Source organism: Halomonas sp. GD1P12, assembly GCF_025725645.1.
GTDB lineage: Bacteria > Pseudomonadota > Gammaproteobacteria > Pseudomonadales > Halomonadaceae > Vreelandella.
In genome coordinates, this window is the sequence record NZ_CP107007.1 from 510,182 (window position 1) to 565,952 (window position 55,771).

General features: G+C 62.1%; 51 protein-coding genes (1 of these 51 only partly in view). 26 read left to right on the forward strand and 25 right to left on the reverse strand.

Annotated features, from left to right (window positions below):
* Nucleotides 1–479, forward strand: the final stretch of a protein-coding gene (locus OCT39_RS02440) for a nucleotidyltransferase family protein (protein ID WP_263586117.1). 574 nt of this gene lie to the left of the window's left edge; 479 of the gene's 1,053 nt are visible here — the last part of the coding sequence; its start codon lies off the left edge, out of view; its stop codon occupies nucleotides 477–479.
* Nucleotides 476–1,180 (forward strand): cytidylyltransferase domain-containing protein, encoded by a 705-nt coding sequence (locus tag OCT39_RS02445; RefSeq protein ID WP_263586118.1) that lies wholly within the window; start codon nucleotides 476–478, stop codon nucleotides 1,178–1,180. The genes OCT39_RS02440 and OCT39_RS02445 overlap by 4 nt, the downstream gene beginning before the upstream one ends.
* Before the next feature lie 323 nt (nucleotides 1,181–1,503).
* Here OCT39_RS02445 and OCT39_RS02450 read toward each other — a convergent pair whose 3' ends face one another.
* Nucleotides 1,504–2,982, reverse strand: a complete 1,479-nt coding sequence (locus tag OCT39_RS02450; protein ID WP_263586119.1) for a flagellin — start codon at nucleotides 2,980–2,982, stop codon at nucleotides 1,504–1,506.
* A gap of 211 nt (nucleotides 2,983–3,193) precedes the next feature.
* A complete protein-coding gene (locus OCT39_RS02455; protein ID WP_263586120.1) occupies nucleotides 3,194–5,146 on the reverse strand; it encodes a methyl-accepting chemotaxis protein in 1,953 nt (650 codons plus the stop codon).
* 713 nt (nucleotides 5,147–5,859) lie between these two features.
* On the opposite strand from OCT39_RS02455, the gene thpD reads away from it, so the two are divergent.
* From thpD to OCT39_RS02475, 4 genes are all read left to right on the forward strand, one after another.
* Nucleotides 5,860–6,846, forward strand: a complete 987-nt coding sequence (gene thpD, locus OCT39_RS02460) for an ectoine hydroxylase (RefSeq protein WP_263586121.1) — start codon at nucleotides 5,860–5,862, stop codon at nucleotides 6,844–6,846.
* Nucleotides 6,847–7,406: 560 nt separating this feature from the next.
* A complete protein-coding gene (locus OCT39_RS02465) occupies nucleotides 7,407–7,910 on the forward strand; it encodes a ferritin-like domain-containing protein (protein ID WP_263586122.1) in 504 nt (167 codons plus the stop codon).
* 505 nt (nucleotides 7,911–8,415) lie between these two features.
* Nucleotides 8,416–9,186, forward strand: coding sequence for a Crp/Fnr family transcriptional regulator (locus tag OCT39_RS02470; protein ID WP_263586123.1), 771 nt, complete (start codon nucleotides 8,416–8,418; stop codon nucleotides 9,184–9,186).
* A gap of 166 nt (nucleotides 9,187–9,352) precedes the next feature.
* Entirely contained in the window at nucleotides 9,353–10,018 is a 666-nt protein-coding gene (locus OCT39_RS02475) for a fumarylacetoacetate hydrolase family protein (RefSeq protein WP_263586124.1), read from the forward strand.
* 79 nt (nucleotides 10,019–10,097) lie between these two features.
* Here OCT39_RS02475 and speA read toward each other — a convergent pair whose 3' ends face one another.
* Nucleotides 10,098–12,017 carry a biosynthetic arginine decarboxylase gene (speA, locus tag OCT39_RS02480; protein ID WP_263586125.1) on the reverse strand — a complete coding sequence of 640 codons (1,920 nt, stop codon included), beginning with the start codon at nucleotides 12,015–12,017 and terminating at the stop codon, nucleotides 10,098–10,100.
* Entirely contained in the window at nucleotides 12,017–12,976 is a 960-nt protein-coding gene (locus tag OCT39_RS02485) for a homoserine kinase (RefSeq protein WP_263586126.1), read from the reverse strand. Before OCT39_RS02485 ends, speA begins: the two co-directional genes overlap by 1 nt.
* A 162-nt stretch (nucleotides 12,977–13,138) precedes the next feature.
* Between OCT39_RS02485 and polA the strand changes: the two genes are divergently transcribed.
* Complete coding sequence (polA, locus tag OCT39_RS02490) at nucleotides 13,139–15,904, forward strand: DNA polymerase I (protein WP_263586127.1); 2,766 nt, start codon at nucleotides 13,139–13,141, stop codon at nucleotides 15,902–15,904.
* A gap of 64 nt (nucleotides 15,905–15,968) precedes the next feature.
* Here the strand turns inward: polA and OCT39_RS02495 are convergent, their stop codons facing one another.
* On the reverse strand, nucleotides 15,969–17,009 hold the full coding sequence (locus OCT39_RS02495) for a Fe(3+) ABC transporter substrate-binding protein (RefSeq protein ID WP_263586128.1): 1,041 nt from the start codon (nucleotides 17,007–17,009) through the stop codon (nucleotides 15,969–15,971).
* 218 nt (nucleotides 17,010–17,227) lie between these two features.
* Between OCT39_RS02495 and OCT39_RS02500 the strand changes: the two genes are divergently transcribed.
* Nucleotides 17,228–18,334, forward strand: coding sequence for an ABC transporter ATP-binding protein (locus OCT39_RS02500; RefSeq protein WP_263586129.1), 1,107 nt, complete (start codon nucleotides 17,228–17,230; stop codon nucleotides 18,332–18,334).
* On the opposite strand, the gene OCT39_RS02505 is transcribed toward OCT39_RS02500, so the two are convergent.
* The 4 genes from OCT39_RS02505 to dctP all read right to left on the reverse strand — a co-directional run bounded on the left by OCT39_RS02505 (nucleotide 18,300) and on the right by dctP (nucleotide 23,169).
* Nucleotides 18,300–19,973: an ABC transporter permease gene (locus tag OCT39_RS02505; protein ID WP_263586130.1), complete on the reverse strand. Its 1,674-nt coding sequence runs from the start codon at nucleotides 19,971–19,973 to the stop codon at nucleotides 18,300–18,302. The genes OCT39_RS02500 and OCT39_RS02505 overlap by 35 nt on opposite strands.
* A gap of 211 nt (nucleotides 19,974–20,184) precedes the next feature.
* The gene (locus OCT39_RS02510) at nucleotides 20,185–21,519 is read right to left on the reverse strand and encodes a TRAP transporter large permease (protein WP_263586131.1); all 1,335 of its coding nucleotides are present in this window, start codon (nucleotides 21,517–21,519) and stop codon (nucleotides 20,185–20,187) included.
* A complete protein-coding gene (locus OCT39_RS02515) occupies nucleotides 21,503–22,018 on the reverse strand; it encodes a TRAP transporter small permease subunit (protein WP_263586132.1) in 516 nt (171 codons plus the stop codon). Before OCT39_RS02515 ends, OCT39_RS02510 begins: the two co-directional genes overlap by 17 nt.
* 56 nt (nucleotides 22,019–22,074) lie before the next feature.
* Nucleotides 22,075–23,169: a TRAP transporter substrate-binding protein DctP gene (gene dctP, locus OCT39_RS02520; RefSeq protein ID WP_263586133.1), complete on the reverse strand. Its 1,095-nt coding sequence runs from the start codon at nucleotides 23,167–23,169 to the stop codon at nucleotides 22,075–22,077.
* 325 nt (nucleotides 23,170–23,494) lie between these two features.
* Between dctP and OCT39_RS02525 the strand changes: the two genes are divergently transcribed.
* Together OCT39_RS02525 and OCT39_RS02530 are read left to right on the forward strand one after the other, a co-directional pair.
* The gene (locus OCT39_RS02525; RefSeq protein WP_263586134.1) at nucleotides 23,495–25,660 is read left to right on the forward strand and encodes a GNAT family N-acetyltransferase; all 2,166 of its coding nucleotides are present in this window, start codon (nucleotides 23,495–23,497) and stop codon (nucleotides 25,658–25,660) included.
* A 32-nt stretch (nucleotides 25,661–25,692) separates the two neighbouring features.
* Complete coding sequence (locus tag OCT39_RS02530) at nucleotides 25,693–27,159, forward strand: aminoacyl-histidine dipeptidase (protein WP_263586135.1); 1,467 nt, start codon at nucleotides 25,693–25,695, stop codon at nucleotides 27,157–27,159.
* A 99-nt stretch (nucleotides 27,160–27,258) separates the two neighbouring features.
* Here the strand turns inward: OCT39_RS02530 and OCT39_RS02535 are convergent, their stop codons facing one another.
* The gene (locus OCT39_RS02535) at nucleotides 27,259–27,735 is read right to left on the reverse strand and encodes a Dps family protein (RefSeq protein ID WP_263586136.1); all 477 of its coding nucleotides are present in this window, start codon (nucleotides 27,733–27,735) and stop codon (nucleotides 27,259–27,261) included.
* Between the two features lie 156 nt (nucleotides 27,736–27,891).
* A complete protein-coding gene (locus tag OCT39_RS02540) occupies nucleotides 27,892–29,040 on the reverse strand; it encodes a glycerate kinase (RefSeq protein WP_263586137.1) in 1,149 nt (382 codons plus the stop codon).
* 168 nt (nucleotides 29,041–29,208) lie between these two features.
* On the opposite strand from OCT39_RS02540, the gene OCT39_RS02545 reads away from it, so the two are divergent.
* From OCT39_RS02545 to OCT39_RS02560, 4 genes are read left to right on the forward strand one after another with little or no spacing between them, the layout of a single operon-like run.
* Entirely contained in the window at nucleotides 29,209–29,775 is a 567-nt protein-coding gene (locus OCT39_RS02545; protein ID WP_263586138.1) for a hypothetical protein, read from the forward strand.
* Nucleotides 29,772–30,215 carry a hypothetical protein gene (locus tag OCT39_RS02550; RefSeq protein WP_263586139.1) on the forward strand — a complete coding sequence of 148 codons (444 nt, stop codon included), beginning with the start codon at nucleotides 29,772–29,774 and terminating at the stop codon, nucleotides 30,213–30,215. Before OCT39_RS02545 ends, OCT39_RS02550 begins: the two co-directional genes overlap by 4 nt.
* The gene (locus tag OCT39_RS02555) at nucleotides 30,212–30,877 is read left to right on the forward strand and encodes a DUF1007 family protein (RefSeq protein ID WP_263586140.1); all 666 of its coding nucleotides are present in this window, start codon (nucleotides 30,212–30,214) and stop codon (nucleotides 30,875–30,877) included. The genes OCT39_RS02550 and OCT39_RS02555 overlap by 4 nt, the downstream gene beginning before the upstream one ends.
* Before the next feature lie 2 nt (nucleotides 30,878–30,879).
* Nucleotides 30,880–32,010 carry a nickel/cobalt transporter gene (locus OCT39_RS02560; RefSeq protein WP_263586141.1) on the forward strand — a complete coding sequence of 377 codons (1,131 nt, stop codon included), beginning with the start codon at nucleotides 30,880–30,882 and terminating at the stop codon, nucleotides 32,008–32,010.
* Nucleotides 32,011–32,014: 4 nt separating this feature from the next.
* Here the strand turns inward: OCT39_RS02560 and OCT39_RS02565 are convergent, their stop codons facing one another.
* On the reverse strand, nucleotides 32,015–32,434 hold the full coding sequence (locus OCT39_RS02565; RefSeq protein ID WP_263586142.1) for an HIT domain-containing protein: 420 nt from the start codon (nucleotides 32,432–32,434) through the stop codon (nucleotides 32,015–32,017).
* A gap of 172 nt (nucleotides 32,435–32,606) precedes the next feature.
* Between OCT39_RS02565 and OCT39_RS02570 the strand changes: the two genes are divergently transcribed.
* Nucleotides 32,607–32,738 carry an entericidin A/B family lipoprotein gene (locus tag OCT39_RS02570; RefSeq protein ID WP_263586143.1) on the forward strand — a complete coding sequence of 44 codons (132 nt, stop codon included), beginning with the start codon at nucleotides 32,607–32,609 and terminating at the stop codon, nucleotides 32,736–32,738.
* A 118-nt stretch (nucleotides 32,739–32,856) separates the two neighbouring features.
* Complete coding sequence (locus tag OCT39_RS02575; RefSeq protein WP_263586144.1) at nucleotides 32,857–33,237, forward strand: I78 family peptidase inhibitor; 381 nt, start codon at nucleotides 32,857–32,859, stop codon at nucleotides 33,235–33,237.
* Here OCT39_RS02575 and OCT39_RS02580 read toward each other — a convergent pair.
* The 8 genes from OCT39_RS02580 to OCT39_RS02615 all read right to left on the reverse strand — a co-directional run bounded on the left by OCT39_RS02580 (nucleotide 33,234) and on the right by OCT39_RS02615 (nucleotide 40,911).
* Nucleotides 33,234–33,845, reverse strand: a complete 612-nt coding sequence (locus tag OCT39_RS02580; RefSeq protein ID WP_263586145.1) for a LysE family translocator — start codon at nucleotides 33,843–33,845, stop codon at nucleotides 33,234–33,236. The genes OCT39_RS02575 and OCT39_RS02580 overlap by 4 nt on opposite strands.
* Before the next feature lie 8 nt (nucleotides 33,846–33,853).
* A complete protein-coding gene (locus OCT39_RS02585; protein ID WP_263586146.1) occupies nucleotides 33,854–34,858 on the reverse strand; it encodes an ion transporter in 1,005 nt (334 codons plus the stop codon).
* Between the two features lie 36 nt (nucleotides 34,859–34,894).
* Nucleotides 34,895–35,413: an acyl-CoA thioesterase gene (locus OCT39_RS02590; protein WP_263586147.1), complete on the reverse strand. Its 519-nt coding sequence runs from the start codon at nucleotides 35,411–35,413 to the stop codon at nucleotides 34,895–34,897.
* A gap of 70 nt (nucleotides 35,414–35,483) precedes the next feature.
* Nucleotides 35,484–36,794 carry a short-chain fatty acid transporter gene (locus OCT39_RS02595; RefSeq protein WP_263586148.1) on the reverse strand — a complete coding sequence of 437 codons (1,311 nt, stop codon included), beginning with the start codon at nucleotides 36,792–36,794 and terminating at the stop codon, nucleotides 35,484–35,486.
* A gap of 108 nt (nucleotides 36,795–36,902) precedes the next feature.
* Nucleotides 36,903–38,210: an MATE family efflux transporter gene (locus tag OCT39_RS02600; protein ID WP_263586149.1), complete on the reverse strand. Its 1,308-nt coding sequence runs from the start codon at nucleotides 38,208–38,210 to the stop codon at nucleotides 36,903–36,905.
* Nucleotides 38,211–38,217: 7 nt separating this feature from the next.
* Entirely contained in the window at nucleotides 38,218–38,466 is a 249-nt protein-coding gene (locus OCT39_RS02605) for a YfhL family 4Fe-4S dicluster ferredoxin (protein WP_252106211.1), read from the reverse strand.
* Between the two features lie 61 nt (nucleotides 38,467–38,527).
* Nucleotides 38,528–39,025: a pantetheine-phosphate adenylyltransferase gene (coaD, locus tag OCT39_RS02610; protein WP_263586150.1), complete on the reverse strand. Its 498-nt coding sequence runs from the start codon at nucleotides 39,023–39,025 to the stop codon at nucleotides 38,528–38,530.
* Entirely contained in the window at nucleotides 39,022–40,911 is a 1,890-nt protein-coding gene (locus OCT39_RS02615) for a beta-ketoacyl synthase (protein WP_263587282.1), read from the reverse strand. Before OCT39_RS02615 ends, coaD begins: the two co-directional genes overlap by 4 nt.
* A 202-nt stretch (nucleotides 40,912–41,113) precedes the next feature.
* Between OCT39_RS02615 and trmB the strand changes: the two genes are divergently transcribed.
* The 5 genes from trmB (at nucleotide 41,114) to OCT39_RS02640 (ending at nucleotide 47,684) form a co-directional block, all read left to right on the forward strand.
* Nucleotides 41,114–41,809, forward strand: coding sequence for a tRNA (guanine(46)-N(7))-methyltransferase TrmB (trmB, locus tag OCT39_RS02620; protein ID WP_263586151.1), 696 nt, complete (start codon nucleotides 41,114–41,116; stop codon nucleotides 41,807–41,809).
* A gap of 57 nt (nucleotides 41,810–41,866) precedes the next feature.
* On the forward strand, nucleotides 41,867–43,324 hold the full coding sequence (gene dacB, locus OCT39_RS02625) for a D-alanyl-D-alanine carboxypeptidase/D-alanyl-D-alanine-endopeptidase (RefSeq protein WP_409365760.1): 1,458 nt from the start codon (nucleotides 41,867–41,869) through the stop codon (nucleotides 43,322–43,324).
* Nucleotides 43,325–43,352: 28 nt separating this feature from the next.
* The gene (locus OCT39_RS02630) at nucleotides 43,353–43,724 is read left to right on the forward strand and encodes a diacylglycerol kinase (protein WP_252106214.1); all 372 of its coding nucleotides are present in this window, start codon (nucleotides 43,353–43,355) and stop codon (nucleotides 43,722–43,724) included.
* Nucleotides 43,725–43,793: 69 nt separating this feature from the next.
* Nucleotides 43,794–46,742: a bifunctional [glutamate--ammonia ligase]-adenylyl-L-tyrosine phosphorylase/[glutamate--ammonia-ligase] adenylyltransferase gene (glnE, locus tag OCT39_RS02635; RefSeq protein ID WP_263586152.1), complete on the forward strand. Its 2,949-nt coding sequence runs from the start codon at nucleotides 43,794–43,796 to the stop codon at nucleotides 46,740–46,742.
* Between the two features lie 48 nt (nucleotides 46,743–46,790).
* On the forward strand, nucleotides 46,791–47,684 hold the full coding sequence (locus tag OCT39_RS02640) for an AEC family transporter (RefSeq protein ID WP_263586153.1): 894 nt from the start codon (nucleotides 46,791–46,793) through the stop codon (nucleotides 47,682–47,684).
* On the opposite strand, the gene OCT39_RS02645 is transcribed toward OCT39_RS02640, so the two are convergent.
* Nucleotides 47,681–48,031, reverse strand: coding sequence for a hypothetical protein (locus OCT39_RS02645; protein WP_263586154.1), 351 nt, complete (start codon nucleotides 48,029–48,031; stop codon nucleotides 47,681–47,683). The two genes, OCT39_RS02640 and OCT39_RS02645, sit on opposite strands and share 4 nt — an antisense overlap.
* Before the next feature lie 273 nt (nucleotides 48,032–48,304).
* Between OCT39_RS02645 and OCT39_RS02650 the strand changes: the two genes are divergently transcribed.
* The gene (locus tag OCT39_RS02650; protein ID WP_263586155.1) at nucleotides 48,305–49,936 is read left to right on the forward strand and encodes a BCCT family transporter; all 1,632 of its coding nucleotides are present in this window, start codon (nucleotides 48,305–48,307) and stop codon (nucleotides 49,934–49,936) included.
* A 44-nt stretch (nucleotides 49,937–49,980) separates the two neighbouring features.
* Nucleotides 49,981–50,148, forward strand: coding sequence for a hypothetical protein (locus OCT39_RS02655; protein WP_263586156.1), 168 nt, complete (start codon nucleotides 49,981–49,983; stop codon nucleotides 50,146–50,148).
* A 118-nt stretch (nucleotides 50,149–50,266) separates the two neighbouring features.
* On the opposite strand, the gene OCT39_RS02660 is transcribed toward OCT39_RS02655, so the two are convergent.
* From OCT39_RS02660 to OCT39_RS02670, 3 genes are read right to left on the reverse strand one after another with little or no spacing between them, the layout of a single operon-like run.
* On the reverse strand, nucleotides 50,267–51,535 hold the full coding sequence (locus tag OCT39_RS02660; RefSeq protein ID WP_263586157.1) for a diguanylate cyclase: 1,269 nt from the start codon (nucleotides 51,533–51,535) through the stop codon (nucleotides 50,267–50,269).
* The gene (locus OCT39_RS02665) at nucleotides 51,532–52,239 is read right to left on the reverse strand and encodes a substrate-binding periplasmic protein (protein WP_263586158.1); all 708 of its coding nucleotides are present in this window, start codon (nucleotides 52,237–52,239) and stop codon (nucleotides 51,532–51,534) included. The genes OCT39_RS02660 and OCT39_RS02665 overlap by 4 nt, the downstream gene beginning before the upstream one ends.
* Complete coding sequence (locus OCT39_RS02670) at nucleotides 52,232–52,981, reverse strand: substrate-binding periplasmic protein (RefSeq protein ID WP_263586159.1); 750 nt, start codon at nucleotides 52,979–52,981, stop codon at nucleotides 52,232–52,234. The genes OCT39_RS02665 and OCT39_RS02670 overlap by 8 nt, the downstream gene beginning before the upstream one ends.
* Nucleotides 52,982–53,148: 167 nt before the next feature.
* Here OCT39_RS02670 and OCT39_RS02675 point away from each other — a divergent pair, with 167 nt between their 5' ends.
* The 3 genes from OCT39_RS02675 (at nucleotide 53,149) to OCT39_RS02685 (ending at nucleotide 55,307) form a co-directional block, all read left to right on the forward strand.
* Entirely contained in the window at nucleotides 53,149–54,504 is a 1,356-nt protein-coding gene (locus OCT39_RS02675) for an MFS transporter (RefSeq protein ID WP_263586160.1), read from the forward strand.
* 14 nt (nucleotides 54,505–54,518) lie between these two features.
* Nucleotides 54,519–55,031: a TIGR02281 family clan AA aspartic protease gene (locus tag OCT39_RS02680; RefSeq protein ID WP_263586161.1), complete on the forward strand. Its 513-nt coding sequence runs from the start codon at nucleotides 54,519–54,521 to the stop codon at nucleotides 55,029–55,031.
* 96 nt (nucleotides 55,032–55,127) lie between these two features.
* Complete coding sequence (locus tag OCT39_RS02685; RefSeq protein ID WP_089713609.1) at nucleotides 55,128–55,307, forward strand: PLDc N-terminal domain-containing protein; 180 nt, start codon at nucleotides 55,128–55,130, stop codon at nucleotides 55,305–55,307.
* A 126-nt stretch (nucleotides 55,308–55,433) separates the two neighbouring features.
* Here OCT39_RS02685 and OCT39_RS02690 read toward each other — a convergent pair whose 3' ends face one another.
* Complete coding sequence (locus tag OCT39_RS02690) at nucleotides 55,434–55,574, reverse strand: hypothetical protein (protein WP_263586162.1); 141 nt, start codon at nucleotides 55,572–55,574, stop codon at nucleotides 55,434–55,436.
* Nucleotides 55,575–55,771: the final 197 nt, after the last annotated feature.

Genomic DNA, 55,771 nt, shown 5'->3' on the forward strand with positions numbered 1-55,771 from the left:
CAATTCAATATATACATGAAGAGAGGCCTCTTGGAACGGGAGGCGCCTTGGGGCTCTTGCCCAAGACAGAAATAGACCAGCCACTTTTCTTGATGAATGGTGATCTGCTCACCACACTTAATTTTGAAAGTCTCTTGCAGTTTCATAACTCGCATCCCGCAAGTGCGACGATGTGTGTGCGTGAGTATGAGCATCAGATTCCCTATGGTGTCATCCAGGGTAAAGGGCACCATATTACGTCCATGGTAGAAAAGCCGCTGCAACGTTATTTCGTGAATGCAGGAATCTATTTGCTTGATCCTGAACTCGTTCATCGAGCGGCGCCAGACCACCATATTGACATGCCAACGGTACTTGAAAATGAAATAGCGGCTCAACGCAAGGTCAATATGTTCCCTATCCATGAATACTGGTTAGATATTGGCCGTATGGAGGAATTTGCGCGTGCTCAAAAGGATATAGCCGGTAGCCTACAATGAGAGAAGAGATAAAGCGCATAGGTACGCTGGCCATCATTCCTGCACGTAAAGATAGTAAGCGGCTTCCACGAAAAAACGTGCTCGCTTTGGCAGGAAAACCGTTAATAAACTGGTCGATTGATGAGGCTTTAAAAACACAATTGGTAGATCTGGTGGTAGTGACGTCTGATGATGAAGAAGTTATCTCGATTGCCAAGGCTTATCAGAGCCCCCGAGTTGAAATTATCCAGCGACCAATAGAACTCGCTACCGATACGGCTAAAAGCGTCGATGTTGTTATTCATGCTTTAATCGAGATGGAAGCGCGAGGAGTTTGGCCCGAGCGTGTTGTTTTACTTCAGCCAACATCTCCTTTGAGGACAGTAAGCGATATCGAAGGGGCTGTTCGGCTGTTTGTTGAGATGCGGGCTGACAATATTGTATCGGTTTGTGAGGTAGACCACCCCACCGCTTGGTGTGGCAAGGTTGATGAAAATTTGGGGCTTGTGGGAATTGATCTTTCAGTTTCACGTTCTCAGGAGGCCGAAAAGGAATATCGATTGAATGGTGCTATTTATATAGTGACTCCATACACTCTTAAAGAGCAGCGTCAGCTGGTAACCAGTAGTGCAAAAGTATTCATGATGGATAAGAGAAGGTCGCTGGATATCGACGATATTTTTGACTTTAAAAAGTGCGAGTTTTTTTTAAATTATTTATAGAGTGTGATAAAAAAAGCATTTATCAGTGTTTTTCGAGTGTCTTGATCGTTCTTGAATTACTAGTGTGTTCTGGAAGTAATGCTTGTTGAGTAGGGAGGGGTGGCTTGTGTTTAGAGATTTGTCTACCAGTTTTTGGATTATAAAAGCTTCTAATGAAGCGTTTAGTGACGCGCAATCATACACTGTGAAATTTTCAGTTGCTTGCGAGTCTTGATACGTGGATTCAGATGAAGTTTCCAATAAATTTGAACGGAAGGCTACTAAGCTCCGCTATTTGAGGGGCAATGAGGCATGATGTTTGGATTTTTTCAAAGAGTAAACTGTTAGCGGGTAAGGTTTAATAATTTTAAAACGTTTTGCGATGACTGGTTTGCCTGAGCCAAAAGAGCATCACCAGCTCGTTGTAAAATTTGGCTTTTAACCAAACGGCTGCTCTCCAGCGCGTAGTCTGCATCCATGATACGAGATTGCGCGGTATATAGATCAGCGGTTTGGTTTTCGCTTCCGGTAACTGCGCTTTCCAGTCTATTTTGTGTCGCGCCGTAATATCCCCGATAATCGCCAATTGTTTGTAGCGCGGATTGAAAATAAGAGATTGCATCTTGGGCGTTCCCAGCCGTATCCAGCGATACTTCTTCCAGGCCTAGCGATCGATGGTCAGAAGGAGTCGCTTCGATCGTCATGGTTTCAAGATCATTTCCATAATCAGCGCTGGTAACAATAGTAATTGACTGGCTAGTTGGCGCTGAGCTGGGCTCTGGATCAACCCATTCGACAGGCATCTCATCCCAAGTCGCTTTGGCATAAAATATGCCGCGTCCTACTACCAATAGCATCAAGGGCTCAGTTGTCTTATCGATAGTAATGACTTCAAACGTCTCAGAGGGTGTAACGTTGTCAATGCTGCCGCTATTGAAATCAGTGCCCTCCTCTAATGCGAACGCTCGATCTCGATCACCGCTATAGGTAATTCTCATGCCGTTATATTCGAAATCGACGGGCGGGTTGTCGATACTATACTGACCTGTCGCATCCTTAAATACTGAGGCATCGTAGGCCGCACCGGGTAAAAGACCGTTTTCTTCGGTCATCAGTTTATCCGCTGAGTCGGCATCATTGATATTGCGTGACGACCACACATAGTCGGTCGGGCTATTATCCGAACCAATGACGGGGGTTCCTACCAGATGCTTGCCATCAAGTGTAAAAAGCTGCATATCGTCATCAACTCTAAGGGAGTTCATATCGATACGCACTTGGGTGGCACCCGCTGGAATGTAGGCAGTCGGTACGATTCCTGATGTGAAGTTCTTTAACTTGTCATCCAGTTTGACCGTAATATGCTCAGTATTTCCCAATCGAGCAGGGGCGGGCCCCGGCTCAGCCGGTGCCAAGGGCATTTTGCCAAACGCTTCTGTAGCATTGGCGATGCGGTCAATTTCGTCTCGCAGCTGCATGTACTCGCCATTGATCGCCGAACGGTCATTACTGGATAGCGTTTCCGACGCGGCCTGTACCGCTAAACGATTGGCGCGGTGTAGCAGGTTATTAATACTGTTCAGGCCGCCTTCGGCCGTTTGTATCAGGCTGATGCCATCATTCATGCCTCGCTGCGATTGCGCGTTGGCTCTAATACTACTTTCCATTTTGTTGGCGATCGCACGTCCCGCAGCATCATTCTTGGAGCTGTTGATACGCAAACCGGATGATAGACGTTGTATTGCTGTTTGAGCAGAATTTCGAGCCGTAACTCGATTCTGTTGTAACGCAAGACTCGTCATATTGGTCCTGATGCCCATCATGGAGTAGCTGCTCCGGTTGCTTCTAACTCTGGATTACGAAACCGCTCTCCAAAAAATCGTTGTTGTACCGTTTGTTACCTTGGTAGTAATGACGCTCCATGCGACCCCGCTTGGAGCTTTCGCTCTCTATTATATTGTTATTACTGCGTTTGATATCGTTCATTAACGACAGCATTGCCCTCCAATTTCTCACTTCATGGACCATAGGCGCTTACCACGAGCTACTGTGGGCCAATACCGGCGTATATTCCTTTTCAGTCACCTTGAACCGCCCCACCATCCCCGCCATATCCACCGCCTGATCATCCAGCGATCCGCTGGCGGTCGCCACTTCCTCGACCAGCGCCGCGTTTTGCTGGGTGACCTCATCGAGCTGGGCCAGCGCCTGGTTGATCTGCTCGATCCCCGAGGACTGCTCGTTCGAGGCGGCGGATATCTCGGTGACCAGCGCGGCGGTGTGCTGGGCGCGCTCGGCAATGGAGGTCAGCGCTTCGCTGGTGGCGTTCACCAGGCCCGAGCCCTGGGTGATGCTTTCGACGTTATTATCGATCAGCTGGCGAATCTGGCGGGCCTCCTCGGCACTGCGGCTGGCCAGATTGCGCACTTCCGAGGCGACGACGGCAAAGCCGCGGCCCTGTTCGCCGGCACGCGCGGCTTCCACGGAGGCGTTGAGCGCGAGGATATTGGTCTGAAAGGCGATATTGTCGATCGCCTCCACAATGGCGGTGACTTTCTGGTTGGCTTGGTGGATCTGCTCCATGGCCGTACGCGCCTGCTGGGAGACAAGGCTTGCCTCATTGGCCTGGTCGGCCATGTCCTGGGTAGAGAGGCGCGCCTGCTGAGCGGTGTCGGCACTCTGCCTGACGTTGGCGGTGATCTGTTCCATGCTCGAGGCGGTTTGTACCAGCGAGGATGACTGCTCCTCGGTGCGCTGGGCAAGGTCCGCGTTGCCCTTGGCGATCTCCTTGCTGGCAAGCTCCACGGAAAGCGCGCTCTGCTTGATGCTGGCGACCAGCTCCTCGGTGTTGGCCGTCGAATCGTTGAAGGCCAGGTAGAGCGTCGAGAGCTCGTCGCTTCCCGGCACCGCCAAGCGCTGGGTGAGATCGCCGCCACGATTGCGAATGCTGTCGAGCGCGGCCTGAAGCGGGCGTGTAATGCTGCGCACGATCAAAAACGCCAGCAGCAGTGCCAACAGCGTGGCGGCTATAGAAGCGACCAGATAGATGATCAATCCTCGGATCGCTTCGCTGTGCAGCCGCTGCGCCGTAGCGAGCAGGTGGTTCGAAGCCTGCTGGGCCACCCCGTTGAGCTGGTCGATGAATTGGGTTTGCTGGTCGAACCAGCTCTGGTGGTTGACGCCGAAGCCACCGGCGACGCCGCGCTCCATGGCGATCTGGCGCATAGCAGCCAAGTTGTCCGCCAGCGGGCTTTGACGGACCTCGGCCAGCCGCTGCGCAAGGTCTGGCGTTGCGAGCATGTCGAAACTGCGAAGATAGGCGCTCGAGCGGCCCGCCAGCGAGAGAAAGGTGCTATAAGCGGCGGGGGAGAGCACATCGGTACTAAAAGCGGTCGTCAGTACCGCGCGCTCGATACCGGCGAGCTCTTTCACGTTGAGCAGGTGGTAGTTGGCGTTAAGCTGACGAACGATTTCACCCTGCTCCACACTGAACGTCAGGCGGCTAACGATATCGATCATTAGCGCGTTGATCCCCGAGTAGTAAGCGGTCGACTGCTCGCCGCTCACGCCCAGCCGATCGATCTGCTGGCGTACGGTAGCGAGTTCGCTTAGCTGCTGCTCGGCTTGCGTCACCTGTGCTCTAAGCGCGGCATCGGCGTCGGTAAACGTGAAATCCGCCAGATAGGTCTCGAGTTGATCGAGCTCCTGATCGGTTTGGCGGCGCTGCTCGGGAAGCTCTACGCGAAAGTTCTGCCCACTGCTGCCTAAAAAGGCGGCCGACATGCCGCGTTCGCGTTGAAGCTCGTGCACCAGTTCGCCGGCGTGCTGGCTCAGGGTGGTCATTCTTTGCAGCGCATTCATCCTTGCGGCCATCTCGCTACGCTCCAGAATGCCGGAGGCCGCCAGCCACACCATCGTGAGCAGCGGGAGAAACAGCACGAGTATGAATTTGCGTCCCATGGGGATACGGTGTAATGCCTTGAGCATTGGTCGTTCTCTTGCACGTTAGCGGAATCTGGTCACTCCCCGGGGTTAACCACGACTAATCCAAGGATTGATATTCTATCGGCGCCCGAGCGACGAAATTGAGCAAAATAATTCAATTTAAATAGAAAGTTACTGAATCAAACGTTTGATTCCTCCTGGGCCATGAATCCAGGGGTCGAGATGGTTGAGATCAACAGTCATAAGGCTGCTTACATGATTCAAATCCGGTGGCTACCGCCGCATCAATAGTGACGAACCCGACGGCAAGTCTGCCCGACGTAAGGATAAAAAACGTCTTTTCGGCGAAGCGTAATAAAACGGCAAGCTTAATTTTTATCTATCAAAAGTTAATAATTAAAGGAAGCTTTTTAATCCATGTTGTTTGTTTTTTATACCGTTTGATGAGTTTGTTGATTTATAAATGTCTTAGCGCTTCAAGATGGGCCGATTTTTAAACTGGGCTTACTGAAGTTGAGAGGTTGAATAAGCGCGAATGGCAGCTAAATAGCCGTAAAAGTTGCTAGTAAGGCGGTTTTCTTGCATCAAAGTCGGGCAAATGAGCAGGTTGGCGTTGTGATCATAACGTGCGTTATAGGGAGGCTGCTTATGGGTTGCAAGCCCTTTTATATCGGCTACCTTACCACTACACATTTATGGTGCTTATAAAGCGCTATTGATCGATCTGAAGTTTAATCATACAAGGAGTGGATTAGATGACAGTCACCAACACACCGCTTAATGTTGTGACCGCCCATAAACAGTTCAGTGAACTCGGCGATACGCTCTCTACGCAAACGACGAGTGCGCAGGACCTTTACCCGACACGTCTGGCCGAGGCGCCGGCCTCGCTGACCCAGCCCCGACAGGATGCGGTGGTGAAAGGGGGCAAGCTCGATGGGCCGCTATCGAAAGCGCAGCTTGAAGAGTTCGAGCGTAAGGGCTTTTTGTTCATTCCCAACCTGATCAGCGGCGACGAGCTCGAGGAGCTTTGCGATGATATTACCGAGCTGATGAATCGGGATGAGTTTCGCAACCGCGAGTTCAGCATCACCGAGCCCGAAAGCAACGAAATTCGCTCGCTGTTCGCTGTCCACAAGCTCTCCGAACGCCTGGGCGCGCTCGCCTCGGACGACCGTGTGGCCGGTGCGGCGCGTCAGATCATCGGTGACGACCCCTACATTCACCAGTCGCGCATCAACTACAAGCCGGGCTTTGCCGGTAAAGGGTTCAACTGGCATTCGGATTTTGAGACCTGGCACGCCGAAGACGGCATGCCGCGGATGGACGCCGTCAGCGCTTCGCTGATTTTGACCGATAACCATGAGTTCAATGGGCCGCTGATGCTCATCCCCGGTTCGCACAAGGAGTTCGTTCCGTGTCTGGGCGAAACGCCGAAGGATAACCACAAGAGCTCGCTGAAAGCCCAGGAAGTGGGCGTGCCAAGCGCCGAAGCACTTAGTGAGTTGGTGGCCAAGCACGGCATCGAAGCGCCGAAGGGCAAGGCCGGCGGGCTGCTATTGTTCGATTGCAACACGCTGCACGCCTCCAACGCGAACCTCTCGCCGGACCCGCGCAGCAACGTATTCTTCGTATTCAACCGTCTGGATAACCGCTGCGGTGAGCCTTTCGCAGCACCCAAGCAGCGCCCGGGTTTCCTGGCCCATGGCCCGGATGCGAACTGGTCGCCGCAGTCGGGTTAATCGTTGTACCAGGCCGCCTGGCAGGCGGCCATTTTTATAGAGCGCCGCTCTTTTGCAGGTCAATAAGAGCGGTGTTTTAACGTTACAGTGTTAGGGTCTGTCTGAAAAGTCGGCGAGCGAAGGCAAGACAAGGCAAAAATTGGCGAAGAAACGGAGTTTACGATGTGTAAATGAGTATTCTGAGCCAATTTTTAACGCCGTATTGTCGAGCGCAGGCACTTTTCAGACAGAGCCTAGATAACGCTCCTGGTAGGGCAGCGGTATTTAACGTTTTTGTTATCACGCGCCATTCTTTTAGGTAGCCGCTACTTTTACTTGCCTTGATGTTGTATGAAGCCCGCCTATGATGAAGTTACCGGCTTCTGATTCATTCAAGAAGCACCTGCTCGGGCAAAAGAGCGAGCCGGTAATTGCCTAACTATTTCTTATGGAAAAGAGAGGTCGCGGCGTGAAAGCGGAGTCTTTCGGACGCTGTCGATCGAGCGTGCTCAAGGATGAGCAGTCAACCTCTGCCAGAGCAGGGACGTGCTGGCAGCCTCGGTTCAAGACGAGAGGTCGCCATGGAAAGCAAGCACCTGTTGGACTGGCTGCGTGACGCGCACGCCATGGAAGTAGAGGCCGAGCAGATGCTCGGTGCCCGAATTCAACGGCTCGAACGCTACCCGATCCTGCAAAAGCGTCTCGAAGAGCATCTTGACGAGACGAAAGGGCAGATAAAGAAACTCGAGCACTGCATGGGCCTTCTGGGTAGCGATGATTCGACGCTCGAGGATGCCGGCGCGCCGCCTGCCGTATCGAGCCATATTTTGAGCGCTACCATGGAGAACGAAGACGTCGTCAAATGCAGTATCGCCGCCTATGCGTTCGAGCACTTTGAAATCGCCAGCTACAAGGCGATCGTCAAGGCGGCGGATCACGCGAAAGAGGCGGAAATTTCACAAATTTGCCGCGAAAGCCTCGAGGAAGAAGTCGCCATGGCAAAATGGCTCAAGGAGCACTTTGATGAAACGACGCGCGTTTTTTTGGAGCGCTCACAGGACGGTACGTTGAACGCTACCGAGTAACACTAGTTTTCGGTAATTCTCTTTTTTGCTAAACCCCGATTTTAAGTCGGGGTTTTTTGATATTTATAGTTTAAGTTTTTATATTTTATGACCCTTTAATTTGCCATTCAGTAATTAATTGAAGAGTATTTATTGTTGTTTATGTTGATTATCTGTTGTTGATAGCGGTGTTTTTAAGCAAGGAGTTTCTTTCAATAACATAAGTTATTATTTTTAATAGCTTTATTCTTTGACAAAAAATCTCTGATGTTCAATTATCATCTGCCTGGTTTAAAGCGGCTTTATGGCCCTCGGCCACCTGAATAATCGCCAGTTATTTAACCCTTGTTAAATTTATCGAGCTTGAAGGTGTGCCGTTTCTCGCAATGAGCCAGTGTATTGCGCTCGTTGTTTTATCGACGTTGGTCGTACTCAGGCGCTCGAATAATTGGCGCCAAGCCGGGTACCCGAGTTATGCAAACCTTCGTCAGTACGCAGCAAGCAGAATGTTGATGGAAAGGATTTAATGGAAGCAGGTAGCTCTACGCCGCTACTCGACGGTCGCGGTGCCAAGGATGCGCGCATTACGCTCGCCAACACGCTGGGGCTTTACGGCCCTATCGGCGCGTTGTCGCAGAGCCTGTTGGGCGGCGTCGGTGTAAAAACCATCACACTGCGAAGACATCAGAAGCTCTTTTTTCTTCAGGAAGGCAAGCCCCGCCTTTTTGTCGTGAAGAAGGGCTGGGTGGGCATTTGCCACTCGGTGAAAAACTACGGGCAGGATATCGGTAACGTCTATATGCCCGGCGATATCGTCGGCCTGCGTGAAAGCTTTTTTGACCATCAGGACGTGGCCATTCTGGCGCTACAGCACTGCGAGCTGGAAAGAGTGGCGGCCGAGGACCTGCACGAGTTATTCGAGGCGCACGATGACATAAGAAAGGCGATCGTTTCTTATGTCATGGTGAACGACAACATCGCCATTGCGCGGCTAAGAAGCTGCACCCACCACAAGGCAGAGGAGCGCGTTGCCCACTATCTGCTCGAAGTCTACGCGCGCTACCGTTTCAAGCAGGACGACGATGCCGATTTCTTCTCGCTGCCCATTACCCAGGAAGTGATCGGCGAGCTTTTAGGCATGACCAGCGTCCATGTTAGCCGCTGCATGACTGCGCTCGAGCAAAAAAAGCTGATCCGCAAAAGCCGCACCGTCGTCAAGCTGCTCGAGCCTGAGCAATTAAAAGAGCAAACCGGCTTCGACGAGCAGCTGATGTACGGGCACGTCTACATGAACTGAGCCGCCTGATCGGCGTCATGGGCAAGCGGATAGCCGCGTTTGACTTGCAGGCAGCCGGTAAAACGATGGCCGGTAAAAAAGCAGGGCGGGTTGTTGTGCCGGTGCTCGGGTGGGGTAGACTAGTGCGCCTGTCCCGGCACGTATAACGAGAAGGAGAGTACCCGCCATGCGTTTTGTTACCCGGTTTACCGATGGCCAGGAGTTTTCCCACGCGCTGGGTAAAATCGTGTGTGTTGGCCGCAACTACGCCGACCACGCCAAGGAGCTCGATAACCCGGTACCCTCGGAGCCGCTTTTGTTCATCAAGCCGGCGACCAGCGCGGTGGATATTACTCAGCCTCTGGAGCCACCCTTCTCGCGCGGCGAGGTGCATTTTGAAACCGAGCTTGCGCTTTTGATCGGCGAGTCGCTGACCCACGCGACCCATGAGCAGGCCGAGCGCGCCGTGGTCGGGATTGGCCTGGCGCTCGATCTCACCCTGCGCGACGTACAGACCAAACTCAAGGAGAAGGGCCACCCCTGGGAGATCGCCAAGGCCTTCGACGGCGCCTGCCCGCTCTCGGCGTTCTTGCCGCTAAGCCAGGTGCCCAACTGGAACGCGCTGACCTTTACGCTCGAGATCAACGGCGAGCAGCGCCAGTTCGGTGAAGGCTCCGACATGCTGTTTGCGATCCCGACGCTGGTGGCGGAAATGAGCCGCCACTTCACCCTCGAACCGGGCGACGTCGTGCTGACCGGCACGCCCGCCGGCGTCGGCGAGCTGCCCCGCGGCGCGGCGCTCAAACTGACGCTGACCGGTGGGCTCGAGGTGAGCACCTCCGTCGTCGAATAACCGCTCAAACGTAAAAAGGGGCCGCCGGCTGAGTGCCGGCGGCCCCTTTTCTGTTTCATGCAGCGCGCCTTGAGCGGCGCTACTCGAGGTAGGTGTAGCCCTCGAGCCCCTCGTTGAGGCTCGCCGCGAAGCGCGCCTGCTCCGCTTCTGAAAAGCCGCTTTTGGTGAGTTGGTCGAACAGCTTGCGCTGCAGCACGCGCGCGTCGAAATTGACGTAGCCCAGCACGTTGGCCACCGTGTCGCCGGCCTGGGGGTTGGAGAAGACCCACTCGCCGCGATCGTTGAGCGCCGCATCCACGGAGTCGGTGTCGCCGAAGAGGTTGTGCAGGTCGCCAAGAATCTCCTGGTAGGCGCCCACGAGGAAAAAGCCCAGCCAGCGCTCGTTTTCGTCGGGCCACTCGGGCAGCGGCAGGGTGCTCTCCACGCCCTGGCCGTCGACGTAGCTGTCGATACGCCCGTCGGAGTCGCAGGTGATGTCCTGAATCACCGCGCGCCGGGTGGGCGGGGCGTCGAGCCCGGTCAGCGGCAGCACCGGGAAAATCTGCTCGATGCCCCACACGTCCGGCACCGACTGAAACAGCGAGAAGTTGACGAACAGCTTGTCGGCGAGCTTTTCGGCCAGCTCGTCGAGAATCTCGCGGTGGGCGCGGTTGCGGCTGTCCAGCTGGCCCTTGAGCCGCGCGCAGGCGGCCATGTAGAGCCGCTCGCCCTGGGCGCGGGCGTCGATGTTGGAAAGCCCCAGCACGAAGCGCTCATGAAGCTCGCTGACTGCCTGCAGCACATCGTGCCACGCCTCGACCAGCACCCGTGGCTCCTGGGTCTCCTCCAACTGGTCGAACACCCGCCACAGCGCCTCGACCTGCGGGTCGTCGGTGTCATCGCGCGCCGGCGGCGTGTCGTCGATGCGCTCCTCGCCGATCACGTTGGTGATCAGGACCGCGTGGTGGGCGGTCAGCGCTCGGCCGGATTCGCTGATCAGGTGCGGGGCGGGCAGATCCGCTTCCTGGCAAAGCTGAGCGAAGGCGTTGACCACGTTGCGGGCGTACTCGCGCATCGAGTAGTTGACCGAGCAGTCGCTTCTGGAGCGGGTGCCTTCGTAGTCGATGCCCAGCCCCCCACCGACGTCGACCGTATCGACCGGCGCGCCGAGCGCCACCAGGTTCTGGTAGAAGCGGGCGCACTCGCGCAGCCCGCGCTGGATATCGCGAATGTTGGCGATCTGCGAGCCGAGGTGAAAATGCACCAGCTGCAGGCTCTCCAGCGCGTTCTGGCTTTTGAGCGTTTCCACTACCTCGAGAATCTGACTGGCGGTAAGGCCGAACTTCGACTTCTCGCCACCCGTATTTTGCCATTTGCCCTTGCCTACCGAGGCGAGCCGGGCGCGCAGGCCGATGCGCGGGGTCACCTCGAGCTCGCGCGCCTCCTCGAGAATCATCGAAAGCTCGGAGAGCTTCTCGACCACCAGATACACCTTGTGACCCAGCTTCTCGCCCAGAAGCGCCAGGCGCACGTACTCGCGGTCCTTGTAGCCGTTGCACACGATCAGAGACGAACCGGCGTCGGAAAGCGCCAGCACGGCCAGAAGCTCCGGTTTGCTTCCCGCTTCGAGCCCCACGCGTCCGCTGCCGCGCTCGGCGGTGGCGAGAATCTCTTCGACCACGCGGCGCTGCTGGTTCACCTTGATCGGGTAAACCGCGGTGTAGCCGCCGGCGTAGTCGGCTTCCTGCATGGCGCCGTCGAAGGCGCTGCAAAGCTGCTCGACCCGGTCATGAAGAATGTCGCTGAACCGCACCAGCACCGGCAGGCGCAGCCCCGCGGCCTGAAGCTCGCGGGCCAGCGCGTTGAGCGGTAACACCGGCCCGTCGGTGTCGCTGCCCAGCGGCCTTACCAGCGCCTGGCCCTGGTCGTTGACGTCGAAGTAGCCGCTACCCCACTGATCGATGTTCCAGGTACGGCGGGCGCGCTGGGCGGCATTCGTTACGGTCAGCGATTCACTCATTAAGCAGTCACCTCGGGTAGCGGCAGCGCACCGTGTGCGATGCGCGCCTTCAAAATGGTGCGAAAACGCTCCGGGTCGTGGGGCGTCAGGTCATGGGCCGGCGGGTCCACGTAAACCACTAAAAGCCGCGAGAGCCAGTAGCGAAGTGCCGTCATGCGCAGCATCACCGGCCACAGCGCGCGTTCGGCCTCAACTAACGGGCGCCGTGCCAGATAGGCGCCGAGCACGGCGTCGTAGCGCTCATGATTGAGCCTGCCATTGTCATCCGTGGCCCAGTCGTTGATCACGATGGCGACGTCGAACAGCAGATCCCCGGTGCAGCCGTTGTAAAGATCGATGATACCGCCAAGCGTATCGCCCTCGAACAGCGTGTTATCGCGGAACAGATCGCCGTGCAGCGCGCCGGTGGGAAGCTCGCCGTATTGATTGAACGCGGCCTCGAAATCATCGACCTCGTTTTTCATCAGCGTCTGATCTTCCGGGCTCAGGTATCCCAGCACCTTGTGGTGGACCGCCTGAAGCCAGTGAAGATCCCGCGGGTTGGGGCGCTGTCCGGGAAAGTGCTGGGAGACCACGTGAAGCCGCCCCAGCGCATCGCCCAGCGCCCGGCACTGGGCCAGGTTCGGGTGAGCGGGATGGCTGCCCGGCATGCGCGGAAACAGCAGCGCCGGCTTGCCCGCCAGGCTTTGAAGCGCAATGCCTTCCCGGTCGTGCACCGGGCCGGGTACCGGAATGCGGTGCTCGTCCAGGTAATCCATCAGCTCGACGAAAAACGGCAGCTCCTCGTGCTCGCCCTGCTCGAACAGCGTCAGTACCAGTTCACGCCGGTCGGTGGTGACGAAAAAGGTCGAGTTTTCCGTGCCGCCGGCCACGCCCTTGAGCGCGGTGAGTCGGCCTGCGTCGAATTTTTCCAGAAAGGTGGCGACCTGCGCGTCGCCAAGCGGGGTGAATACTGCCATCGTTTTCTCGCCCGAATTTTTGAGCGCCCATTGTAGCGAGTCAGCGCGCCACTTGGCAGCGTTAAGACGATTTCATCGCTGTCTCTGCAATAGCGCCAGGGAGCGCGTATCATAAGGCCATCCGCATTTTGCGACCGCTACTCATCAATAGGGAACCCGGTTATGGCCCGCGCTCCAATCGTGCTCGTCGACGGCTCGTCGTATCTCTACCGCGCCTTTCACGCGCTGCCCCCGCTCAACGCCTCCAATGGCCAGCCCACCGGCGCCGTGAAGGGCGTCATCAACATGTTGAAGCGCCTGATCAAGGACTATCCGAAAAGCCCCATGGCGGTGGTCTTCGATGCCCCGGGCAAGACCTTTCGCGACGAGATGTACCGCGAGTACAAGGCCCACCGCCCGCCGATGCCGGATGACCTGAGAAGCCAGGTCCAGCCGCTGCACGACTGCGTGCGCGCACTTGGTCTTCCGCTTCTATGCATCGAAGGCGTCGAGGCGGATGATGTGATCGGCACGCTCGCCTTTCACGCGACCAAAGCCGGGCGCGACGCGGTGATCTCCACCGGCGACAAGGACATGGCGCAGCTGGTCAACGGCCACATTACGCTGGTCAACACCATGAAGGATGAAACCCTCGATGTCGCCGGGGTCGAGGCGAAATTCGGCCTGCCGCCCAGCTTGATCATCGATTATCTGGCGCTGATGGGCGACAAGGTCGACAACATTCCCGGCGTGCCCGGCGTGGGCGAGAAGACCGCGATCGGCCTTCTGCAGGGCATGGAAGGCGGCCTCGATATCATCTACGGCGATTTGGAGAGAGTGAAAACGCTGAGCTTTCGCGGTGCCAAGACGCTGCCGAAAAAGCTCGAGGAGCACCGCGAGCAGGCGTACCTGTCCTACCAGCTCGCCACCATCAAGACCGACTGCGAACTGCCGGTGGGCCTCGATGATCTCGAGATCGCCCATCCGGACCGCGAAAAGCTCACCGAGCTCTATAAGGCGCTGGAGTTCAAACAGTGGCTTGCCGAGCTGCTCGAAGGCCGCGACGAAGGCGTCGACGACGTGAAAGGCGGCGAGCCCGTCGCTGCAAACGCTGACGAAAGTGAGCCCACGCCGAGCGCGGCGCGCGAGGACCACGTCATCACTGAACAGACGGTTTTCGATAAGTGGCTAAAGCGACTGAAGAGCGCCAAGCGCTTCTGTTTCGATCTGGAAACCACCAGCCTCAACTACATGGAGGCGGAGATCGTCGGCGTGGGGCTATGCCTGGAAGCGGGCGAGGCGGCCTACATACCGCTCGCCCACGACTACCTCGACGCGCCCACCCAGCTCGACCGCGACGAGGTGCTCGCCGCGCTCAAGCCGATTCTGGAAAGTAGCGATGCGGTCAAGATCGGCCAGAACTTGAAGTACGACATCTCGGTGCTGGCCAACTACGACATTTCTGTGGCCGGGCCGCTTGCCGACACCATGCTGGCGTCCTATGTGCTCAACTCCACCGCCACCCGTCACGACATGGATTCGTTAGCGCTCAAGTACCTGGGCGAAAAAACGATTTCGTTTGAAGAGATCGCCGGCAAGGGGGCCAAGCAGCTCACCTTCAACCAGATCGCGCTCGAGGAGGCCGCGCCCTACGCCTGCGAGGACGTCGACATTACCCTGCGCCTGCACGACACTCTGCGCCCACTGGTCGAAGCCGAGGGGCGCCTGTCCGAGGTGCTGGATAAGCTGGAGCTGCCGCTGATCAAGGTGATCTCGCGTATCGAGCGCAACGGCGTAGCCATTGATGATGAGCGTCTGCACCAGCAGAGCCAGCAGCTCGATAAACGTATCCGCGAGCTCGAAGGCGAGGCGTTCAAACTTGCCGGGCGCGAGTTCAACCTGGGCTCGCCCAAGCAGCTCGGCGAGATTCTGTTCGAGGAGCAGAAAATTCCGGTGCTCAAGAAAACGCCCAAGGGCGCGCCCTCGACCGCCGAGGCGGTGCTGGAAGAGCTGGCGCTCGACTACCCGCTGCCCAAGGTGATCATGCAGCATCGCGGGCTCTCGAAGCTCAAATCGACCTACACCGACAAGCTGCCCCGGCTGATCAACAAGGCCAGCAAGCGGGTCCACACCAGCTACCATCAGGCGGTCACCGCCACCGGGCGGCTCTCCTCCAGTGACCCGAACCTGCAAAACATCCCCATCCGAACGGAAGAGGGACGCAAGATCCGCCAGGCGTTCGTTGCCCGGCCTGGCTACAAGATCGTCGCCGCCGACTACTCGCAGATCGAGCTGCGTATCATGGCGCACCTTTCCGAGGACAAGGGCCTGCTGGAAGCGTTTGCCGAGAACCGCGACATCCACACCGCCACCGCCGCAGAGGTCTTTGGCACCTCGCTTGATAAAGTCACGGTCGATCAGCGCCGCAGCGCCAAGGCGATCAACTTCGGCCTGATCTACGGCATGAGCGCCTGGGGGCTGGGTAAACAGCTGCACATCGAGCGCGGCCAGGCCCAGACCTACATCGACCGCTATTTTGATCGCTACCCGGGCGTGGCGCGCTACATGGAGCGTATCCGACGCCAGGCCGCGGAAGACGGGTTCGTCGAAACCGTGCTGGGTCGGCGGCTGTACCTGCCGGAGATCCACTCGCAAAACCGCGCCCGCCGCCAGGGCGCCGAGCGCACCGCGATCAACGCGCCGATGCAGGGTACCGCCGCCGACATCATCAAGCAGGCGATGATCGACGTCGACGCCTGGCTTTTGGATAGCCAATTCGACGCGCTGATGGTCATGCAGGTGCACGACGAACTGGTGTTCGAGGTGAAAGAGGACCAGGTCGAGACGTTCATCGAACAAGTGCAACAACGCATGCAGGGCGCGGCGGCGCTTAAAGTGCCGCTGATCGTCGAGGCAGAGACCGGCGATAACTGGGACGAGGCGCACTAGCGCGAGCGGTGCCCACAACGAAACGGCCCGCCGAATGGCGGGCCGTTCTGGTTCTGGCGAAAGCCTAGCGCCAGCCCACGCGGTCGAAAATACGCACCGCTTCCGGGTTGTTCTCGCCCAAAAGACTCATGTTGATGTCGTCGCGCTTGAAGTCGCCCCAGGAGTCGAGCAGCGGGTCCTTGGCCACGCCCTCGACCACCGGGAACTCGTAGTTGCGGTCGGCCAGAATCTCCTGAGCCTCGTTTGAGGCCAGGAACTCCAGGAAACGAATGCCGTTTTCCGGGTTCTGGGCGTTGGCCACAAGGCCCGCGCCGCCGACGTTGACGTGGGTGCCCCGGTCGTCCTGATTGGGGAACAGAATCTCTACCCGCTCGGCGGCTTCGCGCTCGGCGTCATCGTCGGAGTTCAGAAGGCGCGCGTAGTAGTAGTGATTCGCCACCGCCACGTCGCACTCGCCGCTGGCCACGCCGAGAATCTGGTCGGTGTCACCGCCTTCCGGGTCGCGGGCCATGTTGTTCACCACGCCCTGGGCCCAGGCTTCGGCCTCTTCTGCGCCGTGGTGCTCGATGAGAGAGGCGAGCAGCGACTGGTTGTAGATGTTGTTCGACGAGCGAATGCACACGCGGCCTTCGAGGTCGGGCTCGGCCAGCGCCTCGTAGGTGGCGATGTCGCTCGGGTCGATATTGTCAGGATTGTAGAAGATCACCCGCGCGCGCTGGCTGAAGCCGAACCACAGGCCTTCCGGGTGGCGCATCGCCTCGGGCAGGCGCTCGTTCAAGACCTCGGAATCCACGCTCTGGAACAGGCCGTCTTCTTCTGCGCGCCACAGCCGGCCCGCATCCACGGTCAGCATCACGTCGGCGGGGCTGGCGATGCCTTCACGCTGCATGCGCTCCATCAGCTGGTCGGAGTCGCCTTCCAGCACGTTCACCTCGATACCGGTTTCATCGGTAAAGGCCTTGTAAAGCACCTCATCGGAGTCGTAGTGGCGGGCCGAGTAGATGTTGACCTCGTCGGCCTGGGCGCTGGCCGCGGCGCCCGCGCCGATCACGGCGGCGGCCAGGGGCGCCAGGGTCAGCGTTCTCTTCATGACTGTATTTTTCATACCTGTCTTCTTCATGATTGTTCTCCGTAAGGCAAATGGTTAGAGGGCTTATTATTTGATAATGGTTTTCATTCGCCGGTATTGAAACGGTTCCCCGCGTGCGGGTCAAGTCAAATGAAAACGAGACGCATCCGTTGATGTTAACGGATGAAAGCGCGACGGATTGAAAATACAATGGCGCTTTTAACCCTGCGGCTTGCCCCTTTCCGAGAGTGCCCATGACCTCGTCTACTGCCCCCACCTTCGATTCGCCGGCGCTCGCGCTTCAGGGCATCGAGCACGCCTTCGGTGATCATCGCGTCGTCAAGGGCGTCGATCTGGTGATCAACCCGGGAGAGGTCATGTGTTTGCTGGGGCCTTCCGGCTGCGGCAAAACCACGCTGTTGCGCATCGCCGCGGGCCTTGAAGCGGTGCAAACGGGGCGGGTGTGTCTCGACGGTGAAGAGATCGCCGGGCCCGGCCGAACGCACCGGCCGCCGGAGAAGCGAAGCGTGGGGCTGGCGTTTCAGGAGTCGGCGCTGTTTCCCCACCTGAGCGTGCTCGATAACGTCACCTTCGGGCTCAACCACCTGCCCCGGCGCGAAAGAGCGCCGCGGGCGCAGTCGCTGCTCGAACAGCTGGGCATGGCGGATCACGCCAGCCGCTACCCGCACATGCTCTCCGGCGGCCAGCAGCAGCGGGTGGCACTGGCCCGGGCGCTGGCGCCGAGACCCAATTTGATGCTGCTCGACGAGCCGTTTTCGAGCCTGGATGCCAGGCTTCGCGATCAAATCCGCGACGATACGCTCCACGTGCTCAAGCATCTTGGCACCGCCACGCTCCTGGTCACTCACGACCCGGAAGAGGCGATGTTCATGGCGGATCGTATCGCGCTGATGCGCGACGGCCAGATCGTTCAGACCGGCACGCCTTATGAGCTCTACTGCCTGCCGGTAGACCCCTTCGTGGTCACCTTCTTTGGCGAGGTCAACGAACTCGAAGGCGTGGTGAAAAACGGCCAGATAGAGACGTCGATCGGCACCTTGAAAGCAGAGTGGCTCGAGGACGACACTGCGGTGCAGGTGATGATTCGCCCGGAGGCGCTGCGCCTGAAAGCGCTCAATCTGCCCATTGGCGAGCACCGCGAAAGCCACGTGATCATGGCCAAGCTTCTGGGCCGGGCGAGCCTCGTGCATCTTTGCGCCCACGCCCAGAACGGTGAGGAAGCCCACCTGCACGCCCGCGTGCCCGGCGTCTACCTGCCCGCGCCCGGCCAGCCGGTGGAGATCGACCTGGATCACTCCCAGGTGTTCATTTTCCCGCGCCGCGACGCATCGCCACGCTGAGCAGTATCACCGGCACGATGCCCGCCAGCACGATAGCGAGCGAGGCGGTCGAGGCCTCGGCCAAGCGCTCGTCCGAGGCCAGGCTGTGGGCGCGCACCGCCAGGGTGTCGAAGTTGAACGGGCGCAGGATCATCGTCGCCGGCAGCTCCTTCATCACGTCGACGAACACCAGAATGCCCGCCGCCAGAAGGCTCGAGCGCATCAGCGGCGTGTGTACTCGTCTTAACGTGGCGCCTGCGGTGTGGCCCAGCGTGCGCGAGGCGGCGTCCATGCTCGGCGTCACCTTGCCAAGACTCGCCTCCACGGCGTTGAACGACACCGCGAGAAAGCGCACCACGTAGGCGTAGATCAAAATGAACGCCGAGCCGCTGAAGACGAGCCCCACGATTACCCCATAGCGGGCGTGCAGCCAGGCATTGAGCGTGCTGTCGAGCCAAGCGAAGGGAATCAAGATGCCCACCGCTACCACCGAGCCGGGAATGGCGTAGCCCATCGCCGCCACGCGGGTAAAGAGCCGGGCCGGCGAGGTGTCGTTCAGCCGCACGCTGTAGCTCAACACGACCGCCAGCCCCACCGCGATCAGCGCCGCGATGGCCGCCAGGCTCAGGCTGTTGAAGGCGAAGCGCAGAAAACGGGTGCCCAACAGCGCATCGCCCTGGGTGAGCGCCAGGTGGAGCAGAATGCCGCCAGGCAGCAGAAAACCGACGACGACCGGCAACACACACGCAAGCGTGGCCGCCGCCGCTTTCCCCCCGCCCAGTCGATACTCCGGCAGCGGCTGGCGGTGGCCTGCGGCGTGAAAGTAGCGCCGCTTGCCGCGCGACACCTGCTCCAAAAGCACCAGCACGATCACGAAGCTCAAAAGGCACGCCGCCAGCTGCGCGGCGGCCACCGGCTCGCCGAGTCCAAACCAGGTGCGGTAGATGCCGGTGGTGAAGGTATCCACACCGAAGAACTGCACCGCGCCGAACTCATTGAGCGTTTCCATCAATGCCAGCGACACCCCGCCCACCAGCGCCGGACGTGAAAGCGGCAGCGCCACGCTGAAAAAGAGCCGCCAGGGCCCGCGCCCCAACGTGCGGCCTACATCCAGCATGCCCGCCGACTGCTCCAGAAACGAGGCGCGGGCCAAGAGGTAAACATACGGATAGAGCACGAAGGTGATCAGCGTCGCCGCCCCACCCAGCGAGCGAATGTTGGGGAAATAGTAATCGCCATACTGCCAGTCGAACCAGGCGCGCAGCGCGCTTTGAAACGGACCCGCCACCTGAAAGAAATCCGTGTAGGCGTAGGCGATCACGTAGGTCGGCACCGCCAGCGGCAGCAAAAGCGCCCACTCGAAGAGGCGCTTACCCGGAAAGCGGCACATCACCACCAGCCACGCGCAGCCGGTGCCGATGATCAGCGTCCCGAGCCCGACCCCCAGCGTCAGCCACAGCGTATTGATCAGATAGCGCGGAAGCACGGTGCTCGCCAGGTGCCCCCAGATGCCGTCGGTCGGCACCAGCACGTGCCCGAGCACGATCAAGATCGGCAGCGCCACTGCCAGGGCTACGCCAAAAAGGGCCAAAGACCAGGGCGACAAGGCGCCAGCGAGTCGGCAGGCGGCCCGGGGCGAGCAGTGGGGGAGCGTCGACATGAAAGGCCTCCAGGGCGGCGCGTCAGTCCTTGAAACGAAAAAGCTTGAAACGAAAAAGCTTGAAACGGGAAAGCTTGAAACGAGAAAAGAGTGCGGCCGAGAATAGTATCACCGCGCGAGAAGCGGCGCAGCCAGGAAAGGAGGACGGTGTGAGGAGAGAAGCGTGGGCAGATCGAACAAGACGCCGCCGCCCGAAGGCGGCGGCAAGGGCTCAATAGCCGACCATCAGCCCCGGTAGGCCCGTGACCAGCACCGGGAAGAACGCCATCAGCACGCAGGCGATCAGAATCAGCGCGCAGAAGGGGATCACCGCCTTGTACAAGTCGACGATCTCCACTCCGGGCGGGGCAACGCCCTTGAGATAGAAAAGCGCGTAACCAAACGGCGGGGTGAGAAACGAGGTTTGCAGCACCACGGCGACCATCACCACGAACCAGAGCGGGTCGATCCCCATCTGTTCGATGATCGGCAGCATGATGGGAAAGCTCAACAGCACGATGCCCGTCCAGTCGAGAAACATCCCCAGCACGAACACCAGCAAAAACATCATGATCAACGCGCCGGTGGTGCCGCCGGGCATGGCCAGCAGCAGATCCTGAATCACCTGCATACCGCCGCCTCGCGAGAACACGCCGGTAAAGGCGGTCGCGCCCACCAGCACCAGCATGACCATGGTGGTGGTCTTGCCCGCGTCGATGAGCGTGCGGTAGCAGGTGGAGACCTTGCGATCGCCGAAGATCAAAAACAGGATGAACGCGATCAGCACGCCGATCGCCGAGGCCTCGGTGGCGGTGGCGATACCGGTGAACAGCGCCCCCAGAACGCCGAGAATCAGCGCCATCGGCGGCACCACGTACTTGCCGAGCATTTTCAAGAGCTCGCCGGTACTCACCTCCGCGCGCTCTTCCTTTGGCACCGGCGGCCCATAGGAGGGCTTGAAGTGGCAGATGATCAGCACGTAAAGCGCGTACATCACGCCCAGCATGACGCCGGGCACCATGGCGCCGGCGAACAGCGCACCGACCGACACCGGCGAGTAGCTCGCCATCAAGATCAGCATGATGCTCGGCGGAATCAGAATCCCCAGGCAGCCGCTGGCCATGATCACCCCGGCGCTGAGCTCCTTGTTGTAGCCATACTTGAGCATCGGCACCAGCGCGATCATGCCCATCACCGCAATCGAGGCGCCGACGATGCCGGTGGTCGCGGCCAACAGCACTGAAACGATGACCACGGTCAGCGCAAGCCCGCCGCGCAGATTGGCCAGCAGCAGGCGCATGGCGTCGAACATGCGCTCGGTGACGCCGGAGTCGTTCAAAAACCTCGCCATGAGCACGAACAGCGGGATCGCCACCAGCACGTAGTTGTCCATGGCGTTGCCGAAAATGTTGTTGATCAGCGTGCCCAGCACTCGCTCGCCGGGGCCGACGAAGGCGCCGATCACCGCCACCCCGCCGAGCACAAAGGCGAGCGGATGACCCATGAACAGCCCGACCAGCAGGCCACCGAACATCACCAGCGCCAATAGCTCAGGACTCAAGTTCATGGGAGCGCTCCTCACGCAGGGCGATAACGGCGCGCAGTACGATCGCGATCGCCTGCAGTAGAATCAGCGCGGCGGCGAGCACGATCACGCCCTTGATGGGGTAGACCGGCAGCGCCACCATGCCGTAAGTCGTTTCGCCCCGGCTGAAGGCGCGCTCGAAAAACAGCCAGCCGTATTTCAGCATCATCCAGATGAAGGGCACGAAGAAGATCAGATAGCCCAGCAGGGTCAGCACCGCCTGGCGCTTGTGTGACAAAAGGCGCTTGAGCACGTCGACTTCGACGTGGGCGTGATGCTTGAGCCCGTAAGCAGCCATCAGCATGAAGTGGGCGCCAAACAGCATCTTGGTGACATCGAAGGCCCAGTCGCTGGGCCGCCCGAGAAAAAAGCGCGAGGCAATATCGTAAAGCACGATCAGGGTCATCACGGCGATCAGTGGCGCGATCAGGCGCCCGAACAGCTCGTTGAAGGCGTCGATCGCCTTGGCAATGGCATTCATGGAAGCCCTCCGCAGTCAGCTGAAAGCCCCGGCCTGGCCGGGGCGGTAAACGCGCCTTACAGGCAGGCTTCGATCTCTTCCAGTGACGGCAGGTTGTCCATGGTGCGGCTCATGTTGAAGGGGTAGGAGACGTCGCGCCAGGTGGCGTAATCCTGCAGATAGCTGACCATCGACTGGTAGACCTTGGCGTGGTCCGGGTTCTCGCAGGCGCCCTGAACGATCACGTCGTTGGTCACCTGCTGGATCTGTGCCAGATCCTCGTCGGAGAACTGGTTGATGGTCACGCCATCCTCGACGAACTTGCGGGTGGCTTCATTGGATTCGCGCTCGGACCAGGCCAGCGACCAGGCCATGGTGGCGTCGGCGGCGATGCGCAGCTTCTGCTGAGTATCCTCATCCAGCGCGTTCCAGGCGTCCATGTTGATCATCACGCCAAACACGCTGGCGGACTGGTGCCAGCCAGGTGTTGCCCAGTTGTCGGCCACTTCCGCGAAACCGGCCTTGTAGTCGACGCCGGGGGTGGAGAATTCGCCGGCGTCGATCACGCCACGCTCGATGGCCTGATACACCTCGCCGCCGGCCAGCGTCACCTGAGAGCCGCCCAGCTGCTCGAGCACGCGGCCCTGGTCACGCCCGGAAAGGCGCAGGCGCTTGCCTTCGAGATCGGCGATGCTCGCGATCGGCGTACGGCCCATGAAGCCGGACTCGTTGTTGGTGATGCCGTAGGGCAGGTACATCATGTTGAACTGGCCGTAGATCTCCTCATACATCTCGCGTCCGCCCCACTGCTGAATCCAGTTCAGGTAGTCCACGCCGTTGAACAGGCTCGTGGTGGTCGCAAGCGGTGAGAACGCCGGGTTGAGCCCCGCCCAGTAGCCGGGCCAGTCGCCGGCGGCCTCGATGCTGCCGGTTTCGGTGGCGTCGAACACTTCGGTGCCCGGCATCAGGGTACCGCCGGCGCGAAAGTTGATCTGAATTTCCTCGCCGGCCAACTGATTGACCAGCTCCACCCAGTGACGGTCGATCTGAATCAGATCCAGGTTATCCGGCCAGGTGGACGTCATGGTCCACTGCTCTTGAGCCTGGGCAGTGGAGGCGAACAGCACGCCCGTGGCGAGGGCCGTGAGGGTAAAACGCGAGGCAAGTTTCATGATGTGTTCCCTGTTAGCGTGTGGTGTTGTTGATATTGGCAAACGGTCAGGAAAGCGAGCGCAGGTTTACGTATACGTAAATTTGGGTGCGCCACAGCGATAAGCTAGCATACTCGCCAGGCCCGCGCGCCATAGCCGATGGTGGTAGATCGCCCGCGCCATTGAAGTTGGTTAACGCCGCGTTTTTGATTATTAAATAGTGGGTGGTCGCGAGTTGATCCGACCTGTTGAAAAGTGAGCCGATGTCGCAAACCTCAGAATCGTTGAAAGATCGCTTGATGTACGTGGGCGAGCGGTCACTGGGCTCGCTTTGCAGAGAGCCGCTGTGAGCGGGGCGCTCGAGCGCCACGTTGGCGCGCTGGTAGCCCACTCGTATCGCCTGGAGCGGCGCCGCTGGCGCCAGCTGGTATGGCTCGAAGGCGAGCCTGCCGCGTGCCGGCGGGCGGCGCTGGCGCTTTGGCACGCCCGCGCCTGGCGAGCGCCGCTCTGGGTCGCGGACCCGAAAGAGGCGCCAGTCGAAGCACTTTCGAACAAAAAGGTGCATCGCCGGCTGGGGGGCGAGCATCAGCTGGTTATCCTTGACGTAAGCGGAAGCCAGGGGCTGGATCCGGACATGCTGGGCGTGTTAGCAGGGACGCTGAGCGCCGGCGGGTTCTGCGTGCTGATCACGCCCGCCGGGTGGGGCCGCGCGCCGGACCCGGACCCGGACTATGCCCGCCTGAGCGACCACCCCCACGCCTGGACGTCGCTCACCGCGCGTTATCTCGAGCGCCTGGCGAAGATACTAAAGGCTTCCCCCGACATCGTGCGCTGGCAGCCCGGCGTCGGACTCAAGCTTGCCCGGCTCGGCGCGAGCGGTGCGCCCGGTCTTGTCTGCCGGGACACGGCGTGTCGCACCGGTGACCAGGCGCAGGTGGTCGACCAGCTCGTTCGTTTGAAGCGCCGCCGGCCGCTGGTGATCACCGCCGACCGCGGACGGGGCAAAAGCGCGGCGCTCGGCATCGCCTGCGCGCGGCTTTTGCACAGCGGCGTGAGCGAGATCGTCGTCACCGCGCCGTCGCGCGAGGCGATCCAGAGCCTGACGGAGCGGCTGGAGGCGCTCTGCCCGCAGGGCGCGTGGCAAACGCCGGATCACTTTGCGCTGCCAAGCGGCCAGGCACTTCGCTACCTGGCGCCCGCCGCGCTCGACGCGCAGGTGCAGTTGGGCGGTGAAGGCGGCGATGGCGCGTATCTTCTGGTCGACGAGGCGGCGGCGCTTCCCGCTGCGCTGCTCGCGCGCTGGCTCGACGCCTTTCCCCGTGTAGCGTTTGCCTCCACCGTGCACGGTTACGAAGGCTCCGGGCGCGGCTTTGCGCTTCGCTTTCGCGACGTGCTCGACCGGCGCACGCCGCTCTGGCGCGCCGCCAAATTGCAAACGCCGGTGCGCTGGGCCGCGTTCGATCCGCTGGAGACGATCGTCAAGCGGCTGCTGCTGCTCGACGCGCCACTGCCCACCGCCGAGCCCGCGGCCGCGCTGGTCGCGCGCGCGCTTTCGCCGGCGGCGCTGGCCGCCGCGCCGGTTCAGCTGGAGAAGCTCTTCGGGCTTTTGGTGCAGTCGCACTACCGCACTGCGCCGTCCGATCTTCGTCAGCTGATGGACGGCCCCGGCGTCGGGTTTCGCATGATCGGCGAAGAGGAGCCCCAGGCCGTGCTGGTCACGTTCGAGGAGGGCGGTTTCGACGCGACGCTTGCCGATGACGTGGCCCGAGGCGAGCGTCGCCCGCGCGGGCATCTGCTGGCCCAGTCGCTGGCCGCCCACACCGGCAGCCGCGCCGCGCTCGAAGCTCGCTGGCGCCGCGTGGCGCGGGTGGCCACCCACCCGGAGCGTCGCCGCGAGGGGCTCGGGCGCGCGCTGATCGAGGCGGATATGCGCGACGCCCGGGCGCAGGGCGTTGCGCTTTACGGCGCCACCTTCGGCGCCGAGGCCTCGCTTCTGCGCTTCTGGCGGGCGCTTGGCTTTTTGCCGGTGCGCCTGGGCGTCACTCAGGAAACGTCTACCGGCGAGTACGCGGTGATGGTCGCCCGCGCGCTGAACGCTCAGGGCGAGGCGGTGCTGGCGTCACTCAGAGCGGGCTTCGAGGCGAGTCTTTCGAGCCTTCTGGCGTTTGAGCTGACCGCGCTGCCCGCCAACGTCGTCCCGCAGCTTTTGAGCGACGCCGCGCCGGCGCTCAACGCGCGCGAGCAGCAGGACGCGCAGGACGTCGCCTACGCGCACCGCGACCCGGCGCTCGCCAGGGCCTCGCTCCAGGCGCTGGCGCGCTGGGCGAGCGCGGACATCGAGCGCGCCGGCTGCGCTGATGAGGCGCTTCGTGCGAGTCTCGAAACGCTGACCGCCTGGGCGTTTCAGAACCGCGCGCCCGCGCGCGCGCCGCGCGAGGCGAACCAGCGGCTGCGCCAGGCGGTGCGGGCGCTGTTTGAGGCCACTCTTTCGCCGGGCGAGCCGCAGCGGTAGAGTAGGGCGGTTACGGATCAAAAAGAGCTCACATGAACGCACACCTGGACGCGCTGGAACCCACGCTGGTATGGCGCCACTTTCGTACGCTGTGTAACACGCCCAGGCCCTCCGGCCGGGAAGCCGCGCTGGTCGCGACGCTCGAAACCTGGGCCGAGGCGCTTGGCCTGGCCCACGACCGCGACGACTTCGGCAACCTGCGCATCAAAAAACCGGCAAGCCCCGGGTGTGAAAGCGCCCCCGGCGTGATCCTTCAGGGCCATCTGGACATGGTCGCCCAGGCCAATGCCGATACCCCCCACGATTTCGATAACGACCCGATCCGCACCTACGTCGACAGCGGCTGGCTGCACGCCGACGGCACGACCCTGGGCGCGGACAACGGTCTTGGCGTGGCGGCGATTCTGGCCGTGCTCGAGGATGACACTCTCACCCATGGCCCGCTGGAGGCGCTCTTTACCCTGGAGGAGGAGACCTCCATGGGCGGGGCGCTGAATCTTGCCGAGAACTGGCTGGACGGGTCGCTTCTGCTCAACCTGGACAGCGAAGAGCGCGGTGAGGCCTACATTGGCTGCGCGGGCGGCGCCGACGTCATGGTCGATGCGCGCCTGCCGGGCAAGGCGCTGGCCGAGCGTGAGACGGTGATCGAACTTGCGCTGACCGGGCTCAAGGGCGGCCACTCGGGGATCGATATCCACAAGCCGCTGGGCAACGCCAACCGCCTGCTGGTGCGGGCGCTGCGGGCTCTCGATATGCTCGACGCGCGCCTGATCGACTACAAGGGCGGCACGCTGCGAAACGCCATCCCCCGCGAGGCCTTTGCCACGCTGGCGCTGCCCATCGATGAGCTCGACACCGCGTTCGACAAGATCGCAAGGCTCGAAGAGGTGCTGAAAGCGGAGCTTGGCAGCGGTGACCCGAACGTGTCGCTCAAGGCGCGCCGTGTCGAGGCCGTGGTCGAGGCGGAGCCCTTGACCCACGATGCCAGCACCATGCTGATCTCGGCGCTTTACGCCGCCCCCTGTGGCGTCGAGCGCATGAGCGCCGACGTCGAGGGCGTGGTCGAAACCTCGAACAACCTGGGCGTTTTGAGCCTCGAGCAGGGCCGGCTGCACCTGTGCGCTTTGGTGCGCTCGCTGCACGACAGCGCCGCCGAGGCGTTGGCCGACCGCTTCAGCGCGCTGTTCGGTTTGATGGGCGCGCGGGTCAAGGTGGAAAACGGCTACCCGGGCTGGGCGCCGAATCCGCAAAGCGCTTTGCTTGCGATCTTCAAGGCGCGCCATCAGGCGGTGCTGGGTTCTGAGCCCGCGGTGAAGGTGATCCACGCCGGGCTCGAGTGCGGCATTCTCGGCACCAAGTATCCCGACCTTGACATGATCTCCTTCGGCCCGCTGATTCGCGGCGCCCACTCGCCGGACGAGCGGGTCGAGCTTGCCTCCGTGACGGAGTTCTGGACGATGCTGCGCGCGCTGATCGAAGCGCTGGCAGAAAAACGCTAGACGCGTACGGTGTAAAAGCACGAAAAAACGGCGCCCGAAGGCGCCGTTTTTCTTTTCAGCCGCCGAAAAAGCGGCGACGTGTGTACTGGTCGAGCGGTGTTATTTACTCAGATAAGCGTTGAGCATCCACACGGTCTTTTCCTGCTCGCGGATGTAATCGCCGGCCTGAGAGGCGGTGCCTTCGTCGTCGGCGTCGGAGGCCAGCGCCAGCACTTCGCGCTGCAGCGCGATCAGCGTCTGGTATCCGTCGAGCACGCCTTTTACGCAGGTCTGGCCGTCGAACACGTCCTTGTCTTCCTGAATGCGCGAGAGCTTGGCGTAGTCGCTGTAGGCGTGCACCGGCTTGTGGCCCAGGGTCAGGATGCGCTCGGCGACTTCGTCGACCTTGGTCAGAAGGTCGGTGTAGAACTCCTCGAACTTCTCGTGCAGCTGGAAAAAGTCGTTGCCTTTCACGTTCCAGTGGTAGCCGCGCACGTTCATGTAAAAGATCTGGTAGTTGGCCAGCAGGTGGTTCAGCTTTTCGGCGAGCTGGCTGGCGCTGTCTTCGTGTAGACCAATGCTGTTGAACTCGGACATCACTACGTCTCCATGTAAGCCGTTAAACGGGTGTCGATTCGTTCAAAAAGGTTAGCGCACGCTGGATACGCGATAAAACGAGTTTTGCGTATCGCCTTCATAGCGTAGCGGTATCGCGCGCCTATGCCTTGGATGTGCAGGCGAACGCGCGGGTTTTCAACCGCCGCTTGCGGTAGGGCGGTTTTGGAAGAGCCGCACCACGCCTTCACAGCGCGCGCTCAACAGCTCGGCGGTGCGCGGTAGCGCCTCCTCGAGGCTCATCGGGCCGTCGGCCAGGGCGAAGGCGGCGGTGACGCCTTCATCAAAACACGCCTGCCAGCCGTCGCCCAGACTTCCCGCCAGCACCACCACCGGTTTGCCCAAGCGCTTCGCCGCCCGCGCCACGCCGATCGGCGTTTTGCCAGCCAGACTCTGGCCGTCCAGGCGGCCTTCGCCGGTGATGACAAGGTCTGCCTGCTCGATCAGCGCGGGCAGATTCGCCTGGCGCATGATGATCTCGATGCCGGGCTTGAGCGTCGCGCCGAGAAAGCTCGCCGCGGCAAAGCCCATGCCACCGGCCGCCCCGGCGCCGGCGAGCTCGCGAAGATCGTCACCCAGTGCCTGGGCACTGACGTCGGCAAAGCGCGCAAGGGCTGCGTCGAGCGCGGCGACATCGTCCGGGGTGGCGCCTTTTTGCGGGCCGAACACGGCGCTGGCGCCGCGCTCACCCAATAGCGGGTTGTCCACGTCCACCGCCGCTTCCACGGTAAGCCCCGCCAGGCGCGGGTCGAGCCCGGAAAGATCCAGCGTTTCGAGCTCGAAAAGCGCCGCCCCACCCGGGGCCAGCGCGTTGCCTTCGCGGTCTTTAAGCGTAGCGCCGAGGGCCTGGAGCATGCCGGCGCCGGCGTCGTTGGTGGCGCTACCGCCGAGCAGTAGCAGCGCCTTCTCGGCGCCGGCGTCGAGTGCGGCCCGGAACAGCTCGCCGACGCCGAAGGTGCTGGTGCGCAGGGCGCTGCGCTCGGCACGCGACAGGTGCTGCAGGCCGCTCGCTTCTGCCAGCTCGATAAATGCGGTACGCTCGCGGGCAAGCCAGCCCCAGCGTGCCAACCGGGCCCGGCCGAGGGCGTCCTGAACCGTGCACTCGCGCCGCTCGGCGCCGGTGGCGCTGATCAGCGCCTCGAGACTTCCCTCGCCGCCGTCGGCCAGCGGGCAGGGGTGCACGGCCGCCGTCGGACACGCCCGCTTGACGCCTTCGGCCATGGCGTGGGCGGCCGCGTCGGCGCCGAGGGCATCCTTGAAGCTATCCGGGCAAAGCACGACGTTCATTAACGCGATCTCCATAAAACCTTATAGTGAATTTATTGTCTGGAAATGATTGCTTGGAAATGGGGTTTGGAACCATCGCTCTGGCAGTGAGCTTAGCGCGGCGCGGCGGTGCGCACCAGGCTTGGCGGGCCTTTGATAAAAACCGGCGCGAACGCCGAGGGAGCACCCATGAAGCCACGACAGATTAAGTCACGACCAATGATGCTGGTTTTGCTGCTGGCGCTGGCGGGCTGTCAGACAACGCCGGACCGGCTACCCCGCGCCGAGCCTGCCCCGGCGCCTTCGTGCTACTTTCCAACCCAAGGCGTGGCGGGCGAGGAGGTTTTGCGCCAGAGCGTGGCGCTGCTCGAGCAGTGGGAGTTCGAGCTCGACAACACCGATACCGCGCTTGGCCTGATCAGTGCGAGCAAAGAGCGCGAGCTGATCGGCTATTACGACCCCTATGACGGCGACTACGGCTCCGGCGTGCGCGTGTTTGGCGGCCTGGGCCTTGGCCTTGGCCATCGCTCATCGATAGGGCTGGGGCTTGGCTTTGGCGGCGGCATTGGCCAGCGCCCGGTGGAGAGCGAGCGGGTGAGCGTGCTGGTGCAAAACGATCACGTGCGCGTCTCCCGCGATATCCGCCGCTTCGATCACCTGCGCGACCTGCGCGAGTCGCGCAGTGCCAGCGACGACGATTTCTGCCGGCGCTTTCAGTCGGCGCTGCCCGCCTTCGACACCGGGAGCCGCTTATGAGGCGTTCATCCAGCATCAAGGCTGTGGCGCTGGTGCTCGCCACCGCGCTACTCGCCGGCTGCGCCACCCCCCAGCCGGCAAACCCGCGCGAGCTTCGCTTCAACGCCACGCCGGAGCGCACCTTTCGCGAGGCGGTGGATTTGATGGTGGCTCAGGGCTACGTGATTCGCCACGCGGACCTGGCGCTTGGCCGCGCCGAGGCCTCGCTTGCCCGCTGGCCGGAGTATCGCCTGCTGCTGCGCGTCGAGCCTTCTGGTGCGCCCCGAGGCGCTGCCGGGCAGGGCACTTCGGATCAGACCGCATCGAGCCAGGCCGCATCGAGCCAGGCCGCATCGAGTCAGGTGAGCGTCTCGGCGCTGCGCGGCGCCACGCCGCTGGCGCCGTACCTGCTCGACCCCTGGCTCGTCGAGCTGCAGCAGCGGCTGGGAGAGGCACCTTGAACCGTTCTGCATTAACACGCGCCTTGCTTGCGGCCGGCTCACTTTTGTTGGCCAGCGGCGCGCAGGCCCACCCCCACGGCTGGATCGATCTCAGTGTGACGGTCGTGACCGATGAGCAGGGCCGCGTCACCGCCTTCGATCAGATCTGGCGGATGGACCCGTTCTACAGCCTGATCGTGTTCGACGAGCTGCGAAACGTGGCGGACGCCACCTTCGAGGAGGGGCTCGACCAGCTCGGTCAGGACATTCGCGACAACCTTTCGGCGCAGCACTACTTCACACGAGCCTGGCTCGACGGCGAGCCGCTGGCGCTGGGCGAGGTGAGCGAGTACACCACCTATGAACGTGATAGCCGCCTGGTGTACATGTTCTCGCTGCCGCTGGCCGAACCCGTGGCCCTCGACGGTGCGCGGCTCGAGTACCAGATCTATGACCCGACCTACTACATCGAAGTGGTCCACGAAGAGCAGGATGGCGCCCCAGCCGAAAGCGCGCTGACGCTTGTTGGCGATGAGACGTCCTGCGCGCTCGGCGTCTCTCAAGCCAGCCCGGACCCGGAGCTTGTGCTGCAGGCCGCGCTGCTGGACAAGGGCGATGAGGGGGAGCCGGAGCTCGGTCGCTACTTTGCCGAAACCGGCCATATCGACTGCAGTGAATCCTGATCATGCTCCCTACCGCCCGAAACACGTTTACCAATAAGCATCGAACTTCCAACGCGTCGCCCTCGAGCGCGCGCTTCAAAACCGGGCTCACGCTTGCGTTGGTGATCGGCCTGATTGGGCTTGCCATCTGGGCGGCCACGCTCTGGTTCCAGGGTGCGAGCCTGCAGATTCTGGCCTGGCAGCGTGAGCTTCATCGGGCGCTGACGCTCTCCATCACCGAGCTTGCGCGCACGCCGTCGAACTCGGCGTGGGTGACGCTTCTGAGCGTAAGCTTTGGCTACGGCGTATTCCACGCCGCGGGCCCGGGTCACGGCAAGGCGGTGCTGGCGACCTATCTCGCCTCCCACGGCGGCGCGACCCGCCGTGCTCTGGGGCTCTCGTTTGCCGCTTCGATCCTGCAAGGGGTGACCGCTATCGTCATGGTTGGCGTGCTGGTGTTCGGGCTGGGCTTTTTGACCCGCCAGGCGATGGGGCAGGTGGTGTGGGTCGAGCAGGGCAGTTTTTTGCTGGTCGCGCTGTTGGGCGTCTGGCTCTGCGTGCGCGCGGCGCGAAAGCTGCGCCATGCCTATCGCTCCAGGGCGCCGGCGGTGTTGACGCCGGTGTCGCAAGGCCCGGGGCTGCTCTCGGCGCCCAGCCACGGCCATTTCCATCCGCATCATCAGCACGAGCACGGCGACCATCATGAACACGGCGCCCACTGCTGCGGCGGCGCGCACCATGTCGAACCGGACCAGGCGCTTGATTGGCGCACCGCGCTGATGACCGTTGGCGCGATTGGCCTGCGCCCCTGTTCCGGGGCGGTGCTGTTACTCGGGGCGGCGGGGCTTTTAGGCCAGTTTTGGGTTGGCGTCAGCGCAGTGGTCGCGATGTCGCTGGGCACCGGTATTACGGTATCGGCGCTGGCGCTGGCCAGCGTGTTCGCTCGGGGCTGGGCGACCCGGCGGCTGGCGCGTCAATCGCAAAGCCGCGCGGTCGAAAAGATCGCTGCCTGGGCGGCGCTGGCCGGAGGTGTTGTGATCGTGGCGTTGGGCGTGTCGCTGTCGGTCGCGGGCTTCGATCAGCCGGCGAGCTCGCCACTGTTCAGCGAGCCGCCGGCGCGCTCGAGCAGCGCCCCCTTTGGTCCTGGCGCTTGATTCGCTAAACGTCGAGCTTATCCATGTGGGCCAGAATCCGCTCGCGGCGCTCGCGTTGAAGCGTCGGGCTATAGGGCACCGCCTCGCCCTTGCCCCATACCGGCGCCGGCCAGGCGTCATCGCGCGTAAAGCGCACCACCAGATGCACATGAAGCTGGCTGACGACGTTGCCCAGTGCTGCCACGTTGAGCTTGTCGCCTTGAAAGGCCAGCTGAAGCGCCTGGCCAAGCGCGGTGGTCTCCCGGTGAAGCTGCGTTTGGTCGTCGTTTGAAAGCTCGAATATCTCGCGCACGCCTGGCCGGCGCGGCACCAGAATCACCCAGGGAAAGCGCGCGTCGTTCATCAACAGCGCGCGGCAAAGCGGCAGGTCGGCAAGCGACAGGGTGTCGGCGGCCAGGCGGCTATCCAGCTCGAAAGTGCTCATGGGGTGGGCTCCGGGATAAAACGTTGACAGTTCAAGGGCGCTGTCATAAAAATCGATGCACGTGGCGGCGTTAAACGGGCAGAATCGTTAAAACGCTGTTACGCTGACTATACGCCTGCGTGATAGTGACACGCGAAGGCTTTCCGACCCCGTGAATGTTAAGGAGAACATGATGAAAAAACTACTCGCCGTAAGCTTCATTATGCTGATCAGCGCTTCAGCGTTGGCCGGTTGCAACACCATTTCCGGCGCAGGCAAGGACGTGCAAGCGGGCGGCCAGGCCGTGCAGGACGCCGCCGAGTAAGTTCGGTCGGGTGCTCCAGGAAGCAGGCGGAAGGTTTTTCCGCCTGCTTCTTTCGTTTGGGGCCGTCGCTTTTACACGTTGGCGGCTTTTTCATCGCGCATTCACAAGGAAACGTGACATGCCCAATCTTGATCGCTTTCTTAGAACCTGCCTGACGGCCACTGGCGCGCTGACCCTCGGTGTGCTCCTGAGCGCCTGTGCGGCTCAGACCGGCGTCGCCCAGGCGCCGAGCAGCCCGGACGTCAGTGCCCCGCCGCCGCCCCGGGTCGCCGACAACGCGCCGCCCGCTACCTCGCAGGGCGCCTGCAATATCGCTTCGCTCGAGGCCGTTGGCGAACCGCTGACCGAGGCGCGCTCTCGCGAGCTCATGAGTCAGAGTGGCGCGCGCGATGTGCGCGTGTTGCCACCCAATAGCGTGGCGACCATGGACTACCGCGAAGACCGGCTCAACATCGAGCTCGACGAGGCCGGGCGCATCACCGCGCTGCGCTGCGGCTAACGCAGAATCAGCACCACGCAGGCGGCGGTCAAAAGCCCCATCGTCACGTTGAACGCCCGCCAGGCCGCCGCGGTCTTGATGAAGCGCCCGATCGCCACGCCAAACACCGCCCACACCAGCAAACACGGCAGGGCGGTGAGTTCGGCCATCCCCACCAGAAGCACCGCATTAAGCAGCATCGGGCCGTTTTCCGGCAGAAACCCGGCGATTAGCGCAAGCCCCAGCACCCAGGCCTTGGGATTGGCGAGCTGGAAAAGCGCCGCCTGGCCGAAGGTCAGCGGCTTGCCCCTGGCGCGAGTATCGCTCAGGTTCGGCGGCGGCGCCGTGGCGATTTTGTAAGCGAGATAGAGCAGATAAGCGCTGCCCGCCCAGCGCAGGCTCCACTGCAACACCGGAAAACGCTCGAACAGCGTGCCAAGGCCCAGCGCAATGGCGAGATAAAGACAGAAGCAGCCGCCGACGATGCCGCCCATGTGGGGCAGCGTTCGGCGCACGCCGAAGTTCGCCCCGGAGGCGGTCAGCATCAGGTTGTTCGGCCCCGGCGTCAGCGTCATCGACATCATGAAAAGCGCCACCGGCCCCAGTAGTAACAGCCACTCACTGCCCATGACGTGACCTATTCATAGCGGTCTCTCCAGCGCTGTCGGCGCACCTGCTCCTTGAGCATTTCCAGAATGTCGTAGAGCACCTGCTCGGTGACGTGAGCGCTGGTGTCGTCCACGGTCAGCCAGCTGTCAAAGCCGCTGTCCGCGGTGCGCTCGATCATTTGGCGAAACTCCGGTGAGTGGATACCCAGCGCCAACTCGTCCACCAGCCGCTGGGCGACGCCGCTGAGTGCCGCCTGCATGGCGCTGGAAGCGGTTTCGCCCATGGGCAGGCGATTGAGCCGCTGGATCTCCGGGGTCTCAAGCAGCGTGCGCGTGATCAAAGCGTCGATGGAGGTCATGATCTCCTGGCGATTTTGCTGGTACGCCTTGCCCACGGTGGACTCCAGCCGCTGGGAGATCTCCTTGATCAGCTCGCTCTTGCGCGGCATGATCACCCGGTCGACGAGGCGCTCGGTCAGCGAGTCGGCGGCCAGAATTTGCTGCTGCACGTTGCCCATCAAACGCAGCGCGATACGATCAGAGAGCTCCTCGAGCAGGATGTCGTAATACTTCATGACAAAGCGAAAGCTCGACCAGTTGCGCACGTCGATCAGCCCTAACCGGTGGAGCCGGTGGACCAGCGACAGCACTCTGAGCGCGCGCAGCCAGCGAAAGCCCGCCAGCGGAATGCAGCCCAGTACGTCGTACCAGTGGATGAACGGGTAGAAGAACCAGCGGTGATAGCGGCGCTCGATGATCGCTGCCGTCCACCCCAAGAGCACGTCGATGACGAAAATCGTGACGAACACCAGGTCGATGGCGAAAAATCGGCTGTGAATTTCGGCGTCGTAGAAGCCGTGAAAGCCTGGCGAGGCGCGCTGTACCAGCTGCTCGAACCAGCCGAGCAGAAACAGCGAATCGAACAGCAACAGCGCCAGGTTCGCGATCACCGCGGCCAGAATGAAAAAGTCCCAGCCGATGTGCGCGTACTCCACGGCGCGGGGTAGTTTGGGGTGGCGCTCTCTGGCCAGCATGGTGACTCCTTTCGGTGTGGGCGAAGCGGCGGCGGGCTAGTCGTCTCTGAGGTGCTGCTGGGCGCGCTTCTCTTCCTGCTCGGCCTGCTTTCGATGCTTCTTGCGTAGCGCCGCTTTTTCAAAGCGCAGCTTCTGAAGCGGCGTATTCAGTGACAGCGGCGCCACCTGGGCGGGCTGGCCCTCCCGGTCGACCGCGACCATGGTCAGATAGCAGCTGTTGGTATGACGAATCAGCTTTTCGCGGATGTCTTCGGCCACCACCTTGATGCCGATCTCCATCGAGGAGCGGCCCACGTGGTTGACGCTGGCCAAAAACGTGACCAGCTCGCCGACCATGATCGGCTGTTTGAACAGTACCTGGTCCACGGAAAGGGTGACCACGTAGTGGCCGGAGTAGCGGCTGGCGCAGGCGTAGGCCACCTCGTCGAGCTTTTTGAGAATCGCGCCGCCATGCACCTTGCCACTGAAGTTGGCCATGTCCGGCGTCATCAATACCGTCATGGAGAGTTCGCGCTGGCCCGGCAGGGCGCTGTCAGCGCTAAAAATGTCCGTCATAAGCTGCTCTTGAAAGCCTGAAAGGGCGCCTGCCCTGCGCGGGCCGCCCGTGAAGTGAAACCGCCGGCGCTCAAAACCACACAAGCCCCACGGAAATGATCACGCCGGTTAAAAATAGCTGAACCAGGCAAAAGCCCATAATGTCCTTGGCCTTGAGCCCCGCGATGGCGAGCACCGGCAGCGCCCAGAACGGCTGGAGCAGGTTCGTCCAGGCATCGCCCCAGGCGACCGCCATGGCGATACGCGCTACGTCCGCGCCCAGCGCCTCGGCGGCAGGCAGCATGACCGGCGCCTGCACCGCCCACTGACCGCCTCCGGACGGCACGAAGATGTTGACGATGCCGGCGCTGATGAACGACCAGAACGGCAGCGACGTGGCGCTGGCAAACGAGACCAGCCACTGCGACATGCTCTCGGCCAGCCCCGACTGCACCATGATCGCCATGATGCCGGCGTAGAAGGGGAACTGAATCACGATGCCCGCGCCGCCCTTGATCGCCTCGTTCAGGCTGTTCAACAGGTTGCGCGGCGTGCGGTGCAGCACGATCGCGGCAAACAGAAACAGAAAGTTGACCACGTTCAGGTTGAGCCCGCCGCCGCGCAGGAAAAAGTGGTCGAGCAAAAACAAAAGCCCTGGCACGCCCACCAGCAGCGCCAGGCCCATGCTGTTTTCGAGCTTCTCTGCCGGGCGGGTGGCACGCTCGACCGTCTCTGGTTCGTCATCGAGAAGCGCGCGATCCACGTAGACGCTCTCCTCGTCCGGCGGCAGCATCAAACGGTTGATCAGCGGGATGGCCACGAACAGGCAGACGACGATGGCGAGGTTGAAGAATGCAAAGATCGTCGAGCCGGTGCCGATCACGCCGATCTGATCGGCGGAGAAGTGGCCGTCGGTGGCGATGGTCAGCGGAATCGAGCCCGCCAACCCCCCGTGCCAGACCACGAACCCGGAGTAGGCGCTCGCCACCAACAGGCGGTAATCGACCCGCACCAGTCGCGCCAGCTCCTTGGCGAACAGCGCCCCGACGACGAGACCAAAGCCCCAGTTGATCCAGCTCGCGGCCAGCGACACCAGAGTGACGAGAATGATCGCGCCACCGGCGCTTTTGGCGGTGCCCGCAAGCCTTGCCAGCAGGCGCTTGACCGGCGGCGAGCTTGCCAACATGAAGCCGGTGACCAGTACCAGCAGCATCTGCATGGAGAAGGTCAAAAGCCCCCAGAAGCCGTCGCCCCACATGCGCAGCACTGCAAGCGGCGTTTGGCGCTCCACGGCGATGGCCGCCACGGAGGCGATCAGCGTCAGCAGCAGGACGAAAATATAGGGGTCGGGGAGATAGCGCTCGACCAGCTTGACCGCAGGCCTGGCAATAAACCTTAGCATAAGAGGCTCGCTTTATTCGTTATTGGGAGTGCCCGCTCAATATACGAGCCTGGGGTGCCTTTTTCATCCCCGCCGATGGGTTAACCGCGGATGGGTAACCGCCAGCGATCAATACTCCGCCTGGGCGGCGCACCAGCGGCTTCGCCGGTAGCGGGCGTAGTAGCCGGCGAGCACTGCGGAGCGGGTGAGCATGAACAGCGTAAAGGCGAGCCACAGCCCGTGATTGCCAAGCCCCTGGAAGAGCCACCAGGCGGGCAGATAAACGCCAAGGCCTGCGAAGATGCTGTTGCGCATTTCGCGCACCGCGGTGGTGCCGATGAATACGCCGTCGAGCAGATAGCTCCACACCGCGATCAGGGGCATGGCGACCATCCAGGGCAGGTACTCGGCGGCGGTCGTGCGCACCTCTAAAAGACCGGTCAACAGCGCGATCAGGACGTTACCGAACAGCGCGAAACCAAGCGCGGTAGCCAGCGCCGTGTAAAACGAAAAGCGCGCGGCGGCCTTGACCGTGGCCGCAAAGCCCGCCCAGTCGCGTCGGCCAAACGCCCGGCCGGTCAGCGATTCGGCCGCGTGGGCAAAGCCGTCCAGCGCGTAGCTGGTCAGCATGATGAACTGCAAAAGCACCGCATTGGCGGCAAGCATCGTATCGCCCTGGCGCGCGCCCTGGGCGGTGAAAAACGCGGTGGCGAACAAAAGCCCCAGGGTGCGCACGAACAGGTGCGCGTTGACGCTGAAAAGCGCCCGGTAGGCGCGAAGCCGCCAGAGTCTTGAGCGCTCGAAGACGCCGTCCAGCAGCCGCAGCTGGCGAACCACCAGCCACGCGCCGAAGGCCAGCGCGCTGTAGTCGGCAATGACGCTTGCCAGCGCCACGCCGTTGCTGGTCATGCCAAGACCCACCACGAAGACGAGATCGAGCGCGATATTGACGGCGTTGGTCAAAAGCAGCAGGTAGAGCGTAACGCGAGCGTTTTGCTGGCCCAGAAACCAGCCCAGAATCGTATAGTTGGCCAGCACCGCCGGCGCAGACCAAAGCCGAATCTCGGCGTACTCGCGGGCAAGCGCCTGAGCCTCTTTGCTTCCATCGAGCAGCCACAGCCCAAGGTCGATCAGCGGCGAGCTCGCAAGCACCAGCGCCGCGCCGATCAAAACCGCCAGTAAAAGCGACTGCCCCAAAAGATGTTTGATGTCATTGGGTGCCTCGCGGCCCATGGCCTGGGCGACCAGGCCGGTGGTGCCCATGCGCAGAAAGCCAAAGCCCCAATAAAGAAAACCGAACAGCGTTGCGCCCAGAGTGACCGCGGCCAGATAGCGCGAATCCGGCAGGTGGCCGACCACGGCAGTGTCCACCAGCCCCAGAAGCGGGACGGTGACGTTGGAGAGAATGATGGGCCAGGCGAGCGCCCAGATGCGCACGGGCGGGTCAGGCGGCAGTAATGAGGTGATACTTTTTCAACAGCTGCTCTTTGGTTTCCGGGCGGTTCGGGTCGAGCGGGATGCAGTCCACCGGGCAGACCTGTTGGCACTGAGGCTCGTCGAAGTGGCCGACGCACTCGGTGCAAAGACCCGGGTCGATCACGTAGATTTCTTCACCCGGCGAGATCGCATCGTTAGGGCATTCCGGCTCGCAGACGTCGCAGTTGATGCATTCGTCGGTAATCATCAGGGACATGGCTATTACCTCGTGAATGACGGATTCGCCCGCCGCAGCGGTACTGCGTGGGTGATGGGGCTCAAGGGGCGTTGAAGCGCTCGGCCAACGCCTCGGCGACCTTGGGAGGCACCAGCGCGGACACATCGCCGCCAAGGCGCGCGATTTCGCGAACGATCGTCGACGAAATATAGGAGTTCTCGACCGCCGGCGTCAAAAACACGCTCTCGAGCGTCGGATTCTGCGCCCGGTTCATGTTAGCAAGCTGCAGCTCGTACTCAAAGTCGGAGGCGGCGCGAATGCCGCGCAGCATGATGCGCGCATCGAGATCCGCCATCAGGGTGGTCAAAAGCGACGAGAACCCGACCGCCGACACGTTGGGAAGCTCATGGCACGTCGATTCCACCAGCGCGATGCGCTGATCCAGCGATAGCGCCGGCTTCTTGTTAGGGCTTTCGGCCACGGCGATCACCACGCGATCGAACATCTTCGCGGCGCGCGCGATCAGATCGAAATGACCGTTGGTGATCGGGTCGAACGTGCCGGGGTAGACCGCCACTCGGGGTTGCTCGGCGCTCATGATGCGCTCTCCTCGTCGTCGAGCCGACCAAAGGGGTTATCCACCGTCAACGACACCGGCTGGGCGTAGCCTGGAATATGGATGCGGTCCATGTCGATGCCAAGCTCCGGGCCTTCGAGCACGGCCTCGCCGAACTGGTAGCGCGGCGCGTAGTGGCCGCGGTCGGCCTGGGCCAGGTACGCTTTCGAGCGGGCGCGGACGTCTTCGCGGCGCGCTCGCCACGCCTGCATGGCCTGGTCGCCGTGGCGCTTTTCGAGCAGCCGCTCGGTGACGCTGGGCGAGAGCACCACGCCGGTGGCGTTGTTGCCGCCAAAGCCCTTGGCGTTGATGAAGCTGGCGTCTGCCTTAAAGGCGAGCGGCGTCTGGAAAAAGCGCAGCCGCTCGGCGTGGACGTCGCTTGCCACCGCGTCCAGCGTGGGAATACCGGGCAGCAGGTCGTGCTGGAAGCTGCCCAGGGCACTGGTCAGCTGATCACCCGCCGCCGAGCCCTGGGAGTGGCCGATGAACGCCTTGATCGCCACCACCGGCCAAGCATCGATGCCGTTGGCGCGGGCGATTTCGTGCAGCACGTGGGACTCGGTGGTGCGGTTTTTCGGCGTGCTGGTGCCGTGGGCATGCACGAACGTGCGCTGCTTGAGCGCCGTGTCGCCGAGCATGTCGCGCACCAGCGCCGCCGCCTTGCCAAGCGTAATGTAGTTGCCGATGCCGGGGGCGGAGATCGAGCGTTTGAAGCCGTCGGCGTTGACGAACACGTCCGGCACCGCGCCGAGGATATCCGCGCCGGTCTCGAGCGCCAGCGTATCGTCCATCAGCATCACGAACTGGCTCGCCTCGGCCATGGTGAAGCCGCAGTTCTGGGCGAAAGGCCGGCAGGCGCGCTGGTAATCCGCGTCGGTCAGAAGCTCGAGGGCGTCGAGCGCCTTGAGACTGGCGTCGTCGGCCAGCGCCCCCATGGCGCGAAAGCCTTCGATGATCTCCGGGGTGATCGGCGCATCCGCGGTGCCCACCATCACCACCCGAGCGCGGCCTTCGCGAATGTCCTGAAGCCCTAAACGCAGGTTGTAGAGAAAGCTTGCACAGGCGCCGAGTGCGGCTCCGGTGCTGCCGACGCTTCCCAGCACGTAGGCGTTGAGAAAGTCCGCTGGCATCTGCGCGTAGCCCAGCGGCATCTGCTTGGAGGTGGCGCGGTTGCCGCTCACCAGGCTTTTCATCAGCCCGCCCCAGCCGGCCTCGTCGAGCTGGCCAATGGAGTTGCCGGCGTAAACGGCGATCTTGTCCGGGTCCAGGCGCTCGCGCAGCCGCTCCCACTCAAGGCCGCTGGCGCCCAAGCAGTCGCTGGCGGCGAAAATGGCCATCGACAGCCCCCGCGGGTGGTGCACGCTGCGATAAAGGCTTGCCGGGTCGAAACCGGTAGGCAACTGCGCGGCGGCCACGACCTTGGGCGTCTGGGCATCCGGCAGCAGCGCATTGAACACCCCGGCGGGCACGCTGACCTTCACGTGGCGGGCGTCCTCGGTGTCGCTCACTTCCCAGTTGGCCGGCAGCTGCTCCGGCAGCTGGCGCCGGCGCAGCGTGAAGTGCAGCGGGGTGTCGAGGGCCATCTCTGCCTGGCGGCTGGCGGGCATACCGGGGGCGAGAAAGTGCGGATCTTCGTTGCGCCGGATCAGCGTGTGGTTCAAGACGCGCTCGAAAAGCGTCTCGGTGGGCGCCTCGATCGGCTCGCCCTGGTCATTTTGCCAGCCCTGCTCGGTATGGATCGCCAAGCGCATTAGCGCCGCCAGGCTCTCCAGCGTATGGCGCTTTTGATCAGTAGGTAGCGCATCAAGCACGGTGCGGCGAAAGGCCTGATGGCCCGAGGTTCTGCCAGCAGGATTGATGCCGCCCATGCCGACAATTACCGGTAAGTGTGACAAGCCGGATTCCTCGTGGTGCGATAGTTGGGTAACGTACGCCTCGGCGGGGCGCTTGAAAGACCCTGGCCGAGTGTCCTGACATTCATGGACACGATCATAGCACCAGGGGTGCAATGGCGTCATGCCGCGCGCGCCGGAGACTGATAGAATCGTGGTTTTTCCCTCAGAGGGTGGCATGCAGCACGCGTCTCGAGTCGTTACTTCCAATCAGCCCGGCCCCCACCAGGATCTGGCCCGGCGCGTTCAGCGCGCGCTGGCGCATCCGCTCAAAAAGCCCGTGGCCGACCACAGCCGCCAGGCGTTCGAGCAGGCCAGCCTCTGGCGTGAACAGACGAGCGCGCCGCTGATTCTCGATGCCGGCTGCGGGGTGGGCCTTTCGACAAGGCGGCTGGCCGAGCGGTTCCCGGACCACGCGGTGATCGGGGTGGATCGAAGCGAAAGCCGGCTGGGCCGCGAACACGGCGCGCCGCCGGACAACGCGCTGCTGGTGCGCGCCGATCTCATCGATTTCTGGCGGCTGGCGCTGGCGGCAGGCTGGGCCCCCGAGCGCCACTATCTGCTGTACCCCAACCCGTACCCCAAGGCCGCGCACCTGAAGATGCGCTGGCACGGCCACCCGGTGTTTCCCGCCGTGCTGGCGCTGGGTGGGCAACTCGAGGTGCGCTCGAACTGGCAGATCTACATCGAGGAGTTCGCCCAGGCGGTGGCGCTTGCCACTCATCGGCAGGCGACAGTCGAATCACTGACGCCAGGCCCTTCGTATCTGACGCCTTTCGAGGCGAAGTACGCCCAGAGCGGCCAGCCGCTTTGGCGCCTGACCTGTACGCTTCAAAGCCACACCGTGGGCGCTCAAGGGCTCTCGAATTTGTGATTCAGGCGTGACGCGAAACCTGTTTCCAACATGAACATGCATTCAAGGACGGTAAGAGTGAGTCGTTTATCAACGTTTGTTCGGCCGGCGCGGCTGGCAGGGGCGGCCCTGGCCGCGTTAGTGTTCAGCCAGCCGCTGTGGGCGGATTTCACTCGCCTTGGCCAGCTCGAAAGCAAGGGCTTTTCGATCAGCGCCGAGGCGCGGCTTTTAGGCCCGGATACCCACCAGGTGCTGGGGCGCATCAACCCGGAGCGCCAGCTGTCGCCCGCTTCGGTCACCAAGGCCTACATGAGCGCGGCGCTTTTGAGCCGCTTCGGGCCTCAGCACCGCTTTACCACGTCGCTGGTCAGCAGCGCGCCGGTCGAAGCCGGCGTACTGCGCGGCGATCTGGTGTTCGAAGGCGGCGGCGACCCGGGACTGACCACCGAGGATCTGTGGCGGCTGGTGCAGCGCCTTCAACTGGCCGGGGTCGAGCAGGTCGACGGGGCGCTGGTGGTCAGCCAGTGGCGCTTTGGCCCGGTCGAGTGCGTCACGACCGACCGCTGCAACGCCCAGACCCGCGTGACCAACGCCTACAGCGCGCCGCTCACCTCCGCCGGCGTCAACTTCGGCGCCTGGTGCGTGAACGTGGCGCCGGCGCCTGTCGCCAATGCGCCGGCGCAAGCGTCGCTGTGCGATAGCCCTCAGCCCTTGATCACGATCGACAACCAGGTACGCACCGTGCCCGCCAACAGCGGCACCGAGCTAAGCGCCGTGCGCATTACCGATGAGCGCGGCGACGTGATGCGCGTGACCGGTCAGATTTCGACCAACGCCGCCGCTCGGGACGTGTACCGCGGCGTTGGTGACCCGGCGGAGCAGACCGCCCAAACGCTTTTGAGCATGCTGGGCCAGGCGGGTATCCGCGTGCGCGACCCCTGGCGGGTCACCTCGGCGCGGCCGAGCGGGGCGAGCCGGCTGGCGGCGGTGGACAGTAAGCCCTTGCAGGAGCTTTTGCTGCGCACCATGAACTACTCCAACAACTACATGGCCGACGTGCTGGCGCTCGATCTGGTCGAGACGCCCCAGGCCCAGCTCTACCAGGCCGGCCAGGCGCTGGAGGCCTTCGCCCATTCGATTCCCGGCCACGGCCCGGTCACGCTTGAAAGCGGCAGTGGCCTGACCACGGGCAATCGCACCTCGGCCCAGGGCGTCACCGCGATGCTCGAGGCGATGTTCAATCAAAGTGCGCTGTTTCCAAGCTTCGTGGCGGCGTTTCAGTCGCCGGCCAACGGCGTGATGCGCTTCATTCGCCGCGGCCCGCCGGGCTTTCAAAACAACGTGATGCTGAAAACCGGTACGCTCAACGAGCCGTTTGCGGTGCGCGCCGCCGCGGGCTACTTTCGTACGGCCCAGGGGCGCTGGGGGGTGTTTAGCGTATTGGTGAATGGCACCGGCACCACGCCTTACTTAAGCTGGTCGGAGGTGCTCGACCCGCTGGCACTCGACCTGGACGCCATGATTACGGCCCACTAATCCACCTTGATGAGAGCGACATGGCGCGATGAAGCCAAGGCATACCGGAATAACCCACCTGATTCACTCCACGCGCTACTCGTGGAAAGGGCTCAAGGCGGCCTTTAAAAACGAAGCGGCCTTTCGTCAGGAGCTGGTCATCTGCACCATCATGCTGCCGCTGGCCTGGTGGCTGGCGGACACCGCGATGGCGTGGCTGATGCTGGTGGGCAGTCTGTTCATGGTGCTGATCGTCGAGCTTTTGAACAGCGCCGTGGAGAACGTGGTGGATCGTATCGGCACCGAGCACCACGAGCTCTCCGGCCGGGCGAAGGACATCGGCTCGGCGGCGGTGATGCTCTCGCTGATCATGGCGGGCCTGACCTGGGGCGTGCTTGGGTGGGTGAAGCTGGCCGGGTAGGCGACTACATTTTTAAACAGCACTGATTTAGAGAGCACCGACGGGGTTGGTGCCAGCCAGGAGGTGGCTATGCAGTGGAACGCAGCGGTACTCGCAGATGCGCCCGAGGCGGTCACGCCGATCGCCGAGCAGGCACTCAACGAGCTTTTCGAGGCGCTCGACAAGGCGGACAACGTCGCCTCGATGACCGATAAGCCGCTGCCCTCGGCCTTCTTCGAGACGCTCACCGACGCCCGGCGGTTTGAACTCTACCGGGTGCTGACGGTGTCGCACTTCGCCGCGCAGACGCTTGGCCGCTACCCGGGCTGGCTCGAAACACTGTCAGACAACGGCGAACTCGACGCCACGCCGGACAAGGCGCGCCAGCAGACGTGGCTTTCTGAGGCGCTGTCCGGCGTTGAGGACGAAGAGGCCATGCATCGGGTCGTGCGCCGCTTTCGCCGTGCGCGCATGCTGGGCATCATCTGGCGCGATCTCAACCGGGGCAACGGTTACGCCATGTGGGACACCGCCCAGGCGCTCTCCTGGCTTGCCGAAGTGGCGATCGAAGGAGCGCTTGGCTGGCTCGAAGCCTTCTACGCCCCGCGCTGGGGCACCCCGGCGCCGTGTCGCGACGGCCGCCCCCAGCGGCTGGTGGTGCTGGGCATGGGTAAGCTCGGCGCCGGCGAGCTCAACCTCTCCTCCGATATCGACCTGATCTTCGCCTTCGCCGAGAAGGGCGAGACCAGCGGCGGGCGCAAGCCGCTGGCCCACCAGGAGTACTTCACCAAGCTCGGCCAGCGCCTGATCGCCGCGCTGGACGCGGTGACCGCTGACGGCTTCGCCTTTCGCGTCGACATGCGCCTGCGCCCGCTCGGCGACGGCGGCCCGCTGGTAGGCAGCTTTTCGATGCTGTCGAGCTACTACCAGGACCAGGGGCGCGAGTGGGAGCGCTATGCGATGCTCAAGGCGCGCCCGGTCGGCGGCGACATCGAAGGCGGCCAGGCGCTGCTTGAGAGCCTGCGCCCCTTCGTTTACCGGCGCTATCTCGACTTCGGCGCGATCGAGTCGCTTCGAGAACTCAAGTCGATGATCAACCGCGAGGTGAAGCGCAAGGGCATGGAGAGCAACATCAAGCTCGGCCCCGGCGGCATTCGCGAGGTCGAGTTCGTCGTCCAGGCATTTCAGCTGATTCGCGGCGGCCGCGACACCGAGCTGCAGGTCGCCTCGCTCAAACGCGCGCTGGCCGAGCTGCCCAAGCTGGAGCTATTGCCCGTTGAAGTCGTCGACGAGCTTCTGACTGACTACGCCTTTTTGCGCGACGTCGAGCACGCCATTCAGGCGCTCGACGATCGTCAGACGCAGATGCTGCCAGATGACGACGACGAGCGCGTGCGCGTGGCCTACGCGTTGCACATGAACTGGTCCGAGCTTTTAGCGGCGCTCGACACCGCCCGCGAACGCGTGCGCCGCCATTTCGATGCGGTGATCGCCGACCCGGAGGAGGAAACCGCCGACCCGGAAGAGGGCAGTATTGGCCTGGAGCAGTGGCGGCTTTTATGGCGCGACGAGCTGCCCGAGGACGAGGCGACGGCGCAGCTCGATGCCGCAGGCTTTAATGATCCGGCCGCGGTGTTAAAGCGCTTGAAAAGCTTCTATCACTCCCGCCAGGTACAGAGCATGCAGCGTATCGGCTTCGAGCGCCTGGACGCGCTGATGCCGCTGCTGCTCGACGCCGTGGCCGAACACGACACCCCGGATACGGCGCTGGAGCGGGTGCAGCCCTTGATCGAATCGGTGCTGCGCCGCACCGCGTACCTGGCGCTTCTGCGCGAAAATCCTCACGCGCTCGAGCATCTGATGCGCCTGTGCGCGCCGAGCCCCTGGATCGCCCAGCATCTGGCCCGCTACCCGATTCTGCTCGACGAGCTCTTGACGCCCCAGACGCTCTACACGCCGGCGAATAAAGACGCCCTGGGCGATGAGCTGCGCCAGACGCTCAACCGCCTGCCGGAGGACGACGAGGAGGCGCAACTCGAGGCGCTCAGAGTATTCAAGCACGCCAAGACCCTGCACGTGGCCGCCTCGGACATCGCCGGCACGCGCCATTTGATGAAGGTGAGCGACTACCTGACCTACATCGCCGAGGTGATACTCGACGCCGTGCTGGCGATGGCCTGGAAGCACGTGGCGCGCAAGCACGGCGTGCCCGAAGGCGCCAGCGAGTTCGATCCGGCATTTCTGATCGTCGGCTACGGCAAGCTGGGCGGGATCGAACTCGGCTACGGCTCGGATCTGGATCTGGTGTTTTTGCACGACAGCGACGGCAAGGGCACGACCAACGGGCCGCGCCCGCTCGACACGCCGGTGTTCTATACCCGCCTTGGGCAGCGCATCATCCACCTGCTCACCGCCACCACGCCCGCCGGCAGCCTGTACGAGGTGGACATGCGCCTGCGCCCATCCGGCAACGCCGGGCTTTTGGTGACCTCGCTCAAGGCCTTCGGCGAGTACCAGCGCCAGAACGCCTGGACCTGGGAGCACCAGGCGCTGGTGCGCGCCCGTGTGGTGGCGGGCAACGAGACGCTGGCTGAAAAATTTTCTGAGCTTCGCGCTGAGCTTATGACCACGCCTCGCGAGCTCGACAAATTAAAAGAGGACGTCATCGGCATGCGTCGCAAGATGCGCGATCACCTGGGCACGCCGCCGGGCAAGGGGCAGGAGAAGACGTTCAATTTGAAGCAGGACGCTGGCGGCATGGTGGATATCGAGTTTCTCTGCCAGTACGGCGTGCTCGCGCTCTCCCACAAGACGCCGGCGCTTGCCACCTACCCGGACAACATGCGCATTCTGGAGACGCTCGAGGAGCACGACTACCTGGGTGAGGAGGAGGCGCTGGCGCTTCGCGAGGCGTACCTGGCCTATCGCAGCCGCACCCACCGCGCGGCGCTGACCGGCGACAAGCCCCTGGGCGATGTCGAAGCGCTGGCGCATCACCGCGACGCGGTTTCCCGCCTCTGGCAGCGTTTTCTGGGCTGATGCCATGAAAGAGCGTTATAAAAAAGCGTCAAGGCGGCGGGCGCGTCGATGACCGGTCATATCCTCGCAACGCTCTTACCGGTATTTCTAATCGCCGCGGCGGGGGCGCTTTACGGGCGCCTGCGCACGACGAACATCGCTACCCTCAATACGCTCAACATGGAGCTGTTCGTACCGCTTCTGGTGTTCGCCGTGCTGGCGGACCGCCAGGCGCCGCTGGCCGACTATGCTTGGCTCGGCGGGGCGGCGGCGCTGGTAGTGCTCGGCTCTGGGGCGCTTTTGTGGCCGCTGGCGGGGCGTCTCAAGCTCGACCGCCGAGTGTTTTTGCCGTCGATGATGTTCAACAACTCCGGCAACATGGGCATACCGCTTCTAGTGTTCGCCTTTGGCGAGGCGGCGCTACCCGCGGCGGTGGTGGTGTTCATCGTCGAAATGCTGCTGCACTTCTCGGTGGGCATTTACATGGTCGACGCCCGCGCTTCCATTGCGCGGACGCTGCGTATGCCGATCGTCGCGGCGAGTATTGCGGGCCTTGTGGTCAACGGGGCGGGGATCGATCTTCCGGGCTGGCTGCTGGAAGCGATGCACATGCTGGGGGAGGTGTGTATTCCGCTTATGCTGTTTGCGCTCGGTGTGCGCCTGCTGGAGGTGGATCTTGGCGAGTGGCGCACCGGGCTTTTAGGGGCGCTGCTCTGCCCGCTTTCGGGGCTTGTGATAGCGCTGCCGCTGATGGCGGTGCTACCGCTTGATTCACTGCAGCTGGCAACGCTTCTGGTCTTTGCCGCGCTCCCACCGGCGGTGTTGAACTACCTGGTCGCCGAGCAGTACGATGCCGAGCCCCAGCGGGTTGCTTCGCTGGTGCTGATCGGCAACCTGGGAAGTTTGGTCGTCATGCCGCTGGTGCTGGGTGCGACGTTTGCCTTCGTTCGCGCCCCGATTTAAGACTTCTCTTTCACCTCGAAACTACCTTCGATGGCGTCGCTTTCGCGTTCATTACCGCCGTGAGTAAAGCCCGAGCCGCCGCCAATGTCCTGAGCGCGGTCTGCCCGCATCTGCTCCATCCGCTTTTTCATTTTATGGCGCATGAACGGCATCAGCGCCCAGCCGACCAATAGGAAGAAAAGGCCGAACACCAAACCGACCACCATGAGCGCGCCAAAAGCGAGCCAGATGAGAGTGAGCTTTAACGCGCCCAGCAAGCCGTTTGAAGGGGTATTGGCTGCGCGGGCTCGCCACTGGTGGGCCGCCTGCCAGGCCGCGTTTTGCGACTCACGTTGGGTATTGGTCATGAAAAGCCTCCAAAAAGTATGGGCACGCATTGGAACGCACCAAAAAGCGAGAGTTCCCCCGTGCGCCATCTTGCCCCAGGGGCGTAGTCACCGCCACCGCCTACCTGAAAGGGAAAGCGTTGAACTGAGGTGGGGCCAAAACGTGATGCCAGCGCCCTTGGCAACTATGCTGAAGCCCACGGTGTGCGACTCGCGCCGTGAGGTTGGATCAATAATACATTCGACATGGGCGGCCGGCAGGGATGGTGAGCTCCAGGGACACAGGGAAACGCTATGGTTCGTAAAGAAGGCAAGCTGGTATTCATCGCCTCTACCGTGATCATCTTTGGGCTGGTGATCGTTGGCGCTTCGTTTCCGGAGCGCTTTGGCAGCGGCGCCGAGGCCGCGCTAGGGGCAGTGACCGAGTATATGGGGTGGTTCTACCTGCTATCGGTGTTTGGCTTCGTGTTGTTTCTTTTCGGGCTGGCGTTCAGCAAATACGGCAAGGTGCGGCTGGGCCCTCAGGACTCGAAGCCGGACTACACCTTTTTCTCCTGGATCAGTATGCTGCTCGCTGCCGGCTTTGGCGTGGGGCTGGTGTTCTACGGTATGGCCGAGCCGATGAGCCACTATATCGAGCCGCCCTACGGCGATTTTGAGCCGGAAACCGAAGCCGCGGCGCGCTACGCCATCCAGTACAGCTACTTCAACTGGGGAATACATCAGTGGGCGGCGTTCTCGGTGGTGGGGCTGATCATCGCCTACTTCCAGTTTCGCAAGGGCCAGGCCGGGCTGGTCTCCTCGGTGCTCTCGTCAATCGTGGCGAAAAAACCCGCGCTACGCCCCTTCGTTTCCTGGATCGACGTGTTCGCGGTGGTGGCCACGGTGATGGGGGTGGCGACGTCGCTGGGCCTGGGCGTTTTACAGATGAACGGCGGGCTCAATGCGGTGTTCGGCGTGCCGGAGAGCACGCTTTGGCAGTTCATCATCTTGTCGGTGATGTTCTGCGCCTACATGCTCTCGACCTGGTCGGGGCTCGACAAGGGCATCAAGCGGCTATCGAATCTCAACCTTGCCATCTGTATCGGGCTAATGCTCTACGTACTGATCACCGGCCCAACGCTTGCGATTCTGGAAACCATTACGCTGGGCATCGGCGACTACATCCAGAATTTCATCGGCATGAGCCTGCGTATTTCACCCTATAGCTCGAACACCTGGGCGAGCGAATGGACGATTTTCTACTGGGCCTGGGTCATCGCCTGGTCGCCCTTCGTGGGGACCTTCGTGGCGCGGGTTTCCCGCGGGCGCACGATCAAGGAGTACGTATTTGGCGTGCTGATCATGCCGCCGCTGCTGGCATGCCTGTGGATCGGCGTGTTCGGCGGCGCTGCGCTCAACATGGAGCTCAACGGCGACAACATAGGCCTGGCCGCGGCCACTCAGGAGAACATTACGGTGGCGCTTTTCGAGATGTACGAGCTGATGCCCTTCACCAGCATTCTCTCGCTGGTGTCGATTCTGCTGATCTTCATCTTTTTGGTGACCTCGGCGGACTCGGCCTCTTATATCGTGGCGCAGATGACCGATAACGGCTCCATCAACCCGCCGCTTTACAAGCGGGTGACCTGGGGGGTGTTGATTGCGGCGATCTGCCTGACGCTGATCGCGGCAGGCGGCCTGACCGGGCTTCAGTCCGCGGCGGTGCTGGCAGCGCTGCCCTTTACCTTCATTCTCTATCTGATGGTGTACGTGCTGGTGCGTGAGCTGCAGGCGGATCGCCGCTCGATGCTGACCCAGCTCTACCGTCGCCACGGCGATACGCCGGTCGGCGCCGATGCGTTCGAAGCCGACGAGCTGAGTGACGCCGAGCGCGAACGCCTGCGCCGGGCGCCGCTCGTGGTCAATCGTCGCATCAAGGGCTAGACTTGATCTATTATCCAACGAACCGTTCACAGGAGTAAGCGCTCATGGCTCGACCACGCCACGGCGCCACGCGACGACAGCCCAAGGGGGCAGCGCTCGAACGCTACAGCGCCGTCTTCGACCGGTGGCTGGATCTGGTCGTGATCGTGGCGGTGTTGACGGCGCTGGTCATTGGCTTCTCCGCAGTGCTGGCGCACTGGTTGCTCACCTGATGGGGTGGCGCCGGCACGCCTTCCCCCGGGGCCGCCAAACAAAGCGATAAGCGCCGAAGAGACGTTAAGCAGAAGGTATTTTGAAAAGGGCCGCCACGGCCCTTTTTTCGTGGGCAGTTTACGCCTCGGGAAATACTGGCCTGAACGCTTCGATGCGGTTTCGCCCGCGGTTTTTGGCGTGGTAAAGCCGCGCGTCGGCCAGCTGGAGTAGGTGGTTGGGGGACTCATCGCGGGCGGGGTGTTGGCAGGCCACGCCCATGCTCAGCGTCAGCACGCTGTCGGTGAGGTTTTGGGCGTGAGGGATCGCGAGGGCCAGTACGGCCTGACGCAAATGGTTGGCGGTGTTCAGCGCGGCGTAAAGATCCTTGCCCGGTAGTACACAGACGAACTCCTCGCCACCGTAGCGCGCCAGAAGATCGGTGTTTGAATCGATGCAGCGATTGAGCGTGCGCGCCACGCTTTTGAGCGTCTCGTCGCCGGTGGTGTGGCCGTAGTGGTCGTTGAACGCCTTGAAGCAGTCGATATCGATGAAGATGATCGCCAGCGGCGTTTGGGTCTGTATGGCGTGCGCCCACTGGCTTTCCAGAAAGGTGTCGAAGTAACGGCGGTTGGCGATGCCGGTCAATCCGTCATGGTGCGAGAGCTGGTGCAGGTGATCGCGCTGCTCCAGACCGCGCTGAAATTCACGCAGCAGATGATCCATGCTCTCGACCAGGTGGCCCAGCTCGTCGTTGCGGTGGCCTTTGAGCCGCGGTTTGGGCCATTGGGCGGGCAGCGCCGGGTCGGTTTCGATAATGGCCGCATGTACCCGTAGCAAAGGCCTTGTGATGAAGACGTGAAAAAAGAGCACGAACAAAAGGCTCAGTAAAAAGGCTTCCAGAATACTGATGCCCACCACGCTGAAGCTGCGCGCCAGAAATCGAGCGGTGAGGTGCTCGTGATCGAGCGCCAGGTGGATTTCGCCGACGCGCGACGCCGGAAGCGCATCGTCCACGTAATAGCGAAGCGGCGCCTGGTACTCGAGCATGTCGCCAAACAGCGCCTCGCCGAGCCAGCCAAGCGGTCCTGAACGCGCATCGAAATTGGCCAGCACCCGGCCGAAATCGTCCTGAATCATGACGTAGGCGACGTCGCTTGCGTTGAATAGCCCGGAGGCGATCTGTTCGGCAAGCTCGGGGTTGAGCTGAAACGCCGCCTCCGCCGCCGCGCCGTTGATGATCGCGATCTGCTGCTCGGTGCGCTGTTCGATGTCTCGGCGCATGGTATGAGCGTGGCCCAGAAGCTCCAGGCTACCCGATACCAGGCTGATCAGGGTAGCGATCAGCAGCGTTAAAAGCGCCTGCTTTAGCGTCAGGCGTCCTCTGACGAGCCGGGCGCGATGTTTCATGGCGTCGCTCGCAGTACGTGCTGAAGCCGCATCATTACGTGATGGGGAACGCTTGGATGACAGGCGAGGTAAAGCGGCATGTAGGCGAAGGTGAACAGGTGGCGCAGGACCACGTGGCGTTCGGCAGCGATGGCCTCAGCCGTTGCCCGGCCGGTCACGATGACGTCCAATAACCCGGCCTCCAGGCGCGCCACGTTCACCCGCTCGCTCGGCGCCCGGATGATGCGGATACCTCGGCTTTCGGCGTAGTCGCCAATCGCATCTTCGCGAAAGCTGCCCACCCGCAGGCCAACAAGCTCGCTCAGCCGTGTTGGCGTAAAGGTGGTATCGGTACGCGCCAGCGCCGCCCATTCGTTGATCGCAAGCGGCCCGGCCCAGCGAAACATCAGTTCCCGTGCGGGCGTACGGGTAGTGGAATAGACACAGTGGTCCGGGCGAAAGCGCGCTTCGGTATACGCTCGCGCCCAGGGAAAAAGCTGAAATCGGGCGTCGATACCGGTTTCGTCAAAGGCCCGGCGCAGCCGCGCGGTGGCCTCGCCAACGATGACGCCATCGATTTGATAGTTGAACGGCGGGTACTCTTCGGTATTGACGCTCAGCCGGTAGGTCGGCGTTTGCGCCGACAGCGATGGGCAGACAAGCATCGCCGTCAGCAAGGTGAGCCAGTGAAGACGCCTTGCGCTACTCATCCCTGCGCTACTCATCCTTGTGCACCAGCGAGGGGTTTTCCAGCGCGTGCAGCTTGGCCAGCGCCCGCTGGAAGTGCGCCACCAGCGCGGGGTCGCTTTGCCGGTTGATAGCGAAGTAGAGCGGGTAGCGGCTCAGCGTATGGATCGGTTCGAGCGCGGTGGGGGCGTGGCCGGCGCGCTCGGCCAGCCAGTCGACCACGCTCGTGCTGTAAGCCCAGAGATCGACACGCTCGTTCAACAGCATGGCGAGGGCGCTTTGGCAGTCCAGCGCCCGGTGAATCAAGTGATCCGGATAGCCCGCCTCGGCCAGGTTGAGCTCGCCAATGTCCCCCCGTATGGCGGCGATCCGAAGGCCGACTCGGGCCGCCTCGTCGAGGGTATCAAGGGTAATGCCGGCCTCGCGCCGGGCGATCAGCGCGACCCGATCGATGGCGATGGGACCGACCCAATCGAAAAGCGGCTCTCTGGACGGCGTGCGGTTGGTCGAAAACAGCACGGTATTCGGTGTTTCAAGCGCCAATTGATAGGCGCGAAGCCATGGGTAGCTCTGAATAAGGGCCGGGTCGAAGGGGGTGTGCGTATGCTGAAAAAGTTGCCTGAGCAGGTCGATCGTCTGGCCCGTTTGCGACCCCTGATCGAGGTGATTGTAGGGCGGATACTCTTCGGTGACGTAAGAGAAGTGCGAAAGCGAAGGGGTGTCGTCGCCAAACGCCGCAAAACACCACGCAAGCCCCGCCAGCAACGATACGCTTTTCATCGGTACTGGTTTGTTTGCAGCGACTCCGTGTGGCATTGAGCAATATCCCGGCATGGCTTCTCGAAAAATTAGAGCAACTTTCGCCCTCTGTCATCCCATTTTTACCGGGTTACGCGTTACTGTAGAGCATTGCCACCTTGTTGAAGTCTGCCTGCTCGAGAGCCTCCATGTCCCTGAATATGTCATCTGAAGCGTCGAAAAGCGCGCCGGTCTACGCCTCCCGGCGCGAAATTTTTGGCTGGGCGATGTTCGACTTCGCCAACCAGGCCTACACGCTACTCATCATCACGGTAGTGTTTGGCGAGCTATTCACGACCGTCATCGTCGGCGATCGCGGCGATGGCTTTCGCCTGGCCAACTTTCTGTGGAGCCTGGCGCTGGCCTTAAGCTACCTGATGGTGGTGGTGAGCGCGCCGCTTTGCGGGGCCATCATGGATTACCGCGCCGAGAAAAAGCGCTTTCTACTTGTAAGCTATCTTGCGACGGTGGCGACCACCGCCATGCTGTACTTCGTCGAGCCGGGCTACGTGGTGGCGGGGCTTTTGCTGATCGTGCTTTCCAACTACGCCTACTCGATGGGAGAGTCGTTCATCGCCGCCTTTCTACCCGAGCTCGGCCCGCCGCAGTCGCTGGGAAAAATCTCGGGCTTTGGCTGGGCGCTGGGCTATATCGGCGGGCTGTTGGCGGCGGGCTTTACCCTGGTGGTGCTGGGTGAGGCCACGCTCGAGAATTATGATCGCATCCGCTGGGTCGGGCCTTTCGCGGCCGGCTTCTTTTTGGTTGCCGCCATTCCGACCTTTGTGTGGCTCAAGGAGCGCGGCGTGGCAAGGCCCGGCGGCGTGTCGTATCGGCAAATCGCCACGGCGCAGCTTTTTTCCACGTTCAAGGAGCTGCGCCATTTTCGCGACCTGACGATCTTTCTGGTGTCGCTGTTGTTCTCGATGGCCGGGGTCTACATCATCATCGCCTTCGCCTTCATCTACGGCGCCCAGGTGATCGGCTGGGACGAGGGCGTGCGCAACATCATGTTCATCGTCGTGCAGGTGACTGCCGCCATCGGCGCGGTGGGCTTTGGTTTCATTCAAGACACTTTCGGCGCCAAGCGCACCTATCAAATGACGCTGGCGCTCTGGGTGGTGGCCATCGTCGCTATCTGGGCAACGCCGGAGCTGACCGCTTGGGCCAACGCCCAGTTTGGCTGGCAGTGGCAGGCGCAGTACGTCTTCTTGTACGTCGGGTGCCTGGCGGGGCTGAGTCTTGGGTCGAGCCAGTCGGCGAGCCGCGCGCTGGTGGGCGTATTTTCACCCTTGGCCAAATCGGCCGAGTTTTTCGGTTTCTGGGGGCTCGCCAACAAGCTGGCGGGCGTTTTAGGCATTGTCGTGCTGGGCGTGCTGCAAACGTTGATTGGCCTTCAAGCCTCTATCCTATTATGTGCAGGACTGTTTTTAACGGCGATGCTGATCTGTGCTGGCGTCAACGAACGGCGCGGCCGCGAGGCGGCGACGGCATGGCAAAGCACCTGATGACGGGGGTGTGTATGACATCGCAACGCGCGCAGCGCGGCGGCATCGTGATGATGCTGCTTTTCTGGGTGCTGCTGATCGGCGCCGGCACCTGGCTGATCGACGGCGGCTTCAAGAACCTGACCACGCCCAACGCCCACGTCATCAACTCGGCGCCCGACGGCGCGCCGGTGCGGCTTTCGCGCAATCGCTCCGGCCATTTCGAGGCGCCCGGGCGCATCAACGGCGAGCCGGTCACGTTTTTGCTCGATACCGGTGCCACCTACGTGGCGGTGTCCACCGAGCTTGCCGAGCGGCTCTCGCTCACTCCCGGCCGCAGTGCCTGGTTCAATACGGCCAACGGCCGTGTGAAGGGGCACCTGACCGAACTCGACGAGGTGGCGCTGGGGGGGTTGCAGGCAAGCAACGTCCAGGGTTCGATCAGCCCCGGCATGGAGCGCGACACGGTGCTTTTAGGCATGAGCTTTCTGAGTCTTTTCACCATCGAAATCGCCGGTGGCGAAATGCTTTTGCGTCTGCCGCCTTGAGGCCGGCACTGCGTCGCTTCATGGCCTCGCATGTTGAACACAAGGTGCTATGCTAAGCGGGTCACACAGGGATATCAGTACACAAGGAGAGTCGTTATGGGAATCGAAGTCGGCGGTCTGCTGGGCCTCATCTGGTTAATCATCGTGATCTGGGCGATCGTGAAAGTCGCCAAAAGTTCGGCGGGCGGTCTTGCCAAGCTGATCTGGATCCTGGTGCTGCTGTTTTTCCCGCTCATCGGACTCATCATCTGGTTCTTGTTCGGGCCCAAGGGATAGCGCCGTTACCGCAACATGAAAAAAAGCAGGCCCGTGCGGGCCTGCTTTTTTTGTGCCTGTCGAACTTTCGTGCCCGTAAAGCCTGGGCGAGCCGAACCTGTTTAGCAGGTCAAGGCGCCTGAGCCGTCAATGCTGAGCGTTGTCGTCGCTGGACGGCGGGGCCTTGTAGTGGCCCGGAATGGTCAGCTTTTCACCGTTGGGCAAATCGCGGACCTGGGTGGGTACATAAATTCGTTTGATGACGCTTTTGGTCTTGTGAGTACTCATCATTCTCTCCTGCCAGTAGCCAAATGAAAGGTTGACAACCGAGTGAGCCCACATTATCGCGGCGCAAAACGGTAATCAAGCGGGGGCGGGGGAGAAATCACGTGCCGTGCGTGAAAATGCGTATCAATGCCCTCTTGCAATTTAAGGCACAAACGTTAATAAATGGTAAGCAAGTGTTACCATGGAAGGGGGCTCCA

Bases quoted from the DNA above. Each gene is read 5' to 3' on its own strand.
- OCT39_RS02445 (WP_263586118.1), top strand. From the start codon at position 476: ATGAGAGAAGAGATAAAGCGCATAGGTACGCTGGCCATCATTCCTGCA.
- OCT39_RS02450 (WP_263586119.1), bottom strand. From the start codon at position 2,982: ATGATGGGCATCAGGACCAATATGACGAGTCTTGCGTTACAACAGAAT.
- OCT39_RS02455 (WP_263586120.1), bottom strand. From the start codon at position 5,146: ATGCTCAAGGCATTACACCGTATCCCCATGGGACGCAAATTCATACTC.
- thpD (WP_263586121.1), top strand. From the start codon at position 5,860: ATGACAGTCACCAACACACCGCTTAATGTTGTGACCGCCCATAAACAG.
- OCT39_RS02465 (WP_263586122.1), top strand. From the start codon at position 7,407: ATGGAAAGCAAGCACCTGTTGGACTGGCTGCGTGACGCGCACGCCATG.
- OCT39_RS02470 (WP_263586123.1), top strand. From the start codon at position 8,416: ATGGAAGCAGGTAGCTCTACGCCGCTACTCGACGGTCGCGGTGCCAAG.
- OCT39_RS02475 (WP_263586124.1), top strand. From the start codon at position 9,353: ATGCGTTTTGTTACCCGGTTTACCGATGGCCAGGAGTTTTCCCACGCG.
- speA (WP_263586125.1), bottom strand. From the start codon at position 12,017: ATGAGTGAATCGCTGACCGTAACGAATGCCGCCCAGCGCGCCCGCCGT.
- OCT39_RS02485 (WP_263586126.1), bottom strand. From the start codon at position 12,976: ATGGCAGTATTCACCCCGCTTGGCGACGCGCAGGTCGCCACCTTTCTG.
- polA (WP_263586127.1), top strand. From the start codon at position 13,139: ATGGCCCGCGCTCCAATCGTGCTCGTCGACGGCTCGTCGTATCTCTAC.
- OCT39_RS02495 (WP_263586128.1), bottom strand. From the start codon at position 17,009: ATGAAAAATACAGTCATGAAGAGAACGCTGACCCTGGCGCCCCTGGCC.
- OCT39_RS02500 (WP_263586129.1), top strand. From the start codon at position 17,228: ATGACCTCGTCTACTGCCCCCACCTTCGATTCGCCGGCGCTCGCGCTT.
- OCT39_RS02505 (WP_263586130.1), bottom strand. From the start codon at position 19,973: ATGTCGACGCTCCCCCACTGCTCGCCCCGGGCCGCCTGCCGACTCGCT.
- OCT39_RS02510 (WP_263586131.1), bottom strand. From the start codon at position 21,519: ATGAACTTGAGTCCTGAGCTATTGGCGCTGGTGATGTTCGGTGGCCTG.
- OCT39_RS02515 (WP_263586132.1), bottom strand. From the start codon at position 22,018: ATGAATGCCATTGCCAAGGCGATCGACGCCTTCAACGAGCTGTTCGGG.
- dctP (WP_263586133.1), bottom strand. From the start codon at position 23,169: ATGAAACTTGCCTCGCGTTTTACCCTCACGGCCCTCGCCACGGGCGTG.
- OCT39_RS02530 (WP_263586135.1), top strand. From the start codon at position 25,693: ATGAACGCACACCTGGACGCGCTGGAACCCACGCTGGTATGGCGCCAC.
- OCT39_RS02535 (WP_263586136.1), bottom strand. From the start codon at position 27,735: ATGTCCGAGTTCAACAGCATTGGTCTACACGAAGACAGCGCCAGCCAG.
- OCT39_RS02540 (WP_263586137.1), bottom strand. From the start codon at position 29,040: ATGAACGTCGTGCTTTGCCCGGATAGCTTCAAGGATGCCCTCGGCGCC.
- OCT39_RS02545 (WP_263586138.1), top strand. From the start codon at position 29,209: ATGAAGCCACGACAGATTAAGTCACGACCAATGATGCTGGTTTTGCTG.
- OCT39_RS02550 (WP_263586139.1), top strand. From the start codon at position 29,772: ATGAGGCGTTCATCCAGCATCAAGGCTGTGGCGCTGGTGCTCGCCACC.
- OCT39_RS02560 (WP_263586141.1), top strand. From the start codon at position 30,880: ATGCTCCCTACCGCCCGAAACACGTTTACCAATAAGCATCGAACTTCC.
- OCT39_RS02565 (WP_263586142.1), bottom strand. From the start codon at position 32,434: ATGAGCACTTTCGAGCTGGATAGCCGCCTGGCCGCCGACACCCTGTCG.
- OCT39_RS02570 (WP_263586143.1), top strand. From the start codon at position 32,607: ATGAAAAAACTACTCGCCGTAAGCTTCATTATGCTGATCAGCGCTTCA.
- OCT39_RS02575 (WP_263586144.1), top strand. From the start codon at position 32,857: ATGCCCAATCTTGATCGCTTTCTTAGAACCTGCCTGACGGCCACTGGC.
- OCT39_RS02580 (WP_263586145.1), bottom strand. From the start codon at position 33,845: ATGGGCAGTGAGTGGCTGTTACTACTGGGGCCGGTGGCGCTTTTCATG.
- OCT39_RS02585 (WP_263586146.1), bottom strand. From the start codon at position 34,858: ATGCTGGCCAGAGAGCGCCACCCCAAACTACCCCGCGCCGTGGAGTAC.
- OCT39_RS02590 (WP_263586147.1), bottom strand. From the start codon at position 35,413: ATGACGGACATTTTTAGCGCTGACAGCGCCCTGCCGGGCCAGCGCGAA.
- OCT39_RS02595 (WP_263586148.1), bottom strand. From the start codon at position 36,794: ATGCTAAGGTTTATTGCCAGGCCTGCGGTCAAGCTGGTCGAGCGCTAT.
- OCT39_RS02605 (WP_252106211.1), bottom strand. From the start codon at position 38,466: ATGTCCCTGATGATTACCGACGAATGCATCAACTGCGACGTCTGCGAG.
- coaD (WP_263586150.1), bottom strand. From the start codon at position 39,025: ATGAGCGCCGAGCAACCCCGAGTGGCGGTCTACCCCGGCACGTTCGAC.
- OCT39_RS02615 (WP_263587282.1), bottom strand. From the start codon at position 40,911: ATGGGCGGCATCAATCCTGCTGGCAGAACCTCGGGCCATCAGGCCTTT.
- trmB (WP_263586151.1), top strand. From the start codon at position 41,114: ATGCAGCACGCGTCTCGAGTCGTTACTTCCAATCAGCCCGGCCCCCAC.
- OCT39_RS02630 (WP_252106214.1), top strand. From the start codon at position 43,353: ATGAAGCCAAGGCATACCGGAATAACCCACCTGATTCACTCCACGCGC.
- glnE (WP_263586152.1), top strand. From the start codon at position 43,794: ATGCAGTGGAACGCAGCGGTACTCGCAGATGCGCCCGAGGCGGTCACG.
- OCT39_RS02640 (WP_263586153.1), top strand. From the start codon at position 46,791: ATGACCGGTCATATCCTCGCAACGCTCTTACCGGTATTTCTAATCGCC.
- OCT39_RS02645 (WP_263586154.1), bottom strand. From the start codon at position 48,031: ATGACCAATACCCAACGTGAGTCGCAAAACGCGGCCTGGCAGGCGGCC.
- OCT39_RS02650 (WP_263586155.1), top strand. From the start codon at position 48,305: ATGGTTCGTAAAGAAGGCAAGCTGGTATTCATCGCCTCTACCGTGATC.
- OCT39_RS02655 (WP_263586156.1), top strand. From the start codon at position 49,981: ATGGCTCGACCACGCCACGGCGCCACGCGACGACAGCCCAAGGGGGCA.
- OCT39_RS02660 (WP_263586157.1), bottom strand. From the start codon at position 51,535: ATGAAACATCGCGCCCGGCTCGTCAGAGGACGCCTGACGCTAAAGCAG.
- OCT39_RS02665 (WP_263586158.1), bottom strand. From the start codon at position 52,239: ATGAGTAGCGCAGGGATGAGTAGCGCAAGGCGTCTTCACTGGCTCACC.
- OCT39_RS02670 (WP_263586159.1), bottom strand. From the start codon at position 52,981: ATGAAAAGCGTATCGTTGCTGGCGGGGCTTGCGTGGTGTTTTGCGGCG.
- OCT39_RS02675 (WP_263586160.1), top strand. From the start codon at position 53,149: ATGTCCCTGAATATGTCATCTGAAGCGTCGAAAAGCGCGCCGGTCTAC.
- OCT39_RS02680 (WP_263586161.1), top strand. From the start codon at position 54,519: ATGACATCGCAACGCGCGCAGCGCGGCGGCATCGTGATGATGCTGCTT.
- OCT39_RS02685 (WP_089713609.1), top strand. From the start codon at position 55,128: ATGGGAATCGAAGTCGGCGGTCTGCTGGGCCTCATCTGGTTAATCATC.
- OCT39_RS02690 (WP_263586162.1), bottom strand. From the start codon at position 55,574: ATGAGTACTCACAAGACCAAAAGCGTCATCAAACGAATTTATGTACCC.